Annotated in this window: 54 protein-coding genes and 1 pseudogene (1 of these 55 cut by a window edge); 25 read left to right on the top strand and 30 right to left on the bottom strand. The window is 68.6% G+C overall.

What is annotated here, in order from left to right:
* Both ACWF9G_RS22130 and ACWF9G_RS22125 read right to left on the bottom strand, forming a co-directional pair.
* On the bottom strand, positions 1-710 hold a 710-nt coding region (locus ACWF9G_RS22130; RefSeq protein WP_452517518.1), incomplete at its 3' end, for an enoyl-CoA hydratase/isomerase family protein.
* A gap of 63 nt (positions 711-773) precedes the next feature.
* Positions 774-893 (bottom strand): annotated as a pseudogene (locus tag ACWF9G_RS22125) (WS/DGAT domain-containing protein); the annotation flags it as partial.
* A gap of 104 nt (positions 894-997) precedes the next feature.
* Here ACWF9G_RS22125 and ACWF9G_RS22120 point away from each other — a divergent pair.
* A complete protein-coding gene (locus ACWF9G_RS22120) occupies positions 998-1,543 on the top strand; it encodes a nitroreductase/quinone reductase family protein (RefSeq protein ID WP_452517516.1) in 546 nt (181 codons plus the stop codon).
* 18 nt (positions 1,544-1,561) lie between these two features.
* The gene (locus tag ACWF9G_RS22115; protein WP_452517521.1) at positions 1,562-2,329 is read left to right on the top strand and encodes a class I SAM-dependent methyltransferase; all 768 of its coding nucleotides are present in this window, start codon (positions 1,562-1,564) and stop codon (positions 2,327-2,329) included.
* Positions 2,330-2,357: 28 nt separating this feature from the next.
* Here ACWF9G_RS22115 and ACWF9G_RS22110 read toward each other — a convergent pair whose 3' ends face one another.
* From ACWF9G_RS22110 to ACWF9G_RS22100, 3 genes are all read right to left on the bottom strand, one after another.
* On the bottom strand, positions 2,358-3,005 hold the full coding sequence (locus ACWF9G_RS22110) for a fasciclin domain-containing protein (RefSeq protein ID WP_452517514.1): 648 nt from the start codon (positions 3,003-3,005) through the stop codon (positions 2,358-2,360).
* A gap of 118 nt (positions 3,006-3,123) precedes the next feature.
* Entirely contained in the window at positions 3,124-3,273 is a 150-nt protein-coding gene (locus tag ACWF9G_RS22105; protein ID WP_379302917.1) for an FAD-binding domain-containing protein, read from the bottom strand.
* Positions 3,270-3,857 (bottom strand): lipocalin family protein, encoded by a 588-nt coding sequence (locus ACWF9G_RS22100; RefSeq protein WP_379302915.1) that lies wholly within the window; start codon positions 3,855-3,857, stop codon positions 3,270-3,272. Before ACWF9G_RS22100 ends, ACWF9G_RS22105 begins: the two co-directional genes overlap by 4 nt.
* 180 nt (positions 3,858-4,037) lie before the next feature.
* Between ACWF9G_RS22100 and ACWF9G_RS22095 the strand changes: the two genes are divergently transcribed.
* The 4 genes from ACWF9G_RS22095 to ACWF9G_RS22080 all read left to right on the top strand — a co-directional run bounded on the left by ACWF9G_RS22095 (position 4,038) and on the right by ACWF9G_RS22080 (position 9,475).
* Positions 4,038-4,868, top strand: a complete 831-nt coding sequence (locus tag ACWF9G_RS22095; protein WP_452517512.1) for a MerR family transcriptional regulator — start codon at positions 4,038-4,040, stop codon at positions 4,866-4,868.
* Between the two features lie 326 nt (positions 4,869-5,194).
* Positions 5,195-7,006, top strand: a complete 1,812-nt coding sequence (locus ACWF9G_RS22090) for a multicopper oxidase family protein (RefSeq protein ID WP_452517511.1) — start codon at positions 5,195-5,197, stop codon at positions 7,004-7,006.
* A 148-nt stretch (positions 7,007-7,154) separates the two neighbouring features.
* Entirely contained in the window at positions 7,155-8,393 is a 1,239-nt protein-coding gene (locus ACWF9G_RS22085) for an oxygenase MpaB family protein (protein WP_452517519.1), read from the top strand.
* Positions 8,394-8,410: 17 nt separating this feature from the next.
* Entirely contained in the window at positions 8,411-9,475 is a 1,065-nt protein-coding gene (locus ACWF9G_RS22080; protein WP_452517509.1) for a lipocalin-like domain-containing protein, read from the top strand.
* A 9-nt stretch (positions 9,476-9,484) separates the two neighbouring features.
* On the opposite strand, the gene ACWF9G_RS22075 is transcribed toward ACWF9G_RS22080, so the two are convergent.
* The 3 genes from ACWF9G_RS22075 to ACWF9G_RS22065 all read right to left on the bottom strand — a co-directional run bounded on the left by ACWF9G_RS22075 (position 9,485) and on the right by ACWF9G_RS22065 (position 10,873).
* Positions 9,485-10,132, bottom strand: a complete 648-nt coding sequence (locus tag ACWF9G_RS22075) for a TetR/AcrR family transcriptional regulator (RefSeq protein WP_452517507.1) — start codon at positions 10,130-10,132, stop codon at positions 9,485-9,487.
* A 102-nt stretch (positions 10,133-10,234) separates the two neighbouring features.
* Positions 10,235-10,609 carry a hypothetical protein gene (locus ACWF9G_RS22070; RefSeq protein ID WP_379302906.1) on the bottom strand — a complete coding sequence of 125 codons (375 nt, stop codon included), beginning with the start codon at positions 10,607-10,609 and terminating at the stop codon, positions 10,235-10,237.
* Positions 10,610-10,723: 114 nt separating this feature from the next.
* The gene (locus ACWF9G_RS22065) at positions 10,724-10,873 is read right to left on the bottom strand and encodes a hypothetical protein (protein ID WP_452517505.1); all 150 of its coding nucleotides are present in this window, start codon (positions 10,871-10,873) and stop codon (positions 10,724-10,726) included.
* 186 nt (positions 10,874-11,059) lie between these two features.
* Between ACWF9G_RS22065 and ACWF9G_RS22060 the strand changes: the two genes are divergently transcribed.
* Positions 11,060-11,227 carry a DUF4236 domain-containing protein gene (locus ACWF9G_RS22060; RefSeq protein ID WP_452517504.1) on the top strand — a complete coding sequence of 56 codons (168 nt, stop codon included), beginning with the start codon at positions 11,060-11,062 and terminating at the stop codon, positions 11,225-11,227.
* Positions 11,228-11,243: 16 nt separating this feature from the next.
* Here the strand turns inward: ACWF9G_RS22060 and ACWF9G_RS22055 are convergent, their stop codons facing one another.
* Positions 11,244-11,624, bottom strand: a complete 381-nt coding sequence (locus tag ACWF9G_RS22055; protein WP_452517502.1) for a VOC family protein — start codon at positions 11,622-11,624, stop codon at positions 11,244-11,246.
* A 188-nt stretch (positions 11,625-11,812) separates the two neighbouring features.
* On the opposite strand from ACWF9G_RS22055, the gene ACWF9G_RS22050 reads away from it, so the two are divergent.
* The gene (locus ACWF9G_RS22050) at positions 11,813-12,676 is read left to right on the top strand and encodes a DNA/RNA non-specific endonuclease (RefSeq protein WP_452517500.1); all 864 of its coding nucleotides are present in this window, start codon (positions 11,813-11,815) and stop codon (positions 12,674-12,676) included.
* A gap of 204 nt (positions 12,677-12,880) precedes the next feature.
* Here the strand turns inward: ACWF9G_RS22050 and ACWF9G_RS22045 are convergent, their stop codons facing one another.
* A complete protein-coding gene (locus tag ACWF9G_RS22045; protein WP_452517498.1) occupies positions 12,881-13,711 on the bottom strand; it encodes an acyl-CoA thioesterase domain-containing protein in 831 nt (276 codons plus the stop codon).
* Between the two features lie 233 nt (positions 13,712-13,944).
* On the opposite strand from ACWF9G_RS22045, the gene ACWF9G_RS22040 reads away from it, so the two are divergent.
* On the top strand, positions 13,945-14,964 hold the full coding sequence (locus ACWF9G_RS22040; RefSeq protein WP_452517497.1) for an alpha/beta hydrolase: 1,020 nt from the start codon (positions 13,945-13,947) through the stop codon (positions 14,962-14,964).
* A gap of 23 nt (positions 14,965-14,987) precedes the next feature.
* Here the strand turns inward: ACWF9G_RS22040 and ACWF9G_RS22035 are convergent, their stop codons facing one another.
* On the bottom strand, positions 14,988-16,133 hold the full coding sequence (locus ACWF9G_RS22035; protein WP_452517496.1) for an AI-2E family transporter: 1,146 nt from the start codon (positions 16,131-16,133) through the stop codon (positions 14,988-14,990).
* 131 nt (positions 16,134-16,264) lie between these two features.
* On the opposite strand from ACWF9G_RS22035, the gene ACWF9G_RS22030 reads away from it, so the two are divergent.
* A complete protein-coding gene (locus ACWF9G_RS22030; RefSeq protein ID WP_452517495.1) occupies positions 16,265-17,869 on the top strand; it encodes an FAD-binding protein in 1,605 nt (534 codons plus the stop codon).
* A gap of 56 nt (positions 17,870-17,925) precedes the next feature.
* On the opposite strand, the gene ACWF9G_RS22025 is transcribed toward ACWF9G_RS22030, so the two are convergent.
* The 3 genes from ACWF9G_RS22025 to ACWF9G_RS22015 form a co-directional block, all read right to left on the bottom strand.
* Positions 17,926-19,470: an acyl-CoA carboxylase subunit beta gene (locus ACWF9G_RS22025; RefSeq protein WP_379307725.1), complete on the bottom strand. Its 1,545-nt coding sequence runs from the start codon at positions 19,468-19,470 to the stop codon at positions 17,926-17,928.
* A 326-nt stretch (positions 19,471-19,796) separates the two neighbouring features.
* Positions 19,797-21,578, bottom strand: coding sequence for a hydroxysqualene dehydroxylase (locus ACWF9G_RS22020; protein WP_452517493.1), 1,782 nt, complete (start codon positions 21,576-21,578; stop codon positions 19,797-19,799).
* The gene (locus ACWF9G_RS22015; protein ID WP_452517492.1) at positions 21,571-22,986 is read right to left on the bottom strand and encodes an NAD(P)/FAD-dependent oxidoreductase; all 1,416 of its coding nucleotides are present in this window, start codon (positions 22,984-22,986) and stop codon (positions 21,571-21,573) included. Before ACWF9G_RS22015 ends, ACWF9G_RS22020 begins: the two co-directional genes overlap by 8 nt.
* A gap of 202 nt (positions 22,987-23,188) precedes the next feature.
* Between ACWF9G_RS22015 and ACWF9G_RS22010 the strand changes: the two genes are divergently transcribed.
* Entirely contained in the window at positions 23,189-23,827 is a 639-nt protein-coding gene (locus ACWF9G_RS22010) for a TetR/AcrR family transcriptional regulator (RefSeq protein WP_452517490.1), read from the top strand.
* A 12-nt stretch (positions 23,828-23,839) separates the two neighbouring features.
* On the opposite strand, the gene ACWF9G_RS22005 is transcribed toward ACWF9G_RS22010, so the two are convergent.
* Positions 23,840-24,625: an alpha/beta fold hydrolase gene (locus ACWF9G_RS22005; protein ID WP_452517488.1), complete on the bottom strand. Its 786-nt coding sequence runs from the start codon at positions 24,623-24,625 to the stop codon at positions 23,840-23,842.
* Positions 24,626-24,810: 185 nt separating this feature from the next.
* Here ACWF9G_RS22005 and ACWF9G_RS22000 point away from each other — a divergent pair, with 185 nt between their 5' ends.
* The 4 genes from ACWF9G_RS22000 to ACWF9G_RS21985 are packed head-to-tail and all read left to right on the top strand — an operon-like array spanning position 24,811 to position 26,773.
* The gene (locus ACWF9G_RS22000) at positions 24,811-25,308 is read left to right on the top strand and encodes an STAS domain-containing protein (protein WP_452517486.1); all 498 of its coding nucleotides are present in this window, start codon (positions 24,811-24,813) and stop codon (positions 25,306-25,308) included.
* A gap of 17 nt (positions 25,309-25,325) precedes the next feature.
* Positions 25,326-26,021: a hypothetical protein gene (locus ACWF9G_RS21995; RefSeq protein ID WP_452517484.1), complete on the top strand. Its 696-nt coding sequence runs from the start codon at positions 25,326-25,328 to the stop codon at positions 26,019-26,021.
* Positions 26,022-26,047: 26 nt separating this feature from the next.
* The gene (locus ACWF9G_RS21990) at positions 26,048-26,281 is read left to right on the top strand and encodes a hypothetical protein (RefSeq protein ID WP_379307732.1); all 234 of its coding nucleotides are present in this window, start codon (positions 26,048-26,050) and stop codon (positions 26,279-26,281) included.
* Positions 26,282-26,320: 39 nt separating this feature from the next.
* Positions 26,321-26,773 carry an SRPBCC family protein gene (locus tag ACWF9G_RS21985; protein WP_452517482.1) on the top strand — a complete coding sequence of 151 codons (453 nt, stop codon included), beginning with the start codon at positions 26,321-26,323 and terminating at the stop codon, positions 26,771-26,773.
* Between the two features lie 15 nt (positions 26,774-26,788).
* Here ACWF9G_RS21985 and ACWF9G_RS21980 read toward each other — a convergent pair whose 3' ends face one another.
* The 10 genes from ACWF9G_RS21980 to ACWF9G_RS21935 all read right to left on the bottom strand — a co-directional run bounded on the left by ACWF9G_RS21980 (position 26,789) and on the right by ACWF9G_RS21935 (position 37,826).
* Positions 26,789-27,856, bottom strand: coding sequence for an NAD-dependent epimerase/dehydratase family protein (locus ACWF9G_RS21980; RefSeq protein WP_452517480.1), 1,068 nt, complete (start codon positions 27,854-27,856; stop codon positions 26,789-26,791).
* Positions 27,857-27,957: 101 nt separating this feature from the next.
* Entirely contained in the window at positions 27,958-29,583 is a 1,626-nt protein-coding gene (locus ACWF9G_RS21975) for an FAD-dependent monooxygenase (RefSeq protein ID WP_452517478.1), read from the bottom strand.
* 94 nt (positions 29,584-29,677) lie between these two features.
* Entirely contained in the window at positions 29,678-30,151 is a 474-nt protein-coding gene (locus tag ACWF9G_RS21970; protein WP_452517477.1) for a hypothetical protein, read from the bottom strand.
* A gap of 89 nt (positions 30,152-30,240) precedes the next feature.
* A complete protein-coding gene (locus tag ACWF9G_RS21965; RefSeq protein ID WP_452517475.1) occupies positions 30,241-31,950 on the bottom strand; it encodes a glycoside hydrolase domain-containing protein in 1,710 nt (569 codons plus the stop codon).
* A 216-nt stretch (positions 31,951-32,166) separates the two neighbouring features.
* A complete protein-coding gene (locus ACWF9G_RS21960) occupies positions 32,167-33,774 on the bottom strand; it encodes an acyl-CoA synthetase (protein WP_452517473.1) in 1,608 nt (535 codons plus the stop codon).
* Positions 33,775-33,798: 24 nt separating this feature from the next.
* Positions 33,799-35,037, bottom strand: coding sequence for a hypothetical protein (locus ACWF9G_RS21955; RefSeq protein WP_452517472.1), 1,239 nt, complete (start codon positions 35,035-35,037; stop codon positions 33,799-33,801).
* A gap of 5 nt (positions 35,038-35,042) precedes the next feature.
* Positions 35,043-35,594, bottom strand: a complete 552-nt coding sequence (locus ACWF9G_RS21950; RefSeq protein WP_452517470.1) for a nuclear transport factor 2 family protein — start codon at positions 35,592-35,594, stop codon at positions 35,043-35,045.
* Entirely contained in the window at positions 35,594-35,821 is a 228-nt protein-coding gene (locus ACWF9G_RS21945) for a ferredoxin (RefSeq protein WP_452517468.1), read from the bottom strand. Before ACWF9G_RS21945 ends, ACWF9G_RS21950 begins: the two co-directional genes overlap by 1 nt.
* Positions 35,818-36,621, bottom strand: a complete 804-nt coding sequence (locus ACWF9G_RS21940; protein ID WP_452517466.1) for an SDR family oxidoreductase — start codon at positions 36,619-36,621, stop codon at positions 35,818-35,820. The genes ACWF9G_RS21945 and ACWF9G_RS21940 overlap by 4 nt, the downstream gene beginning before the upstream one ends.
* Positions 36,621-37,826 (bottom strand): cytochrome P450, encoded by a 1,206-nt coding sequence (locus ACWF9G_RS21935; RefSeq protein WP_452517464.1) that lies wholly within the window; start codon positions 37,824-37,826, stop codon positions 36,621-36,623. Before ACWF9G_RS21935 ends, ACWF9G_RS21940 begins: the two co-directional genes overlap by 1 nt.
* A gap of 267 nt (positions 37,827-38,093) precedes the next feature.
* Between ACWF9G_RS21935 and ACWF9G_RS21930 the strand changes: the two genes are divergently transcribed.
* The 9 genes from ACWF9G_RS21930 to ACWF9G_RS21890 are packed head-to-tail and all read left to right on the top strand — an operon-like array spanning position 38,094 to position 46,713.
* Positions 38,094-39,038 (top strand): ABC transporter permease, encoded by a 945-nt coding sequence (locus ACWF9G_RS21930; protein ID WP_452517463.1) that lies wholly within the window; start codon positions 38,094-38,096, stop codon positions 39,036-39,038.
* Positions 39,038-39,904 (top strand): ABC transporter permease, encoded by an 867-nt coding sequence (locus tag ACWF9G_RS21925; RefSeq protein ID WP_452517461.1) that lies wholly within the window; start codon positions 39,038-39,040, stop codon positions 39,902-39,904. Before ACWF9G_RS21930 ends, ACWF9G_RS21925 begins: the two co-directional genes overlap by 1 nt.
* A gap of 4 nt (positions 39,905-39,908) precedes the next feature.
* Positions 39,909-40,967 carry an MlaD family protein gene (locus ACWF9G_RS21920; protein ID WP_452517460.1) on the top strand — a complete coding sequence of 353 codons (1,059 nt, stop codon included), beginning with the start codon at positions 39,909-39,911 and terminating at the stop codon, positions 40,965-40,967.
* Positions 40,967-41,965, top strand: a complete 999-nt coding sequence (locus ACWF9G_RS21915; protein WP_452517458.1) for an MlaD family protein — start codon at positions 40,967-40,969, stop codon at positions 41,963-41,965. The genes ACWF9G_RS21920 and ACWF9G_RS21915 overlap by 1 nt, the downstream gene beginning before the upstream one ends.
* Entirely contained in the window at positions 41,953-42,975 is a 1,023-nt protein-coding gene (locus ACWF9G_RS21910; protein ID WP_452517456.1) for an MlaD family protein, read from the top strand. Before ACWF9G_RS21915 ends, ACWF9G_RS21910 begins: the two co-directional genes overlap by 13 nt.
* 2 nt (positions 42,976-42,977) lie before the next feature.
* Positions 42,978-44,078, top strand: coding sequence for an MlaD family protein (locus ACWF9G_RS21905; protein ID WP_452517454.1), 1,101 nt, complete (start codon positions 42,978-42,980; stop codon positions 44,076-44,078).
* On the top strand, positions 44,075-45,163 hold the full coding sequence (locus ACWF9G_RS21900) for an MlaD family protein (RefSeq protein WP_452517453.1): 1,089 nt from the start codon (positions 44,075-44,077) through the stop codon (positions 45,161-45,163). The genes ACWF9G_RS21905 and ACWF9G_RS21900 overlap by 4 nt, the downstream gene beginning before the upstream one ends.
* Positions 45,160-46,116, top strand: a complete 957-nt coding sequence (locus ACWF9G_RS21895; RefSeq protein ID WP_452517452.1) for an MlaD family protein — start codon at positions 45,160-45,162, stop codon at positions 46,114-46,116. Before ACWF9G_RS21900 ends, ACWF9G_RS21895 begins: the two co-directional genes overlap by 4 nt.
* An 18-nt stretch (positions 46,117-46,134) precedes the next feature.
* Entirely contained in the window at positions 46,135-46,713 is a 579-nt protein-coding gene (locus ACWF9G_RS21890) for a hypothetical protein (protein ID WP_452517451.1), read from the top strand.
* A 5-nt stretch (positions 46,714-46,718) separates the two neighbouring features.
* Here ACWF9G_RS21890 and ACWF9G_RS21885 read toward each other — a convergent pair whose 3' ends face one another.
* Positions 46,719-46,865: a DUF1059 domain-containing protein gene (locus ACWF9G_RS21885; RefSeq protein ID WP_452517449.1), complete on the bottom strand. Its 147-nt coding sequence runs from the start codon at positions 46,863-46,865 to the stop codon at positions 46,719-46,721.
* An 87-nt stretch (positions 46,866-46,952) separates the two neighbouring features.
* Between ACWF9G_RS21885 and ACWF9G_RS21880 the strand changes: the two genes are divergently transcribed.
* On the top strand, positions 46,953-47,609 hold the full coding sequence (locus tag ACWF9G_RS21880; RefSeq protein WP_452517448.1) for a class I SAM-dependent methyltransferase: 657 nt from the start codon (positions 46,953-46,955) through the stop codon (positions 47,607-47,609).
* A 7-nt stretch (positions 47,610-47,616) separates the two neighbouring features.
* Here ACWF9G_RS21880 and ACWF9G_RS21875 read toward each other — a convergent pair whose 3' ends face one another.
* The 4 genes in view from ACWF9G_RS21875 to ACWF9G_RS21860 are tightly spaced (each overlapping or abutting the next) and all read right to left on the bottom strand, a layout consistent with a single transcriptional unit that may run on beyond the window.
* Complete coding sequence (locus tag ACWF9G_RS21875; protein WP_452517446.1) at positions 47,617-48,642, bottom strand: prenyltransferase; 1,026 nt, start codon at positions 48,640-48,642, stop codon at positions 47,617-47,619.
* On the bottom strand, positions 48,639-49,358 hold the full coding sequence (locus tag ACWF9G_RS21870; protein ID WP_379307756.1) for a class I SAM-dependent methyltransferase: 720 nt from the start codon (positions 49,356-49,358) through the stop codon (positions 48,639-48,641). The genes ACWF9G_RS21875 and ACWF9G_RS21870 overlap by 4 nt, the downstream gene beginning before the upstream one ends.
* Entirely contained in the window at positions 49,352-50,608 is a 1,257-nt protein-coding gene (locus ACWF9G_RS21865; RefSeq protein ID WP_452517444.1) for a glycosyltransferase family 4 protein, read from the bottom strand. Before ACWF9G_RS21865 ends, ACWF9G_RS21870 begins: the two co-directional genes overlap by 7 nt.
* Positions 50,608-51,402: the 3' portion of a cytochrome P450 gene (locus ACWF9G_RS21860; RefSeq protein ID WP_452517442.1), read on the bottom strand. Its footprint extends 462 nt past the window's final position; only the last 795 of its 1,257 coding nucleotides appear in the window; the start codon falls outside the window, past its right edge — the gene reads right to left on this strand; its stop codon occupies positions 50,608-50,610. The genes ACWF9G_RS21865 and ACWF9G_RS21860 overlap by 1 nt, the downstream gene beginning before the upstream one ends.

Raw genomic sequence — 51,402 nt, 5'->3', positions numbered from 1 at the left:
GGGGAGCGCTTCGCCAGCCGGGCGGCGGTCGACTGCGCCTCGGCGAGCAGGTCGTCGGGAGCTACCACCCGGTGCACCAGTCCGATCTCCAACGCCCGGCTCGGACTGATCGGAGCGCCTTCGAGGCACAGCTCCATGGCGCGACCCGCACCCAGCACCCGGGTCAGCATCTGGGTACCGCCGCCGCCGGGAATGATGCCGACCAGGATCTCGGGTTGGCCGATTTCGAACGGACCGTCGGCCATCAGACGCAGGTCGCAGGCCAGCGACAACTCGCAACCCCCACCCAGTGCGCGGCCGTTGAGCGCCGCGATGAACACGGTGCTGGACTCGCGCATCAACTGGCAGACCTCATGGTAGCGGCGGAGGTTCGCGACACCGCCTGCTCCGGCCCGAGCCAAACCCGCCTGCCCACCGGGGACATGGTCGGCCAGGGTGCTCATTCGCAGCGCGGCGCCCGCCGTCCGCGGGTTCAGTGTCACCGGGGCGGCTTCGACGCCGTCCAATATCTCCGACACCGAGTAGTGGCTGACGAAGACACCGTCGACGGCGCTGGTGAGCACGACCGCACGGACGTCGTCGTCACGGTCGACGACACGAAGTAGCTCGAGCAATTCGGCCATCACGGCATCGGTGAGGAAGTTGTAGGGCGGGTTGTCCAACCAGATCGTCTGCACGGAACCGTGCCGGTCGGTGCGGAGAAACTGCATACGAGTGCCTTTCGACGGTGGGTTGTCGTGTTGGTGCAGGTAGACCCGTTCCAGTTCGGCCAGTGCTTCACCGCAGCACGGTGCGACGCGTTGGCTATGAGGCAGCGAGATAGCCCACGCGGTGACGCACAAGTTGAGGCGGTTCGCGTACGACAGGATCGTAATGTCGAGTGCCTGACCTATGTCGAGTGTCTGACCTCGCCGAACTCGTGTCCCCGCATCGGGGCGACAGGCACCCGTAGCATCGGCGGTTCCGGCTCGCCGCCGTCGAGCGCATCATGGATGACATGGACGACGCGGAGCAGGAAGCCCGCCGCGCGGCGGCGCAAGCTGTCATCGGTAGGCACGCTCGGCTGATCCGCAGCCCGCGGGACGGCAAACTGCTCAGTGCGGGAATGCTGCCGCTGTTCCGGCTTCGCGTCCCCCGTGGCTACGGCGTCCTCACCACAACCGGCCGGAAAACCGGTGTGCCGCGGCCGAAGTGTATGCGGGTGCTACGCGAGGGTGATCGCGCGTATCTCGTGCAGTTGATGCCACCGCAGATCACGGTCGAGCGGCCGGGCGCCGTCAACGCATGGTTGCGCAACATCCGGGCCGATCCCCGGGTCACCCTGGAACTGCCCGACGGTACCCACAGCGGCACGGCCAGGGAGATCACCGATCCCGCGGAACTCGACACCGCGCGTGCCCTGCTGTGCGACACCGTCGTCCCGCTCGACTTCGGCGAATGCGCCATCCATCTGCGTGGTCTGCCGTCCCGGGCGAAGATCCGCGACCTGCACGCCTACTGGTTCCGCACCGGGCGAGCCGTCGCCATCGACCTGGACGCGTGAGAGCGTAGCCCGGTGGCTGTGCAACGGAGTTTCGACGAGCTGGTGGCGGAGGCTGCCGCGGCGCCGGTCGACGGCTGGGAGTTCTCCTGGCTGGACGGGCGGGCCACCGAGGAACGGCCCTCGTGGGGCTATCAGCGGCTGATCGGGGAGCGTCTCGCCCTGGCCGGAGCGGCGCTGGACATCCAGACCGGTGGCGGTGAAGTGCTGGCCGGCGTCCCGCGGCTCCCCGCGGTCACCGCCGCGACCGAGGCATGGCCGCCGAATGTCGCCAAGGCGACGGCACTGCTGCGGCCGCGCGGTGTCGTGGTCGTGGTCGACGACGGCGAACCACCACTCCCGTTCGCCGATGCGGCCTTCGACCTGGTGATCAGCCGCCATCCGGTCACGGTGCACTGGACCGAGATCGCCCGCGTGCTCGAACCGGGAGGCATCTACCTCGCCCAGCACGTCGGCCCGGCGAGCGTGTTCGAACTCTGCGAGTTCTTCCTCGGCCCGCAACCGCAGGCCGTGCGCAGCCGCCGTCACCCCGAAACCGCCCGTGCGGACGCCGAAGCAGCGGGCCTCGACGTTGTCGACATCCGAGCCGAGCGGCTGCGCATGGAATTCCGCGACATCGGCGCGGTGATCTACTTCCTGCGCAAGGTCATCTGGATCGTTCCCGGCTTCTCCGTCGAGGCCTATCGCGACCGTCTCCGTGAACTCCACGAACGGATCGTCACCGACGGCCCGTTCATCGCCCACTCGTCGCGCTTCCTCATCGAGGCCCGCAAGCCACGGGCCCGCTGAGTCCGCGGCGGCGCGACCATCGTCGACATCACGCCGCGGGCGGCATGAGCACGCTGTCGATCATGTACACGGTGGCGTTCGCGGTGCGGACACCGCCGCAGACAACGTTCGCGTCGCCGACCTTCAGCTCGTCACCGGACCCGGTGACCGTGACATCGGCGCCCTCCACGGTCTGGTGGGTGCCGGCGATCCCCGATGGCGCGATCTGGCCGGGGACCACGTGGTAGGTGAGGATTCGGGTGAGGGCGGCCGAGTCGGTCTTCAACGTCTCGATGGTCGCCGGATCGATCTTCGCGAAGGCCGAGTCGACGGGTGCGAACACGGTGAACTGGCCGTCGTTGAGGGTGCCGACCAGGTTGACGTCGGGATTGAGCTCGCCCGACACCGCCGACACGAGAGTGGTGAGCATCGGATTGTTGGACGCGGCGACCGCCACCGGCTCCTCGGCCATCCCGCTGATGGAGCCGGGACCGCTCGGAACCTGGGCGGCGTATTCCGCGCACCCCGGCCCGACCAGGCCGGACGCGGCATCCGCGCCGGTGGTGTTCGGCGCTGAGGTCATCGGTGCGGGGGATGTCGACGCGGTGGTGCTCGAGCCGTCGTCGGAACAGGCCGCGACGCCGAGCGTCGAGCCGAGGAGCATGGTCGCTACGAGGGTTCTGCGCAGGTATCGCATGATTCTTCCGTCACTTCCGTCGGCGTGCGGCACGATGCCGCACGGTGTGGATGCCACGGAGTCCGGCTGGCCCGGCCGCTCGGATGGCTGCACTCTGTCGCTCGAATGAATGCCGGCCTCACCACCCGACACAATCGATGATCGGCACGGGATAGGTTGCCGGATCGATGTTCTCGCGCCAGGGACGATGAATTCGCGTGCCGGGCAGGTCCGCCAGCTCTGGCAGCCACCGCCGCACGCAGGTGAACAGTGCCATGGCGATGCTCATCGCGCGCAGAGGGGTCGCACATCGTCACGTCCACCGGTCGCCGGCGAGGTGAGGTACACGCACGGGTCCTGGCCCGCTGCCCGGATCGCGTCGTCGACCTGCTGCCAGGTGGGGGCGTCCAGCGCCGGGGTGCGCGAGAGTACGAAACCGGAGAGCCTGCTCGGGGAGGTGACCAGTGCCCACGAGTAGTCCGGGCCGAGCGCGGTCACGACATAGTTGGTGGCACCCTCGCGCTCACCCTGACCGGGAACGCTGGGGAAGCTCACGTGCAGTTGTGCGTTCGTGACGGGGTCGTTCACCGTGGCGGTGCCGCGGATCTCGTCGACGCCGCCGGTCCAGGTGTGGCAGCGGTTGTGGACCCCGATGTCGCCCCGGGGGTCGAGGGTGTAGACGGCGGTGGTGTCGCGCGCGCAGTTGAGATTGAACACCTGCGGAATCGCCGCGAGCTGACGCCATTCGCCGAGATAGCGATCGAGATCGAGCCGCGGAACGGGCGCGGGCGGCGCGGCGACCGCGGCGCCGGCGAGGCTCGCGGACGCGGCGAGTAGCACGGCGGTGATCCATGAACTACGTCGAGTGCGCACGGGAACTCCTCGAGATCGATGGTGTAGCCATTCTACCAGCAAACGATGCATAATCGATTCATGAATCCGCCGGCTCGCCGAAATTCCGCGATGTCGGACCGGCCTCCCGGCAGGGCCACGCCGACGCGCGGGGACCCGGCTGTGGAGTGCGGGCCGGGGCGTTCGGGGCACAATGAGGCTGTGCCCGCCGCTCCCGCCTCCGCCGTGGCGGGCTATCCGGTGCGCGCGGTGGCCGAACAGCTCGGCATCCCGACCGCCACCCTCCGCAGCTGGAACCGCCGCTATGGGATCGGGCCTGCGCAAGACCGTCCGGGCCGCCACCGGCTCTACACCGACGCCGACATCGCCGTGCTCGAGCGCATGCTCGAACTGATCGGCGGCGGTGCGAGTCCGGCGGGCGCCGCGGCGGCGGCGCGGGGCCCCGCGCCGGTACTCGGAGACCGTGCGGCCCTGCTCGACGCGGCATTCGCCTTGGACACCACCGCCGCCTGCGCTCATCTGGATGCACATGTTCGGGCCTACAGTGTCGTGCGGACCTGGGAAGCGCTGTGCCGCCCCGCCTTTGCCGATATCGTCGCGCGCCAGGGTGCCGGCGAGGCCTGTATCGATGCCGAGCACCTCCTGTCGTGGTCGATCGCGGCGGTCATGCAGCGGGTGACACCCGCGCCGGGTGGTGCGCCGGTTCTGCTGGCGTGCACCAGCGGCGAAACACATTCGCTGCCACTGGATGTGGCGCGTGCCGCGTTGGCGCAGGCCGGGGTCGGTGCGCGCATGCTAGGCGCCGACGTTCCCACCGACGCGTTGTCCGGCGCGCTGGCCCGCCAGGCGGGCGCGTCCGCGGTGCTGCTGTGGTCGCAGCGCGAGTCGACCGCGCTGACCTCGGCGGTGCTGGCCTGCGCGGCGGCCGGAGCGCGGGTGCTCGTCGGCGGGCCGGGCTGGGATGTCGTGATGCTGCCCGACGCGGCCGAGCGGATCGGTGGTCTGGCTGACGCGGTGGAAGCTCTCAGCTGATCCTGGCGCGGCGTCATCCTGCTAGGTGTGGCCGATAAACGATGCAATAGTGATGCAATTGCAGAGTGCGCCCGCCACCTCTGTCTGTGGTTTCAGTCGTCATCGGTGGATGGCTTGGTCCGGACGAGGTGCCGCAGGGTCTCCTCCAGTCCAGCTGTACGGAAGGTGTGCCCGGCGTCGGCCAGCCGTGACGGAGGCCCCGGCCAGGTGGCTCCAGTAGTCAGAATCCCTGGTCGCGGACGCTACATCCAAAGAGGTACTGCCGACTATACCTAGTGGTATGGTCGCCCATCGTGCGCAACGGTGCAGCACGGAAGGGCTCGACCATGGAATATCCGATCGAACGCCGCCGGTTTCTGCGGATGACCGGCGCGGGTCTGCTCGGTGCGGTGCTGATCGAGGCGCCTGCCTCCGCTGCCCCTGTCGCACCGCCCGGGATACGCAGTCCACTGCTGTTCCATTCCCCGGCGGTCGAACCGTTCGTCGACGAAATGCTCCGACTGCCCGTGGTGCGCGGTGACCGGCTCGACCTCGTCGCCTCGACCACCACCCACCGCTTCCACCGTGACCTGCCGGAATCACCGGCGCTGGGATACAACGGGATGAGCTATCTGGGACCGACGATCGAACATCCGGTGGGATCGCCGCTGCGGGTGCGCTTCGAGAACCGGATGACCACGCACCCGCTCGCGGCCGACATGGACACGAGCCTGCACGGTGTCGCCGAGAGTTTCCGCGCCGCTCCGCCGTCCTCGCTGCATCTGCACGGTGGTGTGACACCGCCGGACAGCGACGGGCATCCCGAGCAACTCGTCCACCCGGGCGGCGGCATCGACCACGATTTCCCCCTGGCCCAGGACGCCGGACACCTGTGGTATCACGACCACGCGATGGGCATCACCCGCGTGAACGTCTACGCCGGACTGGCCGGAATGCTGCTGCTCCGAGACGAATTCGACACCGGCCAACCCGGCAACCCGCTGGGTCTGCCTGCCGGGGATTTCGAGATTCCCTTGGTGCTGCAGGAGAAACTGTTCACCGCCGACGGGCGTCAATCGGTCCGGTCGACGCCGGTGGTGCCAGAAGGTGGCTGGGAAGGCGGGGCGGTCGGGGACGTCGGACTGGTCAACGGCAAGATCTGGCCGTATCTGCCGGTCGCGCGCGGCCTCTACCGCTTCCGGGTGCTCAACGCCGCGTCGTTCAGTGTGTGGAATCTGTTCTTCGGCAACCGGATGCGGTTCTGGGTGATCGGCAACGATCACGGCCTGCTCGACGCGCCCGTCGCGGTGCACGAGCTGCGGTTGTCACCGGGTGAACGAGTGGATCTGCTGGTCGATTTCACCGAACTGGACCCGGGCGAGACGGTCGAACTGCGCAACGACGAGGCGCCGGTCTTGCAGGCCGCGATCCTCGGCGAGGTCGCGATGCCGAAGTTCTGCCAGTTCCGGGTGCGGGACCGGCCGGGCTTCGCCGGTGGCGTGCCGGAACGGTTGCGCGGTGGCGCATTCGGGCCGCCGGTGCTGCCGCCGATCGAGACGCCGACCGTGGTGCGCACCGTCACGGTGAGTCAGCCCTACGAATTGCGGGTGCCGCCGGCGATCATGTCGCTGAACAACCTCACCTTCGCCAGCCCCGACATCGAAATGCCACGCCAGGGCACCGTCGAGCAGTGGGACATCGTCAACATCACGCCCGATCCGCACCCGATCCACCTGCACCTGGTCACTTTTCGCATTCTCGGCCGGACGCCACTGCGGACGGTCGACTATCAGCTGGCCCATCCGCAGCCGCCGGTCGGACAGAAATGGGTGCCGTCGGCGCACGGCTTCCTGGCCGGTCCGAGGCAGCCGCCGCAGCCATGGGAAGCGGGTCGCAAAGACATCGTGCGCGTCGACGGCGGGACGGTCACCAGCATCATCGTCCGGTTCCCGACCGCGGCGGAACTCGGCTTCGATCCGGACGCGACCTTCCCGCGCCGGGCCGCGACCGAACTCGCGGGGGCGGACGGCCATGGTGGGCACCGCGTCGCCGACCATGCGGGCCATCACCCCGACGACCTGCAGGGCTACGTCTGGCACTGTCACCTGCTCGACCACGAGGACCACGACATGATGCTGAAGTACCGCATCGTGCCGTAGGAGCGACAGCATTCCATACTTTCGGGTACGGACATATGTGCTTAGTAGTATGGTCGGTGCAACGCGACGCCGATCGCAGTCGATGAGCGAAGTGAACGTCAGGAGGCCGACAGTGGCCGAAATCGTCGAAGATCACGTCCAGCCGCCGGTGAAATGCCCCACGGCTTTTCGCTATTGGGAGGCGCGCGGCACGCCGACGGTGCGCCGGATCGAACGCATCTTCGCGGCCGTGACCAGGCAACCGCTGTTCCCCAGCGACGAGCAGGCCGCTGCCCTGTGTGAGGACCTGTTCACCGGCGACCCGGTGGCCGAGCGGTTCGTCGCCGAGGTGATGCACGGCGAGATCGGATCGAAAGCCGGTCGCCGGATGCTGGACACGGCCCTCGCCGAGGGTATCGATGCGGTGCCCGACGCACCGGAATCCATGCGAGCGCTGTTCGCCGAGTTCGAGACGGTACCCGACTGGGTGGTGCCCGAACTGGTGGAACAGGGCGCGGCCATCTGGCGGCGCTGGGGCACCATGCTGTTCAGCTTCGCCGGCGCCGAAACCCTCGAGATGTACACCGAAGCCGCGGTCGCGACTCCGCTGTCGCTGGCGGGCGGGTACGCCGGGGACAGCGCGCTGCGCCGGTTCCTGGAGACCACCCGCTTCTGGATGGACGTCTCCGCCCGCGACGCGCTGCTCACCCCCGGCTCGGCAGGCCGGGCCACCGCGCTGAAGGTGCGGGTCATGCACGTGTCGGTGCGGGCCAAGGTCGCCGACCATCCGGAGTGGGACATCGAACGGTGGGGTCTGCCGATCAGCCAGACCTACCAGATGCTGACCCTGCTCGGCGGCAGCGTGACGCCCGGCCTCGGTTTGTGGGCGCTGGGATATCAGACGACACCGTCGGAAATCCGTGCGCTGCTGCACTTTCAGAAATACATGGGCCATCTGCTCGGCGTGCGGCTGCGCTGGTATCCGGAGACGGTCCTCGACGCGCTGCGGGTGCTGGCCATGACGATCGCGTCGCGGTCCTACGACGCCGGGCAGCACGGAACGGAACTGATCGAGTCCTATCCGGCGGCGTTCGCGCCTCGTGACGGCCACCGTGGCCTGACCCGGTGGCGCGAGATGTACAACTACCGGATCAACTCCGTCTACTCCGCGATGTACATGGCGCCCGGCACCCGCCGCCGCTACACCATGCCGCCCGCGTTTCCGTGGATCGCCATTCCGATCCTGCGCTTTCCGCTGATCACCGCGATGGAGATCGTGCGCCGAGCCTGTCCGCCGTTCGCGCGGGTGCACGAGAAGCTCATGCTCGCGCATCGCGAGAACTGGTACCGGGCCCAGATGCAGGGTCGCGAAGCGGCCTTCGACGCCAGTGGCGCGCTGCGCCGATGAACCCACCGAAAGCAGCCATGAGTACCGCAGACATCGTCGAAGTATGGAACGGGCCAGGACGCCAGGACGGTGTGCTGACACCGGTGCAGCCCCGGCACAACGGATTACATCCGTCGCCGAGCAAACTGGCCTTCGAACACTGGTATTTCGACGCGCACCTCGACACCGGCCACGTGGTGATCGGCTTCCTGACCAAACGCCGCCCCGAGGATCTTCCCCTCGCGCGGCCCTGGGTGGAGATGATGGTCTACGCGCCCGACGGCACCCGTCGTCAGGTGTCGCAGCGCTATCCGCGCTCGGCCACCTCGTTCGCCACCGATGGCTGCGACGTGCGCGTCGGCCACAACACCGCGCGCACCGAATTCCGGGCCGACGGACTCCCGACCCACCACCTGCACATGGCCGAGGACGGCATCGTCTTCGACCTGCGGTTCCACAACGAAGTGCCCAGCTGGATGCCGGGCAAGGGCGAAACCCGCTTCGGCGCCAAGGATTCCTTCGGCTGGATGGTCGGCGCCCCGCGGGCACGGGTGACCGGCGCGATCGAACTCGACGGTGTGCGGCACGAGGTCACCGGGCGTGGATATCACGACCACAACTGGGGCGTCGGCGATATGAAGAAGATCATCGAGCGCTGGCATTGGGGACGGCTGTACGTCGAGGACTACTCCCTGCTGTTCGCCTCGGTCCTGACCCAGCAGCGCCGAGGCGGCCACGAGATCAGCCCGCTGATGCTCGCGCACCACGACGAGATCGTGCTGTCCACCGGCGAGACCAGGCTCACCGAGGGACCGGCGCGCTTCGACACCACCGCGGGACGGACCTACCCCGAGTGGGTCGAGTTGCACGTGCCGGACCGGCTCGAGCTGCGCCTGGACGTGGTGCGGGTCATCCATGCCCACGACCTGCTCGACGATCTTCCCGTGGTGCGGTCGGGCCTGATCAAGCCGCTGGTGCACCGGCTGGTCGGGCATCCGGGCTACTTCCGGTTCGAGTCCACCTTCGATCTGACGGTGCGCACCGAGGCGGGAACCCGGCGACGGACCGGTTCGACCCTGCACGAACTGGTCGCGCTGACGTGAACCGGTGGGTCAGTGGGGCGTTTCCTTGCTGGTGATGAACCGGAAGAACTCGCGACGCTGATCCTCGGTCGGCACGGGGAGGTTCTGGTTCCCGTGGACGAAGCCGATCCCGGCGAAGCACATCAGGCCTGCCCGCATCTCCGCTTGTTCCGCGGAGAACCCCATGTCGACGAGGGTGTCGGACAGCGCGTGGAAAATCCGCTGATCCAGTGCCTTCACGGCCTCGGCGACCTTGGCGTTCGTGCGGGCCCAGTCCCGGACCGCGAGTTCGACCTGCCACACCCGCTCCGCGGTGAGCAACTCGCCCATGCGGGCCAGGCGCTGCTGCGGGGGGAGCTCCTCGAGGCCTTGGAAGCCGCGCGCCGCGTCGTTCTGATCGGCGCACCAGAACTGCGCCGTCGTTTCCAGGAGTTGATCGATGCCGTCGAAATGCCAGTAGAAGCTGCCTTTGGTCACCCCGAGTTCGTCGCACAGCTTGGCGATGGTGATCGCGGCGACGCCGTCGCGCAGGAGCACGGTCAGTGCCGCGGTGGTCCAGTCCTCGACGCCGAGCCTGCGGGCAGCGCGTCCGGCTGCCGCTGCCTTGCGCTTGGACACCGGCGCTGGCGGTCGCGGGTTGCTGGCACCTTCGGTCATGGTCGCCTTCCGTGTCGGCACCGCGCCAGCCTATCGCCCGGCAATGCTGTGACCGGGGAGCGGGCAGTTGGCCGTACACCATAGTACGGCCAGACCTACCTGAAGGTATGGATTGATCGTTTGTTACGCGCCGAGGAGGCCGATATCGGTGTCGAGCACCGCCGCCTGTTCGACGAGGACCCGTGTCTCCGGTGCGTCGCCGACACGGTCGACGAGGTCGGCGCGCGAGATGACGAGCAGACCGCCGTCGTCGTCCCCGGCACCGGATCGGATACCGACGTGACCTTCCGAGAGCACCAGGCGTGCGTCGGGTGCGTCGTCGTCGAGCAATCGGCGCAGGGTGGCTTCGGTGACGTGGCCGCCCGCCCCGGGGGCGCCGGTGTCTTCCATGGCCTCCGCGAGTTCGCGGCGCAATCGTTGAACCGTTTCTTGGTCGCCGACGTCGCCGGCGGTGGTGATGTCCTGTCGCAGTTGAGCGACGATGTCCCGAGATACCACGGCGTTCTCCTTTGCTACCGGCATGACCATCGATGGTGGCCGTCGGAGATCGGCCACATGGTGGCGGTACCGCAGAATCCAGGTCCTAAACAGACCAGGTGCCGGTTCGGCGCCTCAGGTCGTCACCCGGGTCGCGATGACCATGGCGGCCGCGAGGCCGAGACTACCGGCGGCGGCGAGCAGGAGGGATTCGGTGAGGACGGACAGGCCGAAAAGGAAGAACACGCAGGTGGCCAGCACAATGGCGATGCTGGGCAGATCCATGCTCGTCGTACTCGGATTCCGACTACGTGAGTTGGTCATAGCTATGGCATGCCCGGATGACCAGTGGGCAAACGTCATTCGCACGGACAGTTGTTTTGCCATCTGATTGCGAACAGTTTTGCGCGGTGAAAGCCATGGGGGCTCAACCGGATCGGCTATCCTGGGGGCGATTCAGGAAGGCTTCTCATGCCCATCAGATTTCGTCAGCGCAAGTCCTTCGGCCCGCTGAAGCTCAACTTCACCCAGGCCGGACTGTCCTCGTGGAGTATCAAGATCGGTCCGTGGACCTGGAACTCCCGCACGAGGAAGAACAGTGTCGACCTTCCCGGCCCGCTGAGCTGGCGTCAACGCTGAGCATCAGTTAGTCGCACTACACTTCCTCGACCCGGCGCCGCAGCAGGCAGAACTCGTTGCCCTCCGGGTCGGCCAGCACGTGCCACGATTCGGCGCCCGTCTGCCCGATGTCGATCTTGCGCGCACCCGCGTCGAGCAGCCGCTGCAACTCCGCGTCCTGATCGCGGTCGGTGGGACTCACATCCAGGTGCAGCCGCAGCTTCTCCCGCTTCGGGTCGGCACTGGGACCGAACACCAGAGTGGGCTGCGGTCCGCCCGATCCTGTCCCGGGCGGGCCGATCTCCACATAGCCGTCCTCCTCGTCGATTTCGACGTAGCCGAGGACTACACACCAGAAGTCCGCCAGCAGTCGCGGGTCGGCACAGTCGATGACGAATTCGGTGATCCGGCAGGCCATGCCTGCGACAGTACGCGCGCACGCCGTTCGACACGGCGAATCTCCCCGTCATCGCCGGGACGAACGCGCGTCCGTGACGGAATGCGGGTAGTCGACTACTCGTGAGGTTGTCGATCGGGGCGGTGACGATGGTGTGCACGCTCGGTGAGCGCGCAGACAGCATCCCGTCACTGCGGAAAGGGCTGACGATGACTGCCGACATGAATACCAGCCGGATCGGTGACTTCGTCGCGGTCGACGAAGTGGTGTCGACCGGGTACGACAGTGGCTTCCTCGGGCCCGGTATCGGGGTTCCGGAGCTCGATGCCGCGGTGCGCGGGGACGCGGTGCGCCTCGACGGTTCCGAAGTCATCAGGTACACGCACTTCTCGTTGGCACTGAGTGCCGCGCGGCGCTTTGCGTTCTGGGTGGGCTGGAATATCGATGGCGGCGCGATGAAACGGATCGGCAGGCGCGGTATCGACTTCGTCAAAGACTCGCGGATCCCGGCCGACGTGCAGGTGGGTAATGAGCTCTACCAGGGTAATCGGCTCGATCGTGGGCACCTGGCGCGGCGGGCTGACCTGCTGTGGGGCAGTGAGAGCGAAGCGGAGAAGGCCAATATCGACTCGTTCTTCTACACCAACATCACCCCGCAGATGGACGACTTCAATCAGAGCAGCCGCCGCGGAGTGTGGGGGCAGCTCGAAGACGCGGTGTTCGCCGATGTCGACGTCGACGACCTGAAGGTGACGGTGTTCGGGGGACCTGTCTTCCGCGCCGATGACCGCGTCCACCGCGGGGTGGCGTTGCCGAAGGAGTACTGGAAGGTGATCTGCTTCGTCGAGGCGGGCAGGCTCACCTGCCGCGTGTTTCTGCTGACTCAGCAACTCGACCTGCGCGAAGCGCTCGAACTCGACGAGTTCCGGGTGTTTCAGGTCGCGCTGACCGAGATCGAGGAGCGGACGCGGCTCCGCTTCCCGGCCGCCCTGCACGATGCCGACACCCTCGCGACCACCGAGCTGACAGGGGTGCGCGAACCGCTGGAGTCCACCGCCGATATCCGGTGGTAGCCGGTGGCGGAGTGGAGGTGGCGGTTGCCGGCCCGGTAGGGGCAGCGCCCGGTGGGCGCGCTGGTGCGCGGCAACCGCCTGCCTACCGGTCCAGGAGAACGGCCATCCCGTCCCCGGCGGCGGTCTGTGGGTGATCCAGATCGGCGATACCCTGCCGTGCTGACTCCAAACAGGGGCGGCTCGTGACTGCCGGGCAAAGCCCGGTTACGGCTCGGCCCCGATGACAGTCAGGTCGGCAGGGCCTCGCGCATTGGCGAGTGAACTGACCGTCGCTGTGCCGAACACACCCTTGCGGTCGTACACCGCCGCCGTGCCGATCACGATGCCGTCCTGCGCGATCCGGTCGAGGCCGATCAGCCCGGCCTCGCCGCCCTCCGGTAGCCGGGTCAGGGTGAGCGTCGCGTCGGCATTGATGTATTCGAGGCCGTTGCTGCCGAGATTGGCGATCACGTTGGTCACGTCGGCCAGGCCCGCGACGAACTGGAACGGGGTCGGTTGCTCACCGGCCACGACCGTGACCGGGTGGTGCCAGATTCCGGTGCGCCCGGTGTTGTGGTGGGTGCGCGGATCCGGGGCCCAGCCCGCGTCCTCGCTGAAGTACACCCGATCCTGGCCGGGTGCGGGAAGCCGATCGGTCGGCGGGGGATCGGCGGTCGTGTCGGGTGACCAGCAGAGGCCGTCCGGCGCGGGCCCGGGGCGCAGGTACAGCGCACCGGCGCGGGCGACCGGTCTGTCGTCCTGGATCAGGACGACGTCGAAGAGCGCCAGCCGTCGCCCGTCGCGAACCACCGTGAGACGAGTCCGGCAGGGGCGCATGAACACCGGACGGAACAGGTCGAGCGTCCACCGGACCGGGCGCAGATCGGTGCGGCCCCTGGCGGTGACCTCGCGTTCGACCGCACGTGCCAGGGCGGCGCCGACAGCCATACCCCGCAACTGGCCGCCGTCCCAGCCGCTGCCCGCGTGCGGCTCCGGGACCAGCACCTCGGCATGTGTGCGCGAATCGGATATCGCGCGAAAGAATGCGTGGCTCACCGGCGGACTCCTTTGTGGTATCAGCAGTCTCGCCTGACACGCGGCGTCGATGGCGCGCGACTCACTGGAGGCCCCCGTAGTGGTGAGTCGGCGAATACTTCATCTTGCGCCCGATCTGCGCGGTTCGCTACCCGGGCGACCGGAATCATCGGTGCCGGTCGGTTCGGTGGGACACAATCAGGTCCGAGCTCGCTGGAACGATCAGCGAGCCGGACGAAAGCCATGGTGGAGTTGTGTCGTTGCTGGAAACCCTTGTTCGTGGCGCCGCCGGGAAGGTGTTGTCCGCGCCCGGCGCGGTCTTCGACCTGCTGCCGATTCACCGTCCCGTCGTCGACGGGCAACGGCTCAGCGGCAGGATGCAGATGTTCTCCGCCATCGGCAAGCGCGACCTGCTGGCGCTCACGCCGCCTACCGCTGCGCGGCGGCGACGGCTGGACTGGTTCATGAGCCTGGCGACCGCCGTGCCGACCGGTCCGGTCGAGACCTCCGAGATCGCCGTCCCCGGTGCCCTCCGCGCGCGGATCTACACGCCACACAGCGCGGACGGCGCGCTGCTGGTGTTCATCCACGGTGGTGGATGGCATGTGGGCAGCATCGACGGCTACGACGGGCTGGCCCGATTCCTGGCCGACCGGTCCGGTGTCACGGTGCTCACGGCCGATTACCGGCTCGCCCCGGAACACCCGTTCCCGGCCGCATACGACGATGTCGCCGCGGTGTTCCGCTACGTGGTCGACAATGCCGAAACACTCGGTGTCGACCCCGCCCGGATCGGCATCGGCGGCGACAGCGCGGGTGGGAATCTGGCCGCCGCGGTGGCGTTGCATCTGCCTGCCCGGTATCGCCCCGCGCATCTTTCGCTGCTCTATCCGGTCCTGGACGGTGACCTCGACCGTCACGTATCCAGCGACCTGTTCACCACCCCGCTCGACAAGGGCTGCGTCGAACGGGCCATCACCTGGTACGCCGGCACCGAGCAGCATCGGGTGGATCCGCGCTTCTCCGTGCTGTCCGCCGACGATGTCAGCGCGCTCCCGCCGACCTATGTGGCCACCGCCGGGATGGATGTCCTGCGTGACCAGGGGACCGCACTGGCGGAGCGGCTCCGCGCCGCAGGCGTCGCGGTCCGGCTGCGCCAGTTCGACAACCTCCCGCACGGCTTCGCCAGCACGCTCGTCGATCCGCAAGCACGCTCGGCGGCAACGGAATTCGCCGAGGTCGTCCGCGCCGGGCTCGGGCCGAGCGAGGCATAGACCGCGCTGCGCGCCGGAACGGTTCAGTCGTCGGCGGGTGCTTTCGCCGGCCGTTTCCGGCGCGCTGTCGTCTGGTCGATGCGCGGATCCTCGGTCACCGCATAGTGTTTCACGTATTCGGACAGGAACGCCTGAACCGTCGCCGTGGCCGGGATGGCCAGCAGCGCGCCGACCGCGCCGAGCAGCGCGCCGCCCGCCAGCACCGCCAGCAGTGCGATCGCGGCATTGACGTCGACGGTGCGCGCGGTGATTCGCGGCTGGAGCAGGTAGTCCTGGACCCACTGGTACACCACCGCGAACGCGATGACCCAGACCGCGTCGAGCGGATCGACCGACAGTGCGACGAACACCGGCAGGATCGCGGCGATGTAGGTGCCGATGGTCGGGATGAACGCGGAGATCACGCCGAACCACACGCCCAGCGCGATGGGGTTGGGCAGGCCGAGGATCGCCAGGAACGCACCGTGCGCGATCGCGGAGACGATGGCGAGCAGCAGCCGCGAGTACAGGTAGCCGCCGGTCTTGTCGATGGCGAGATCCCATGCGTGCAGGAAGGTCTGCTGATGGGCGGGTGGCAGCATCGAGCAGACGGTGCGCCGCACCTTGGGGCCGCCCGCGGTGAGATAGACGCTGAACAACGCGATCGTCAGGACCTGCGCCAGCCCGCCCAGCACGGTCGTCGACACGCCCCAGACATTGTCGGCGGCGGTGCGGGCGTAACCCTCGATCAGGTCGGACTCGCGCAGCAGCCGCTGACTCAGATCGTGCATCGTGAAGTGCTGGCCGAAGGCGCGATTGACCCAGTCGATGCCCTCGTCGACCAATCGCGGCGTCTCGTGGGCCAGGTTCGTCGTCGTCTCCACCAGCAACGTCACCAGTGCGGCGAGGAAAGCCAGCACACAGGCGAAGGTGCCGAGGAACACCAGACCGGTGGCGAGTCCGCGTGGCACGCCGCGCCGCACCAGCACCGCGACGGCGGGCTCCATCGCCAGGGAGATGAAGAAGGCGACCAGCAGGATGATCAGGAGGCCGAGCAGCCGGTGGAACGCCCAGTCGGCGAGCAGGAACAGCCCGAAGAAGACCAGGGCCAGCGCCATCGCCCGAGGAAGCCACGGCGGCATCCCGGTGCGCGTGCGCGGCGGCGGTTTCTCCGGGGAATCGTTGTCCACGGCTCCCAGTGTCGCCCCGGACCGGCCGCGTCCCCGGCACCGACGCGGCCCTGGACGCATTTCTAGAACACGTTATAGTTTTCCCAGGCGGCGACCATGTCGACGGCGCGTCCGCCCGGAAGGTGGTACAGGTGCGGACCTGGGATTTGTCAGCCGACGTCGTTGTCGTCGGATACGGCGGCGCGGGTGTGGTGGCGGCGCTGGCCGCGCGGGAAGCGGGCGCCGACGTCCTCGCGATCGACCGCTATCTGGGCGGCGGTGCGACGGCGCTGTCCGGTGGCATCGTGTACGCGGGTGGCGGCACCTGGGTGCAGCGCGCCGCGGGCATCGACGACGACGTCGAGAACATGCTCGCCTATCTGCAGGCCGAGGTCGGTGACGCGGTGAGCGCGCCGACGCTGCGCCGATTCTGCGAAGAATCCCCGGCGTCGATCGACTGGTTGTCCGCGCACGGCGTGCCGTTCGAGGCGTCGGTGTGCCCGTACAAGACGTCGTACCCGACCGACGACTACTACCTCTACTACTCGGGCAGCGAGAACTCCGGCGGCTACCGGGAACTCGCGAAGCCGCGGCAGCGCGGCCATCGCGCGCACGGCCCCGGTGTGTCCGGCAAGGCGCTGTTCGGACCGCTGGCCGCGTCGGCGGCCGCGCGTGGTGTCCGCGTCCGAACCGGTTCGAGGGCAACCCGTCTCGTAGTCGAGGACGGACGGGTGACGGGCCTCGAGGCCGTCACGATCGACGGTGCGCCCGCGGCGGTGCGGCGCCGGTTCGCCGTGCTGGCCCGCATCTCGGCGAAACCCGGTGTGTACCACCCTGGTCTGCGCCGGGTAGTGGAGTCGCTACTGGCCCGGATCGAGCGCAAGCACGGACGGCGGGTGCGGATCCAGGCGAGATCCGGTGTCGTGCTCACGACGGGTGGGTTCATCGCCAACCAGGCGATGGTGGCCCGGCATGCCCCCGCGTACCCGTGGTCGCAGGGACTGCCGCTCGGCACCGCCGGTGACGACGGCAGCGGCATCACCATGGCGCGGGACATCGGCGCGGCGAGCGGCAAGATGGACGCGCTGTCGACGTGGCGCTTCATCGCGCCGCCCAGTGCGCTGTTCGGCTCGATCGCCGTGAATCGCCTGGGGCAGCGCATGATCGACGAATCCCGCTACGGTGCCGCGCTGGGCGCGGCTGTGGCGACCAGTCCCGGCCACCGGGCGTGGCTGCTGATCGACGCCGAGCTGGAAGCCGAGGCACGCGCACAGATGGGTCCGCAGTCGGTGTGGTTTCAGCGTATGCAGACCGAGCGGCTGTGGCGGATCGGGCGAGTCTCCGGCCGTACCGTCGAGGAGGTCGCCACCCGCGCCGGTATCGACTCGGTCGCCCTGCGCGACACCGTGGACGCGCACAACCAGGCGATCGAGCACAACCGGCCCGATCCGCTGGGCAAGCCCGACGATATCCGGCGCCCGATTCGCACCGGACCCTTCGCCCTGCTGGACATCTCGTTCACCGCACGGCTCACCTACCCGATGCCCATGCTCACCCTCGGTGGTCTGCTGGTCGACGAGGACACCGGCGCCGTCCGCGCCGAATCCGGCGACGTCATCCCCGGCCTCTTCGCGGCGGGGCGCGCCGCGGTCGGTATCTGCTCGAACTCCTACGTCAGCGGCCTGTCGCTGGCCGACTGCGTCTTCTCCGGCCGCCGCGCGGGCGCACACAGCGTCCAGCCTGCCCCGCGCAGCTGAGGGGAAACCGCGAAACAGCCGGGGCAGGTGCGTGATTCGCACCTGCCCCGACCGGATCACAGCGGCAGCAGGTGGTGCTTGCGTGGGTAGCGGACGACCTTCTTGTCGCGCAGCAGGTGCAGGGCGCGGCGGATTTCCAGACGGGTGGTCGACGGCTCGATGACGCGGTCGATGTAGCCGCGCTCGGCGGCGATCCACGGAGTGGCGATGGTCGCGTTGTAGAAGTCGATCATCTGCTGGCGGATCGCGCCGCGCTGGTCCTCGGGGGTCGCGTCGAGGATCTTGCGCTGGGTCAGGCCGACGGCGCTCTCGGCGCCCATGACCGCGATGCGCGCGGTCGGCCAGGCCAGGTAGGCGTCGCAGCCCAGCGCCTTGGCGCCCATGACGGCCCAGCCGCCGCCGTAGGCCTTGCGGATCACGACGGTCACCTTGGGGACGGTGGCCTCCACGTAGGCGAACAGGAACCGGCCGCCGCGCTTGATGACGCCCGCCTTCTCCTGTTCCACGCCGGGCAGGAAGCCGGGGGTGTCGACCACGAGCACCAGCGGGATCTCGAAGGCGTTGCAGATATGGATGAAGTGCGAGGCCTTGTCGCTGGCCTTCGCGTCGAGCGCGCCCGCCAGTACGGTCGGCTGGTTGGCGACCACGCCGACGGGCCTGCCGTCGACCCGGGCGAAGCCGGTGATGATGTTCTCGGTGGCGGCCGCGCCGATCTCGTGGAACTCCCCGTCGTCGAAGATCCGCAGCAGCACGTCGTGCATGTCGTAGACCATGTTGTCGGAGTCGGGGACCAGCTTGTTCAGCGTGAGGTCGGACTCGGTGACCTCCGGCTCCAGGCCGGGATTCACGACCGGCGGGAGCTCGGTGGAGCTCGACGGCAGGTAGCTCAGGTAGTTGCGCACCCAGGCGAAGGCGGCGGGCTCGTCCTTGGCGACATGGTGGATGTTGCCGTAGGCGGCCTGGTTGTAGACGCCGCCCAGTTCCTCCATGTCGACCTTCTCACCGATGGCGTCCTCGATGATCTTGGGACCGGTGACGAACATGTGCGCGCTCTCGGTGGCGACCACGACATCGGTGCAGATCGGCTGGTACACCGCACCCGCCGCGCAGTTGCCCAGGATGAGCGAGACCATCGGCACCGCACCCGAGAGCGGCTCCATCATGGTCGCCAGCTCGCCGTACCAGCGCAGCGACGACACGGCCTCCTGCACGCGCGCGCCGCCGGAGTCGTTGATGCCGATCAGTGGACAGCCCATCTTGCCCGCGAGGTCCATGATCGCGGCGACCTTGCGGCCGAACATCTCACCGATGGTGCCGCCGTAGACGGTCTGGTCATGGGAGAACACAGCGACCGGACGCCCGTCGACCAGGCCGTGCCCGGTGACCACACCGTCGCCGTAGAGGGCGTTCTTGTCGGTGGGATTGCGCACGAGGGCGCCGATCTCGATGAAGGTGCCCGGGTCCATCAACATGTTGATGCGATCGCGGGCGGACGGGATGCCTTTGCGGGCTCGCTTGGCGGCCCCCGCCTCTCCGGCCGGTTCCTGCGCAAGCGCCAGCTTTTCCCGCAGGTCGGCAAGCTTTTCGGCAGTAGCACTCATCTATTACATCCAGATTGTCGCGGTGGGCGCCGTCACCGCGTCCGGTGGGCGTTGTGCCACAGTACCGGGGACGCCGTGGAAGACCCAGTCGCCCAGGGTTGTGAGCCTTCACCAGTCGCCGTTGGGTCTCCCTACCGGGGAAGGATTGCTCCGCGCAGGCTGGCACGTCCTGCAAGTACCCCACCGCTGCCGTGCGGTTGTAGGCCTGCGCGGAGGTGTCGCGGCTGGCGTGGAGCAGTCCTGGCAGGAGCCACGCAATTGCCGCAGTCGATGCATTCCGGCATCAGGTGCTCACTTGTCCCGGCCGCGACCAGGGGACGTGCGGTTCAGCCGTCGAGCAGGTGGGGTAGGCCGGCTCGAAAGCGGTCTGCGTCGATGGCTTTGGCGGCGGCGAAGGCGGGCGGGGAGACCAGCGGGAAGATCTGGGCGCGGGGGCCCGGGTCGTCGGCGGAGTCGAGAATGGCGTTGGCGGCGGCGCGACCGGACTCGTTGGCGCCTTCCATGGTGGCCAGGTCGATATGGCTGCGGACGTGGTCGCCACCGAAGTAGAGGTTGGGGATCGCGCAGTGCGCGTCGGGGCGGTTGTCGTAGGAACCGACGGTGTTGACCAGCAGTGGGGTCTCGTTGTGGATGCCGCCGCCGGACCAGGTGATGCCGGGGTCGAGGTGCCAGGAATGGATGTCCTCGCCGCGTAGCCAACCGGTGCCGGTGTTGAGCCAGGCCTCGAGCTGTGCCCAGGTTTCGGCGGCGATCTCGTCTGCGCTGCAGTCCTTGGCGGTGCGGCCGTAGAGGATTCCCGGTGTGTCCCAGTCGGAGATGTCGACCGACAGGCATTCCAGCACCGAGCCGTCGCCGTAGGTGGCGGGGAAATCGCCCACCCACATGGGGGCTTGGCGCAGCGCGGTCAGTGCCCAGGGCGAGCCGAGCGCGGCGATGTGTCCTTCGGGGATGTCGGTCGAGCGGCGCAGGTAGTACTGGATGCCGACCATCCAGTCGGTGACCAGGTTTCGCATCCCCTCCAGGCGCGGATCGGCGTCGAGGATCGACCCGTCGAGCAGGTCGACGGCGCGGTCGACCGGCATGGCGCACAGGTAGTGGTCGGCGGTGACCGTGGAGGTGCCGCGCGCACCGGTCACCGTCGCCGAGGAGACGCGGCCGCCGGCCAGCTGGAGCGCGGAAACTCCCTGTCCCATCACGAAACGCACGCCGAGCGAGCGCAGGTACTCCACCCACGGATCGATCCACGCGGCATTGGTCGGGCGGTTGAGGATCCGGTCGACACCACCGGAGAACTGCGGGATCGTGCCGGAGGCGGCCAGGACCAGTGCCTCACCGATCGTGCCGATGGTGCGCGCCGAGCTGGTCTGCGGTTTCGCGGCGACGGTGATCCGGGTGAGCGCGTTCACCAGGTACTTCCGGTACGCGGGCGACTTGCCCTCGGCGCGCATGATCTGTTCCCAGGTCACGTATTCCCACTGGCCGAAGCGCCGCTCGGTGCTGGAGGTGAACCACACGAGCATCTGTTTGGCGAAGAACGCCAGCTCGTGCGCGGGCAGGTCGGGGACGAAGCCGAGCGCGCCGATGATGCTGTTCTGCACCAGTTCCGGCGTCAGCTGACCAAGTCCACCCAGCTCGACGGGTGTGAAGATCGGCGGCAGGCCCTGGAACCCGGCGACCGTGCCCTCGACCCGAACCAGATTGTCCAGCACGCCGTTCGGGTTGCCGGGAAACGGAATTCGGCTCATGGTGTCGGGAACGTGCTGATAGCAGCCGGGGAAGAACCGGAAGCCGTGCTCGCCCGGCAACTCCGCGCGACCGGGTGACGCTGTTCCCGGCACACCCATGCTGCGGGCCTTACCGCCGAGGAACGCCGGTTCGTAGACGGTGACCTCGTATCCTCGCTCGGCCAGTTCGTGAGCCGCGCTCAGACCGGCCATCCCGCCGCCGAAGATCGCGACTGCCTTACCGCCGGACCGGAGCAGTGGCGAGCGGCGGGCGGCCGCGGCGCCCGGGGGAGCGACCGCGAGTACGGCTGCGGTGAGGAGCCCGGTTCGCAACGCGGTGCGCCGGGTGATCGGTGCTGACAACGGTGTCGGCTGATCAGGCATGGTGTTCTCCTGGACCTGCGGTGGTGAGGGTGGCGCGCGGCGGGAACGGTGCCGCGGAGCGAGGTACGGTGCCACGCAGGGTCGTTCGCGTGGTGCGCCATTCGCCGGTCGCGTCGCGGAGTTCGCGCGCCAGATCGGCGAGGACGGCGGGGGTGGGCTGATGGCGTAGCGCGCGCACGGCGAGGCGTAGCGCCCGTGCCGGGGTGTACAGCTCGGCGGGCCTGCGGGTGCGGGAGAAGATGCCGGTGGTGATCGCCGCCAGTTCCGGATCGTCGACGGCGGTGTGATAGAGCTCGATCTCCAAGGGGCGCATGGCCTCACCGCGGGCGAGGCGATTGGTCCAGTGGAAGATCTCGCGACATTCGGTGATGCGACGGCGCTCCCACTCGGTCAGCGCCGCGTCGAGTGCGCGCGGGTCGTCGAGAACCTCCACGACCGACTCGGCGAGCGTCCGTCCGTAATGCAGTGCGTCCCGGATGCCCTGCGCCGTGACGGGGTCCTTGAAATGTCCCGAGTCGCCGGGCAGTGCCCAACCGGGACCCGCGGAGCGCCGGAAGTAGGAGGAGATGCCGGTGGCGGAGCGAACCCGACCCACCCGTTCGCAGCTGCGCAGCCGCTCGGTCAGGTCCGGAATCCGCGCCAGGGCTTCGACATAGCGGCGTTCCGCTTCACCGGGGCCGCGTGCGCCGCCGGCGACAGCGGGTGGCTGCACCAGACTGAGCACCAGTCCGTCGTCGCACGGGAAGGCCGTGCCGAGGTCGGATCCCTCGCGCCACTGAGCAGCGATGTGGCGCGCAGCGTCGGCGGTGTCACGCCAGTAGGCGAAGTAGCAGTCGCGCCCACTGGGCACGGTCAGGAACGGCTGCTCGGCGCCCACCGCCCGCGCGATGGTGCTGCGCCGACCGTCCGCCCCGACGACGAGCGCCGCGCGGATCTCCACGACCCGGCCCGCGCTGTCGAGATAACGCACACCGGCACAACGGTTTCCGTCCCACACCACCGAGGTGACCCGGCAGCGCGGCCGAATCTCGGCGCCGGCGGCCACCGCAATACGCACCAGTGCCGCGTCGAGTCCGGTACGGCGCACGCACATCGCGTAGTCGATCCCGTCGACCGCGGGAAACGCGGAACCGACACCGAAGCCCGCACCCTGCGCGAAGGCCCTCGTCAGCCGTGGCGCACCGAGGGCTTCGACGGCGGCCAGCGCGTCGAGGCGTTGCAGTTCGGCCAGACCGGCGGGCCAGAGCAGATGGGTCGACAGCGTGTCCGACGGCAAGGCGGCGGCGTCGAGGACGACAACATCGCGACCCGCCCCTGCCAGCGTCGCCGCCGTCGCCGACCCCGCGCAGCGCGCGCCGACCACGACGACATCAGCCCGTTCGACCGCTGTGGCAGGGGAATCGACCATGAGAACCGCCTCGGTCAACAAGTCTCGGACAGTGTGTCCGATTGATGATGAGGTGATCTGAGCGAAGGTGTCAATAGCGAACCCGCGCAACAGGATTACCGGTGCCCGCCCCCGGCCGCCGAACTGCCCCGGCGCGCGACGGGCACAATGGGCGCATGGTCAATGCCAGCGCACCAGCCTCGACACCGGCAACGGTCCGCCGATGCCCTCGCTGACCCGGGTCCCGCGATCAGCGCGCAAACCCGCCGACGACCGGCGCGCCGAATTCGAGCGCCGTGTCCTGATCGCGGTCGAAGACCTGCTCGCCGACGGCACGCCGTTCACCGAGATCGCCGTGCAGAAGATCGCCGCCGCCTCCGGTGCGGCCAGATCCACCTTCTACCGCTACTTTCCGGACAAGAGCCGGCTGCTGATCCGGATGGCGGAGCTGGCGACCACCGATCTGTTCGCGGCGGCGGAACTGTGGTGGAGCGCCGAGCACACCGATCAGCAGGCCGGTGTCGTGCTAGCGATGCGGGCGATGATCGGCGGTTTCCGCGACCACCGCTATCTGCTGCTCGCCCTGAGCGAAGTCGCCTCCTACGACCGGGAAGTCGGCGCCTACTGGCGCTCGCGCGTGACGACTTTCGCCGAACTGGTGCGCGCGCGGCTCGAGGCCGAGCGGACGGCGGGCCGCGTCGGGCAGCAGCTCGATCCGCGGGCCACCGCACTGGTGCTCACCTCGATGGTCGAGCGCACGATTTCCGTCGCGTTCGCCGCCGAAACCGGTATCGGCGACGAGGAATTGGCCGAGGCGCTCGGCCGCGCGATCTGGCTCGTCATCTACGGCGACGCGCCCTGACGGGACTGCCGGTCAGGCGTGCACCGCCGCTTCTCGCAGAACCGGCAGCAACGCCTTGGCACCGACCATATGGTTTTGTCCGGCCAGCATGCGATGGGTCGCGTGGGGGATGGCTTCGGCCAGCTGACCGGCCACCTGGTGCAGGCCGGGCGGGCTCTTTTCGCCGACCGCGACAAGCACAGGCAGGTCGATGCTCGTGAACCGTTCCACCGGTGGCAGAACCTCGGTCAGGCCGATGTCGTACATCAAGGTCGGAGCGAGGGCCTTCATGGTCTTCCAGCCGGGGAACAGCGGCAACAGCGCGACGAACGCGCGCGGCATGCCGATTCCCCGGAGGAAGACCTTCAGCGCCCGGGCGTTCTCGTGAGCTGTGAGAAGGGCACCCACCTCCTCGGCCAACCGGGCGTAGGAAACCCGTTCGGCCTCGTCGTGCACGTAGGACGCGTCGTAGATCGCCACCGAGGCGATCTTGTGCGGCATACGTGCCGCGGCTTCGAGAGCCAAAACGGCGCCCGAGGAATGACCGTAGAGAATCGCGGTGCCACCGGCGGCATCGACAAGCGCCTCGATGTCGTCGACCTCCCGTTCCATCGCATACGGCATCGTGTTCCCGCTGTCGCCGCGGCCGCGGCGGTCGAAGCTGTAGACGGTGAACTCCGTGGCGAACACCGCGGCATCGGCGGCGATGGGCCGGAACTTACGGAAGCAGGTCGCGCCGGTGATGTAGATCAGCGCTGGACCGTCGCCGGAAACGTCGTAGGCGAGTTCCGTGCCGTCCTTCGATGTGGTCGTCCTCATGGTGGTGATGACGGTTCCGAACGCCGAAACTCATCGGATCTCGCGATTCCGGTGCTCCGCATCAGGTGGATTACAACCGATGACAGCGCCGATCCGGCGTGCTGGAATGGGAAAAACCAGCCGATCTCGAGCAGCCAGGACCGGTGGGGCCGTGCGAGCTTGCCGGTGCCGAGGAATGGGTACTCGTGGACACCAATTCCAGCCGGGGCGACGACCAGCCCGTCGACCTCGCGTCACGCCTGCGTGCCGAGATCGTCCTCGGCGGCGGGGCCACCGTCGTGCAGGTGTACGGGGAGATCGATGCCTGTACCGCGGCCCGGTGGCGGGACATCCTCGACGATGCCGTGCGGATCGCGGGGGAGCACGGGCACCTGGTGGTCGACATCAGCGACGTGACGTTCATGTCGTGCCGTGCCATTTTCGACTTGGCAGCCTGTGCCAAGGCCTACCGCCACGGCGGCGCGCTGATGAGCGTGGTCAACCCGGTGCCCTCGACGATCGACCGCATCGTCGCCGTCGCCGGCCTCACCGAATGGGTGCCGCTGTACACGGACCTGGCCGATGCCACGGCCGTTGTTCCGTCCGCGCGCGCGGACCCGGCTGCTCTGCCACCGTCGGAGTACCCGGCCCCACCAGAACTCGGTGTGCCGAAATCGGCGACACCTCGATTCGGGTTCCCATGATCGGGTACGCGCGCGATGTGACTGACATGAACCTGCTGGAGATAGCGGAGCGGCGCGGGCCGTTCGCCGTCGTATACATGGACGCGTCACCTGACACCGAGGACTCCGCACAGCCATTGGCCCTGCGCTGCCGATCCGTCCGGGAACGGCTGGTGACCGCGGGCGCGGGCCAGGGCATGCTCGACCTGTTCGACCGCGCGATCACCGACAGCCCGCCGGGGCGCGGCCGGGCGGGCAGGCTGCTGATCCTGGACGAGAACACCGTCCACGTCGACGAGTACCTGCCCGAGCCACCCGCGCGGGAAGTCGTCCGGGTCTCGGCGCTGCCGTACCTGATACCGCTGCTGCGTCAGCACGCGGTGCAGCAGGAGGTGCTCGACACCTTCGCCGCCGAATTCGGCCGTGCCGGCGGCCTGGCTGTCGCCGGACTCGGCGCGACCGCCGAGGCGCTGCGGATGGCCAATGTCGATCGCCTGCTGATCGACCCGGACCGGCTCGGCGACCGCACCGTCCTGGTCGGCGCCGACCGCGCGCAGGTGGTCGCGGGCCCGGACGGACCGGCGAGCTGGACCGCGGGCACGGCACCACACCAGACCTGCCGAGCCGATGAAGCTCTTCCCGTCGCCGCGCTCCTGATGGGCGCCGAAGTGACCACGGTATCCGGTGGCCTGCCGTCGGAAGACGGCGTAGCCGCGCTCGTCCGTCAACGCTGACAACGATTCGAGAGAGGTAATCACCCATGGCCATCTGCGAAACCTGCGGCAACGACTACGCCCGGTCCTTCACCGTCAGCCGTAATGGCGACAGCTGGACCTTCGACAGCATCGAATGCGCCGCATCGAAACTCGCACCGAGCTGCGCGCACTGCAGCTGCCGGATCCTCGGCCACGGCGTCGAAGCGACCGGCACCGTGTACTGCTGCGCCAGCTGTGCCCGCATGGCCGGCCACAACGAACTGGTCGACAGCGCGTGAGAAGACCCAGGACATGACGTCCCGAGAATCGGAGGCAGCATGGTCGAGGTGACGCACAGGGCGCAAGCCTCGGTGAACGACGTGTTCGCGGTGCTCGCCGACGGATGGTTGTATTCGAGCTGGGTGGTCGGCGCTTCCCACATCCGCGAGGTCGACGACGCGTGGCCCGCGTTGGGCGCGCGGATCCATCACAGTGTCGGACCGTGGCCGTTGACCATCGAGGACACGACCTCGGTCCGATCCGTCGACCCGCCGCACACGCTGGAACTGGAAGCCCGGCTCTGGCCGGTCGGCGCCGCCGTCGTCCGGCTGGAACTGCGCGCGACCGGCCCGGAGTCGTGCGAGATCACGATGAGCGAACGCGCGGTACGCGGGCCCGGCCGGTTGATCCCGCACGCGGCCCAGGCGGTTCTGCTCGTGCCGCGCAACCGCGAATCCCTCACCCGCCTCACCGACCTGGCGGTCGGCCGGAACCCGAGCACGACGCCATAGCCGCCGCGGGACACCTCAGACCCGCAGAGCGGTGTCTTCCCGGCTCCCCATTCCCGTGGCGAATTCGTGGATGCGCAGCGGTCCACTCGCGTGCGGATCGAGCGGCGGTGTAGCGCTGCCCGCACCGCTGCGCAGACCGCCCAGCATGTGGTGGATCGCCTCCGCGGAACTGAAATGGGGTTGCCACCCGAGTTCGGCCCGTGCCCGGCCCGTGTCCATCAGGGGCAGATGCAGCATCGCGTCGAACAGGTCCGGTGAGGCCGGAACCAGGCGTGCGTGCCATCCCGTCGCCAGCGCGGTGCGCACCAGCATCGGCGGGACCTCCACGGTGCGGGCTTCGAGAGCGGCGCCCAGCGCGGCCCGGTCCACCACCGGCTCGGCCGCCAGATTGAATGGGCCCCGCGCCTGGGTGGTGACGGCGAGCGCGTAGGCCTTCCCGACATCGCGACTGTGCACGGCCTGGAACCTCAGCCCGCGGGGGACCAGCAGGATCGGCACGATGCCGGGCCGGACGAGCCTGTTCGGCAGCAACGGGCCGAGGAACAGTCGCCGCTGTTCACTCGCGGCCTCCCGCCGGAAACTGAACGCCGGTCGCATCCGCACGACCCGGCGGTCGGGATATTCGGCTTCGAATCGGTCGAGAAGCCGTTCGGCATAAGCCTTTTCGCGCATGTATCCGGCGGCAGGCCAGCCGTCGGTCGGCCAGCTCTCCGGCACCCGGCGCTGGTCGTCGCAGGGTGAGTACGCGCCCACCGACGAGGCATAGACGAGTGCGGGAACCTGCGCCGCGGCGACGGCACGCAATACCCGTTCGGTTCCGCCGACATTGGCGCGCCAGGTAGTGAGCGGTTGATGGGACGGCTGGAACAGCCAGGCCAGGTGCACCACCACGTCCGCGCCGTGGAACAACGACTCCAGGTCGTCGGTGCGCACGTCGGCGCGCTCCCACCGCACGCCCGGCCGCTCCTCGGCGGGCATCCGGCGGGCGATGCCGACGATCTCGTCGACCTGTGCTTCCCCTGCCAGCGCTTCGATGACGCTGGTTCCGATATTTCCGGTGGCTCCGACAATCACGACACGCATGCCTACTCCTCAGGTCGTCAGCGAACCCCCCTCCTTCCTGCGCGCCTACCCGCAGCGGCCGAGGCGAAACCGGCGCCCCGTAGGGCTTCGAGCGGGGCCGGTCAGGTCGTTTTCAGCGGGGCGAAGATCGTGGCGAGGTGGTGGGTGACATCGTCCGAGGAGACAGGGCAGGCGGCGTATCCCAGGTAGCCGTCGGGGCGAACGATATAGACGGCGCCCGGTCCCGCGTGATACCGACGGGCGAAGTCGCCGTCACGGTCACGGATGATCGGCAGTGTGGTCTGCGCGATGACGGCGTCGGGCGCGGCGATCAGGTAGGTATCCAGCCTGCCCCCGGTCACTGCCCGGATGTGCTCGACCCAGGCTTCGATGGTGTCGATCGCGGCGGCGTCGCAGGTTCCGTCGACATAGGCGAGGACGGTGTGGTCCGGGCCGGTGAGCAGGGTGAACAGCCGGAAGGAGTCGGTCACCGCCGCCCGGGTCAGTCCGGCCGCGTCCGGTGCGCGGCTGCCCGCCGACGGCTCCGGCGCGGCGGCCGCGGATTCGGCCACGACGGGACTGTCGCGATAGTCGATCAACAGTTGGGCCTCCCGGCGCAGAACCACGTCGGGGTCCGACTCCCCGGCACCGATGCCCTCCCTGGCATGGCGCACGGTGCGGCCGACGACTTCCTCCCCGACGGGCCTGCGTTCCGCGTCATAGCTCGCCAGCAGGTCCGGCGCGGCCACACCCGCGACCGCGAGGGCGAGTTTCCAGGCGAGGTTGTGCGCGTCCTGGATGCCGGTGTTCATGCCCTGGGCGCCCGTGGGCGGATGAATATGGGCCGCGTCGCCCGCGACGAAAACCCGCCCCCGCGAATAGGAGTCGACGATGCGGTGGCTGATCCGGAACACCGACGACCAGCGCATCCGCGACGCCGTCGTCGGTTCGGGTGCCAGCCGGTCCAGGACCGCCTGGATGTGGGAGAGCTCGGGCGCGGGCCCGCTGCTGATGCCGTGCGCCGTCTTGTCGCCGTCGGTGATCTCGAACTCCGGCGGCACGCGCATCGACACGCGGTAGCGGTGGTGGCCCGGCAGCGGGATGCAGACCAGCACGTCATCGGTGACGCCGTCGGTCCGGTGCATCGCCCGCACGCCGTAGCCACGCGGTTGCGACCAGTCCAGTTCCACATCGCCGAGCATGTACTGCTCGGTGAATGCCGCGCCTTCGAAGCTCAGGCCGAGTGTCTTGCGGACGGTGCTGTGCGCGCCGTCGCAGCCCACCAGATAGCGCGCTCTGACGGTGTGCTCGCCGTCGGGTCCGCGGAGTGTGGCCTCGACGCCGTCGTCATCCTGGGTGAACCCGGTGAGCGCGACGCCACGCTCGATACGCGTCCCCATCGACGCCAGGCGCTGCCACAGAATGCGTTCGGTCTCGTACTGGGGGAGGCCGATGAACCCGAACGGCACGTCGGGCGGCAAGCTCAGCTCCAGCCGGTCCGCTTCGACCCCGTTGACGTAGACGAGCTGACCGCGCAGCTGAATCGAGGCGTCGAGGATCTCCCGCAGGACACCCATCGCCTCGAAGAGTTCCAGCGTGCGTGGCTGGATTCCGACCGCTTTCGCATACCGCAGTGGACTGGACAGCGCGTCGACGATCCGGCAGCGCACCCCGCGCCGAACCAGTTCGACGGCCGCTGCCGATCCCACCGGACCGGCGCCGACGATGAGGACTTCGGTGTCCACCATGCGACATCACCTCGTGCTGGAAGTATCCGCGTCAGTGTTGTGTGCCGATCGTACGCCGGGGGGTCGTGGGGACACTACGACCGGATTCGGTCGCTCAGGGCATTTCGACCGTTTCGGCCCTGGCGATCTCGTCGATGGCCCGCCGAATGCTGTCCTGTGCTGGTACTCGCGCGAGCCCGGCCAGATAGGCGATGAGCAGCACCGCGGCGGGCTGCGGGTTCACCGCGGGGTGGTCGGGTTCGTTCGCGTCGTGGACCCCGAGTGCGCCGGTGAGCGCGCCGACGATCGCGGTGGCGTCGATGCGGGCGAACCACGTCGCCGACTGGCGCACCACCGCCTCCAGCACGGCCCGCACGTCGTCGCCGGTGAGCCCGTCGGGATGCGCGATCTCCAGCAGTTCCCGCACGATCGCCGCCAGCACCGAGCTCACCTGGTCGGCGGGGAGCTCGGCGAGGTCCGCCACTGTCTCGGTGAACGCGGGTTCGTCGGCCGCGTGCGCCGCGGCGACGGCGGCCTCGACGGCGGTAGCGATCGTGCGAGCTGACGACGGCCAGTCGGTCGGCCACATGGCGCGGTTCTCCTCACGGGTCGGCGTGCCACGTCCGCGCGCGGCACGCCGCCAGCGTAGTCAGTGCGGCGACACGGTCGCTCGTCCGCTCACGCGGGACGCTCGAGCGGTGTGTCGGGGTCGCCCGAATTGCGCAGCGCGACAATCTGTCCCGGCACCCAGTAGATCCGGCCGAACTCGAACTCCTGGTAGACGCCGTCGTCGTGGGTGATCTCGTCCGAGGCGGGCCAGCCGAGCTCGCCGTTCTCGGATCCGGCCGCCGACCATCGTGCGCCGATCGCACCGTGGACGCGATACGCGGGGTGCCCGGCGCGGCGGTAGACGGTGCCGCCCTGGAAGGTCTGCGCGAGACCGGGACCGGTGCCGCGCGGGTCGGGCAGTTCGGCGTGCTCGGCGATCGGGTAGCCCAGTGGTCCTGCCTCCCAGCCCAGTTCGGCGTACTTTGTCATGATCGCCGTCGGGATCGCGTGGGCGTCGGTGGCCGGGTGCCAGTAGACGTACCCGTGCTCGAACTCGGCGAAGCGGCCGAGGCCGTCGGGAGTGGCGAGTTCGCCGTCGGTGCGCCGGGTGCCGAGCCAGGGCGATGCCGCCGCCCTGTCATCGATGGCGTTCGGTGCCGTGCCGGCGAAGGCGGCGACATAGCCTGCGAAAACGTCCCAGGGAAAGTTCGGGCCCACGTCGGTGTGCGTGCCGATGCCGAGGGCTCGGGTCACGTACTGGTGATCGGCGATGCCGTCGCCCACGTGGTAGTCCGGGGCGATGACCGCCGTCGAATAGCCGTGCCGGTGTGCACTGCGGACGGCGAGGTAGGCCGCGATCCGCAGGTCGTCGTCGATGGACAGCCAGTTCGCCCGCGACCACGCGACCCGGCTGCCCGCGAAACACAGGTTCACCGTGAACGGATTGGCCGACAGCACCGACCAGGAAGCCAGCTCCTCCGGCACGACCCGCACCACGATCGCGTCCCGCAGGGTGTAGTGGTAGGAGACGCCGTTGGCGGGGTTGTTGAGGTAGGCCGCCAGCGATTCGGCGGTGCCGTTTCCCTCCTGGGTGTGCAGGAGGAAGTTGGTGATCCGCGCCCCGTCGCGCGGAGAGTGCGACGGCCCGAGCCGGTCGATCTCGGTGAACTGCGGCACCGGCACCGAGCGATCCAGGTTCCACTGCCCGAAGTCGGGCGCCAGGATGTCGTCGACGTCGACGTGGGTGCCGTCGATGATCGGGCCGGGATTGCTCGGGGTGTCGATGATCCGCTGGTACAGCACGGCTCTGGGCTCGCGCTCGGCCCCCGACCAGGCGCGGGTCTGCCACACCCAGCTGAATTCGCCGCGACGGCCGACCACATTGTCCTCGATCGCCCACGCGCACACCCGCGAATGCCCGTAGATGCCGGTCCATTCCGTGCCGAGCACCGCGTTGACGCCGCGGAAGAACTCGACGGCCGTCTGGTTCCACTGCGCGAGCGAGATGTCCTCGTCGACGGCGAAGAAGATCGGCGCCTGCCGCGGCCCGCCGACGCTCAGATGGGTGGCCAGCGCCTGCTCGGCCATCCGCCTGCCGCCGTCGAATCCCGTCGTCCAGTCCGAGGGGGTGGCATTGCCGGGTTTGCCGTACTGCCAGATGGATACGACGTCCAGGCCCGCCGCGGCGAGTGCGCGTGCGTACTCGGCGGTGATCGGTTTGGCGCCGAAATTCGCACCCGGCCTGCTCGGTGCGACATAGGCGAGGACCGCCGAGTGCCCCGCTGCCGCGATCGCGGCGGGATCGATGAGACGGGCGGCGAAATCGACAGCTGTCGACATGGTTGACCCCCTGCATGACTTCAGAACTGTTGGCATGACTCACGCTGGTGCCCGAGAATCGGCACCGGGTGACCGAGGATCTCACCCAGCACCCATTCTAATCGAAACACTCGGCACCGCATCAAGATTCATAGACGAACCGTCTGACAGTCTGGACTTACGTAGTTTCACTCCGATCGGGGTGTTCGTCCTGCTGTGGTAATCGGGCGCAGTGGGTCAATCGGCCGCGTGATCGGCGGCGCGCCCGGCGACGTAGTCCTTGGCCCATCGGTAGTCCGGCTTGCCGCTGGGCGAGCGCGAGATGCTGTCGACCACCCAGATCCGTTTGGGCACCTTGTACCCCGCGAGATGATCGCGGACATGCGCACGGAGTACGTCGAAGTCGACCGACCGGCCCGGACCCGCGCAGATCACGGCGGCGACCTGCTGACCCCACCGCTCGTGCGGAACCCCGACGACCACCGCGTCGTAGACGGCGTCGTGAGATTTCACGACCGCCTCGACCTCCTCGGGGAACACCTTCTCGCCGCCGGTGTTGATCACCATGTTGCCCCGGCCGATCAGCGTGATCGAGCCGTCCGACTCCGCGCGGGCCCGGTCGTCGGTCACCACGATGCGCGCCCCGTCCACCGTCTTGAACAGCCGCGCCGTGCGTTCCGGGTCCTTGTAGTAGCCGAGGGGAACCGCGCCGGTCTTGGCCAGCCAGCCTTCCTCGCCGGGCGCGACGACCCGCCCGTCCGCATCGACGACGACCGCGCCGCGACCGGTCTGGACCCGGGGTCCCCGGGCGGGATTGTCGTCTTTCTGCGCGAAACCGATACCGCCGAAACCGGTTTCGGAGGACCCGATCGAGTCCGAGACCATCGTCGACGGAAACTTCTCCAGCAGCGCGTTCTTCACCGGTTGTGACAGCAGCGCCGCGCCGGAGGCGATGACCAGCAGCGAGGAGGCATCCACCGGTTCGGCGTCGAAGGCGTCGATGAGCGGTCGGGCCATGGCGTCGCCGGTGATCACCATGACGTGCGGCTGCTGGGTGGCGACGGCACGCCACACCAGGGCCGGGTCGAAACGCGGCTCGAACATCACCGCGTTGCCCGACCACAGGGCGGTGAAGGTGGGCATCATCGCCGCCGCGTGGATCAGCGGCGGCAACACGAACCAGATACTCGGCACCGCCTGCGCACCGGTCTCGGACTGCTGGAATTCGTCGCGCACCGGTTCCCCGGAGTAGAAGTCGACACCGCCGCCCAGGACCCGCCACATATCCTCTTGGCGCCACATGACGCCCTTGGGCATGCCGGTGGTGCCGCCGGTGTACATCATGAACAGGTCGTCGCCGGTGCGCTGGACCGCGGGCCGGAACGGCTTGCCCGCACGCAGCAGCGACTCGTACGGGATCGCGTCGGAGGCGGGCATGCCGCCGAGATCGTCGTCGACGCAGATCGACCGCCGCACCGTCGGGGTGAGTGCGAGCGCCGCGCCGACGGCATCGGCGTAGGTGGCGTGAAACACCAGCACGTCGAGGTCGGCATTGTCGTAGACGTAGGCCAGTTCGGCCGGCCCGTACCGGTAGTTGATATTGATCGGGACGGCGGCCAATTTGAAGCAGGCGATCAACGTCTCCATGGTCTCGATGCTGTTGTGCATCTGGAAACCGACGTGGGTGCCGCGCCGGACACCGGTCTCGGCGAGCTGGTCGGCCAGCCGGTTGGCCCGGATGTCGAGCTCGCGGTAGGTCGTTCGGCGATCGCCCTGGATCAGCGCCACCCGGTCGGGCATGGCGTCGACGGAGTGCTCGAACAGGTCGGCGAAGTTGTTGGCCATGTCAGTCCATCTCTCGGCGACCGCTCACACGACGGTGAGCGGCAGGGGCTTCCCGCGATCGGTGAAGGCGAAGCCGGCGCCGGTACTGAACCGGGTCACGGCCACCTCGGACGCTTCGCGGAAGGGTTCGTCGGCCAGGTCGATCGCGACGGTCCAGCCGTGCTCGTCCGCCGCGCTCGCCCGGGCGACGAAGCGGGGGTTCACCCCGCGGACCAGTGCGTTCAGCGGGCGCAGGTCGTCGGGTGTCAGCAGGGCGGGCCATGCGCCGTCGTCCAGGGCGCCGCTCACCCGCGGAAAGCGCAGGCGCACAGCCGAGGAGGCGACCGAGATGTCGATTCCCGTGTAGCGCACCGGGTTCAGCGCGGGGTGGACGCGCAGGACCGTGGCGAGCGCAGCCGGATCGTCTCCGAGCGCCAGGCAGCGCCTGATCCGTTCCGAGGTGAGTCCGGCGATCCCGGCGAACTGCTTGCGCCCGATGGCGAGGGCGGTCGCGGCATCGGTGCGTTCCCGGATCGCGACCAGGAAACCGAGGGTCAGCAGATGCTGCTGCAGGCAGATCTCATCGGCCATCCGCCGCAGCGCGGACTGCGAGAAATCGGTGAAGCGCAGATCGCTCAGCAGCGGGCCGGTGTAGTCGGCCAGCCCTTCGTCGGCCGGGTCGATCTCGGCCAGTTCCAGGTTCGCCGCAACGGAATTCGCCAGGATCGCGGCATTGCGGGGGACGGCGGGCGGGACGTGACCGGGGTCGATGACGACCGTCCACGCACACACGGGCGTGCGGTCGGCGGGCTTGCGAGGGGGCCGGTGCACGGGCCGCACCTGGGCGTGTGGGTTGGTGGCCAGTGCCGTCGCGTCGAAGGTGGGGTCTTCGATGTCGTGACACATCGCCACCACGAAGTCCTCGCCCATCGGCTCGACATCGGCCAGCGCACCACAGTGGTCGAGCCAGAACTCGCCGTGGTCGTGGTCGTCGACCCGGAAGCGGAAGTCCATGAACTGCGGGGGCGCACCGATATCGAGTTGCAGCCCTTTGAAGATCGTCTCGACGCCGTCCCCGGTGATGCCGAGTGCGCGCCGCATCCGGCGCGTGTAGACGGGGCTGGCCAGCTGCCATTCCTCGATGGCGACCGCGGTCATCCCTTCCCGGCCGAAGGCGGCGATGGTGTGCGCCATGCCGGATCGGTCGATGAGGTGACCGCTCAGCAGCAGCTCCGGGACCAGCGCCGCCAGCTGGTCCCGGGACAGATCGGCGTACCCGCTCACCGATGTCACCACAGAGACGCGGGCGATTCGCCGACGCGGTACCAACCGGGGAGCGGATCACCCGACACCGAGCGCTCGATGCGCTTCTGCATGCCGGGAGAGAGCGCCTGGTCGGTGATCATGTCGAGGAAAAGTGCGGAGACATTGCCGAAGTCGAAGAAGTCGCGCTGCCACGACCATTGGAAATCGCCGCCGTAGCGGAACCAGCTACCGCCGATGCCCTCGGGGGAGTAGTGGCGGCCGTCAGGACGTTGGCCCTCGTTGACCTGCTTCCAGAACCCGATGACGGTCCCGCTGCGATCGTCGACGACGAACTCCTGGTACGGATAGGTCCAGCCGTCGAGGCCCGCCATCTCCTGGCCGAGCGCGAGATCACGGATCTCCTCGCGCCCGACCGCCATGAACTCCTGCTTGGGGCCGTAGTTCCACCCGTAGGTCGCGTCCGCCGTGTACATCTCGGCGAGGGGCTTCCAGTCGCCCTTCTCCTCACATCGCTGGTTCTCCACCACCCAGCGCCGAACCATCTCGTCGAGTTCGGCCCGCTCGAAACCTGCCATCAGTCTGTGCCTTTCGATGTGGAGTCGGCATCGCCACCGTCGGCGATCGACAGAGCTTGCGTGGGACACCAGCGGATCGCGGCCGTGACGGCATCGCGTTCGGCAGGGCCCGGGCTGGGATCGGTGATCTGGACCGTGCCGCGCTTGGGCACCGTGAAGACCGTGGGCGCCTCGTCCTGGCACACCCCGTGCCCCTGGCACAGGTCCGCGTCGACCACGATTCTCATGACGAGCTCCCTTCCTCGGTCGGCAGCGGACGCAACGGCGCCTCTGGCTGCACTTCGACGAGCACCATGTGCGCGCCACGCGGCACCGAGACCACGGTCGCGACCGCGTCGGCCAGATGCTCAGGGCGCAGCATGTACGGGTGGCGGGCGAAACCCCAGTCCTTCCAGTCCTGCAGCAGCGGCCCGACGACCTCGGGTGTCGAGTCCATCCCCATGCCGGTCAGGGTGGGGCCGGGGCGCACCAGCGAGGCCCGGATCCCCGAGCCCTCGAGCTCCATCCGCAACTGTCCGACCATGGCTTCCAGACCGTTCTTCGCCGCGCTGTAGGCGCCGCTGCGCGGGCGCGGGTTGTCGGCGCAGTCGGAGCTGATCACCACGAGATCACCGCGCCTGCGCGCCGTCATCCCGGGCAGGACCCGGTGGATCAGCCGCTGCGCGCCGACCAGATGGACCTGCACCTGGTGCAGGAATCGTTCCGGATCCATCTCGCCGACGAGCGCGAATTCGATGTCGCCCGCGCCGGATACGAGGATCTCGGTGGCACCGAGCGCCTCTTCGGCGGCGGTCACGAACGCGTCGACGGACGCCGCATCGGTGACGTCGAGAGGGTGGGCGAAGGCCTCGCCGCCGCCCGCGCGGATCTTGGCGGCGAGGTCTTCGCACCGCTGCACCCGGCGCGCGCCCAGCGCCACCGGATGGCCGAGTTCGGCCAGGGCCACCGCCGTGGCGGCGCCGATGCCGGAGGACGCGCCCGCTACCAGCGCGGGCCTGCGTTCGGGGTTCGGTTCGAATCGGGGCACTAGCGGACCTCTACTGTGATGGGGAGTTTGGCGAAGCCACGGACATTGGTCGAATGCACGCGCACGATCCCGCCGGGGTCGACGGCGAAACTCGCTACCCGGTCGGCGAATTCGCCGAGCACGACGCTCGCCTCGAGGCGGGCCAGGTGCGCGCCGAGGCAGAAGTGCACGCCCGCACCGAAACTAGCGAGCGTGCTACCGCCGTTGCGGTCGATCCGGTAGCTGTCGCCGTCGGTGAACGCCGCTGGATCCCGGTTGGCCGAGCCGATCAGCAACAGCACCTTCGCCCCGGCTGGGATCGTCCCACCGTGGTAGTCGAGAGCGACCGCCGCGGTGCGGGCGACGATCTGGCTCGAGGTGTCATAGCGCAGCGTCTCTTCGACCCAGTCGGCGACCAGCTCGGGGTCGGCGGCGACCTTGGCGTATTCCGCGGGGTTGGCCGCCGCCCAGTACAGGGCATTGCCGAGAAGCTTTGTGGTGGTCTCGTTTCCGGCGACGACCATCAGGAACATGAAACCGATGATCTCGTCGTCGGTGAGGGTGTCGTCGTCGATCTCGGCCTCGAGCAACGCCGAGGTGAGGTCGTCCCGGGGCTGCGCCCGGCGCCGGGCGACCATGTCGGCGTAGTAACCGAACAGGCGGATCGAGGCGTCGATCGCGTCGGCGGGCACGTCGAGAACGCCCTCTTCGCGGTGCACCACCAGGTCCGCCAGCCTGCGGATCTCGCTGCGATCCGACTTGGGGACGCCCATGAGCTCGGAGATGACGTCCATCGGCAGCTTGCCCGCGACCTCGTCGATCCAGTCGAAGCTGTCACGCGCGAGGGCGGGCTCGAGATGCTCCAGCGTGATCTGCCGGATCCGGTCCTCCATCTCGGCCACGCGTTTCGGCGTGAATCCCTTGTAGACGAGCCTGCGCATGCGCATATGCCGGGGATCGTCCATTGCCAGAAACGACATCACCCGATGCGCGTGCGGTCCCCACGCCGCCGGGTCAAGGGAAACACCATTGGCGCTGGAGAGCCGATTGCTGTCCCGAAAAGCCGCGATCACATCGGAATGGCGGGAGAGTGCCCAGAAATCGAGATCCGGATTGTGGTAAAGCGGCGCCTCGGTGCGCAGCCGGTGGTAAGTCGGATACGGATCCTCGTGGAATCGATAGTCGTACGGGTCGAAATGCACGGGCTCCACAGCGGCGCTGGTCATCGCGAACACCCCGGTTCCGATCGGACGTCCCCGACAACATCGGGGCTGATCGGACCCGAGGGAGACACGTAGCTGGACATGTGTCTGGACGGTACCACCGACATGCGCACGACACAACGGTTTCGGGAAGGGCCGACTCGGGAGGGCGGGTCGGTGGCGGATCGTCGAGCGCCGTCAAAAGTGCTGGTACTGAACATATTCACGCTCACTGGACGAGGCCGGGGTTGGCCGACGACGTCCGGTCCGGGAGTTGGCCAGCAATCTGGAATGGTGTCTAGAATGTGGTCTAGATCATATGGTACGGTCACCGGCATGGCACGCGTAGACGGCGAAGTCGCACCGGTCGGCGGTGGTGCGGCGGGATTCGGTGGCCTGGATGTGCCGGAGCCGGAACAGGGCAGTGCCGCGCAGATTGTCCGGCGGAATTTCTCCGTCACCGTCCTTTCCAGCGTGGCCACTCTCGGCCGTGCGCTGCGAATCGGCGTCGGCGCCGTCTACATCGGTACCGCGGATGCGATGCGGTGGCGTTTTCAGGTCCACGAAACACTCGCGCAGGCATGGTTTCTGATCAGGGTCACGGCGGTGCCGAGTATTTTGATGGCCATTCCGTTCGGTGTCATCGTTTCCGCGCAGGTCGGCAATATCGTGTCCGAACTCGGCGCCGATTCGATGATCGGCGCGGCGGGCGGGCTCGGTGTCATCAAGCAGGGTGCGCCGATGGCCACCGCGATGCTGCTCGGTGGCGCGGGCGCCGCCGCCATCGCGGCCGATCTGGGCGCGCGGACCATCCGGGAGGAGGTCGACGCGCTCCGGGTGATGGGGGTCGACCCGGTGCAACGCCTGGTCGTGCCGCGCATCGCGGCGATGATGCTGGTCGCGCCGCTGCTCAATATCCTGATCATCTTCATCGGCGTCGCTTCCGGTTTCGTGGTCGCGGTGTCGGCGCTGAACGTCACGCCGGGCAGTTACTGGCAGTCGTTCGGGTCCTTCACCACGCCGGTCGACCTGTGGGTCTCGCTGGTCAAAGCGCTGATCTTCGGTTTCCTGGTCGTGGTCATCGCCTGTCAGCGGGGGCTGGAGGCCACCGGTGGGCCGCGCGGTGTCGCCGACGGTGTCAATGCCGCCGTCGTGATGTCCATCGCCGCGGCCGTCGTCCTCAACACCGTGATCACGCAGGTGGTCACCCTGTTCTTCCCGGTGCGGATGGCGTGATGACCGCGGCTTCCTACTTTCCCGTCGGCCTGCGCTGGGTCGGTCGGCTGCGGCGTGCCCGGATCCGGCCGCTCGGCCCGATCGAGTCCATCGGGTTCGTGCTCGGATTCGGTTGGCAGGTCTTGTCATCGGTGCCGTACACGCTGATGCGTTACCGCCGTCAGACGCTCATGATGGTGACGGACATGACCTGGGGCCGCGGCTCGGTGATCATCGGCGGCGGTGTGGTGCCGTTGATGCTGTTGCTCGGCGCCGCCATGGGCGCCTCCATCGGCATCGAGGCCTTCAGCGCGCTGAACCTGCTGTCGCTCGGTCAGCTCAGCGGACTGATCTCCGCGTTCGGCGTGACGCGGGAGCTCGCGCCGATCGCGGCCGGGATCGGATTCGCGGCACAGGCCGGGTGCCGGATGACCGCCGAGATCGGGTCCATGCGCATCTCCGAGGAGATCGACGCACTCGAATCCCTCGGCATCCGGTCGGTGCCGTTCGTCGTGACGACCCGGGTGATCGCCGGAATCATCGCCGTCGCACCGGCATTCGTCGTCGCCCTGATTCTGAGCTACGCCTCGTGCGCGCTGATCGTCACCACGATCCACGGCACGCCGACGGGAACCTACGACCACTACTTCGATCAGTTCGTGGTGGGCTGGGACGTGTTCGCCGCCACCGTGAAGGTGATGGTGTTCGCGGTGGCCGTCGTGCTGATCCACTGCTACCAGGGCTATTTCGCCTCCGGCGGACCCGAGGGCGTCGGGATCGGCTCGGGGCGGGCCATCCGCGCCAGCCTGGTGTCGATCATCGCCCTCGACATGGTCGCCACCATCGTCCTGTGGGGATTCCAGTCTCCCGTCACGTTCACCGGGTGATGCCATGCCTGCCTATGCCCTGCCCGGAACAGAAGTCGGGCCACGTCGTGCCCGCCTGCTCGGCGCGAGCGCTGTCGTCCTCGCGCTGCTGGCTCTGCTCGCCTGGCGCGTCGCGCCCGACGGCCGCCCCGCCGACGAGATCCGGGTCGCGCTCCTGGTCGGCCAGATCGGTGCCGGCGTCGGAGCGGGGACCGATGTCCGGCTCGACGGTGTGCGGGTCGGATCGGTCGACGCGATCGACTTCGCCGGCCACGGCACCCAGCGAATCGGCCTGACACTGGACGGGTCTCAGCTGTTCGGGCTGACCGACACGGTGACCGTCGACTATGCGCCGGGCAATCTCTTCGGCATCAGCGCCGTCGAACTGCATTCCAGCGAGGGCGGCACCGCCTTGGCCGACGGATCGACCGTCGACCTGACCGACCGCGCCGCGGACCGGGTACGCGATGCCACGCTCTCGGCGCTGCTGACCGCGACCGGGCAACTCACCGACGAGGTGCTCACGCCGAAGCTCGCCGAACTGCTCGCCACGTTCTCCCGCGACCTGGCCGCGTTCACCCCACTGCTGCAGGCCATCGGCGCGACCGCGCGCTCGTTCGCCGAAATCCAGCAGCTGCCACCGTCGTTGCTGTTCGAACAATTCGGCTCGGCACTCACCGGCCTCCCGCCGATGCTGACGGGCGGTCTGACGCTGCTGTACGCCGACTACACCAACGAGTATCTGAGTACACCCGAGCACCTCGAGAAATTCGGCCGGATGTTCTCCGGCATCCAATACCAGCTGCTGCCCACCGTGACCCAGCTGCTCAGCACCTCCCGGGAGCATTTCGGCGGATTGCTGCCCATGACGACACTCGTCCTCGACCAGCTCTCCGGGTCGGTCAGCACGCCCGAGCGCTCCGGCAGGCAGCTGGCCGAACTCCTCGCCCGGCTCGGCACCGCCTTCCAGGACACCCCGCAGGGACCGGTGCTGCGCGCCGCGGTCGAACTCGACGTGGTACCAGGACTGGCCGCACCACTGGCCGCCACGCTCGGGCTGCCTCCCGTGGCGGGTGGTCGCTGATGACGACACGATCGCTGCTGCTCCGGGTCGCCGTGGCGACAGCGCTGATGGGTCTCGTGCTGGTCGGCGTACTCCGGGTGATCGAGCGGCCCGTCGACGGCGAAACCGACACCTACACAGCGATGTTCACCGACGCGAACGGGCTGCGCCGCGGCGACGACGTACGCCTCTACGGCGTGCAGATCGGCAAGGTAGGTGACGTCGAACTCGACGGTGCGCTGGCCCGCGTCCGTTTCACCGTGCTGCGGGACCGGGTGCTGTACACCGACGCCACCATCGCGATCCGCTACCAGAATCTCACCGGCTTCCGGTATCTGGAGATCCGGCAACCGGCGCGACCGGGCGGCCGCCGGGACCCGGGAGCGGTCTTCGGTACCGCCGAAACGGTGCCGGATTTCGACATCACCCGATTGTTCAAGGGGCTCCAGCCGGTCCTGGCGCAGCTGTCGCCGGGCGACCTCAACCGCTTCGCGACGAGCATTCTCGCCGTGATCCAGGGCGACGGTACGGGTTTGGGGCAGGCGCTGGGCGCCATCGACACGTTGAGCCGCTACGCGTCGGACCGGCAGGCTGTCCTGTCGACATTGGCCGCGAACCTCGCCCAGATCGCCGATCATCTCGGCGGGAAGTCGGGCAACGCTATGAAGCTGCTGACGAATCTGACCAACCTGTTCATCACCATCACCGAGAAACTGCCCGGCCTGGTCGACTTCGCCGTCGGGATTCCGGTGGTGCTGCAACCCCTGCGGAGCATGCTCACCGTGCTCGGAGTCACCGGTGAACAAGACAGAGATCTCGATGCCGCGCTGCAGCGGGCCTTCCCGGACCCACGCGACGCGGTCGCCGCGTTCGAGAGCCTGCCCGGCCTGATCCAGGCGATGGCACAGGCTGTTCCGCAGACCGGACCCGACCTCGTCTGCGCTGACGGCACTACCTCGGCGCCGGAACCACTGCAAGTGCTGATTGCCGGGCAGGGGGTCGTGCTGTGTCGCCGATAGCGTTGCGCAGGCACGGTTCCCGACGTACCGCCCGTGACCCACAGGCCGTCGATCTGCGCTGGGGGATCGCGGGACTGTGCGCGGCCGTGCTCCTGCTGATCGCGATCGGCGCGGTGTACGTCACCGGAACCTCGCCCGAGCGCACCTATTCCGCCGAGATGACCCAGGCGGGCTCGGTCCGTCCCGGCGACGACGTCCGCATCGCGGGAATACCCGTCGGCGAGGTGACCGCGCTGACCCTGCTGCCCGATCGGGTCCGGATGGATTTCACCGTCGCCGCCGAGGCGTTCCTCGGCGATCAGACCACCCTCGACATCAGGATGCTGACCTTCGTCGGCGGCTACTACGTCGCCGTTCTCCCGGCAGGCACGAAGCCGCTCGGTGCGGCCGTGATCCCGCAGGAGCGAGTCATCCTGCCCTACAACCTGACTCAGGCATTCCAGGACGCGGTGGAGCCGGTGCGCCGGATCGACGGGAACATCCTGCGTCAAGACCTGGCCGCACTGTCCACCTCGATCGACAAGAGCCCCGATGCCGTGCGCGCCGCGGTGCGGGCGGCAGGGGATGTCGTCACCATCCTGGACGAGCAGAACGCCGACATCTCGCGCACCGTGGCTATCGCCGACGAGTACCTGACCGCACTCGACACGAACGCCGATGTGCTGGCCGAGCTGCTCATCACCCTGGGCACCCTGGAGCAGATCATCCAGAACAACAAGGTGCAGGTGGCGCAATCGCTGCGTGACCTGGCCGTGGTGCTGCAGGACGTGACGCCCCTCGGCCGGGCCTGGGATGCCTCGTTGAAGCAGCGCGCACAGCCGCTGGCCGACGCGATCCCCGCGCTCGAGCAGTTGGGCGGCCGCCTGGGGGAGTTGCTGGATTCCGTTCGCGCGCTGCAAGAGCGGTTGCTTGCGCTGCTGCCCGCCGACGGCGGGGTGACCGTCGACCAGTCCGGTGCGACCATCCAGGTCCCCGCCGTGTGCATTCCCCTACCGGGAGGTGGGTGTTGACGATGAAGTCGATCCTGGGATCGCGGGGATTCATGTCGGTCGCCGTGGTGCTCACGCTCGTGCTGGCGGGTGCGCTCGGTCTGCGGCTGAGCACGCCGAACCCGCCGATGCTCGGCTACTGCGCCGACATGCCCGACAGCATCGGGCTCTACGAGGGCAGCGCGGTCACCGTCATGGGCGTCCCGGTCGGCCGCGTCACCGGGATCCGCATCGCCGGAGCGGCGGCGCGTGTCGAATTCACGGTCAGGGCCGACCGCAAGCTGCCACCCGATGTCGGCGCGGTGACGGTCAGCGACACCGTGATCGCCGATCGGCGGCTCGCGCTCATCGGCGCCGAACCGGCGGGACCCGGCCGTCCGCCGGGGGAGTGCATCACCAAGACGCTGACACCCAAGAGCCTGTCGCAGACCTTCGACGCCATCGCCGGACTCGCCGATCAGCTCAACGGCTCGGGAGATCCGGCGCAGCGCACTGCTTTCGGCGCCGGGCTCGATGCCTTGGACCTCGCCACCGCGGGGTCGGGCGAGCAGATCAACGACATGATCGTCTCCCTGAGCCGGGCGCTGGCGGCGCCCGACGCGGCGATCGGGCACCTCGGCCGGTTGCTCGACGCGCTCGCCGAACTCGCCCACCGGGCGCGCGGCGGCTGGTCGCAGGTCGAGACCACGGTCACCGGGCTGCCGCAGACGTTCGACGACATCGTCACCATCGCGTTCCCGCCCATCATCCAGATCGTCGCCACCCTCGCCGACCTGCTGCCCCAGCTCAACGACGTGATCATGATGTTCGGCGCACCTGCCCTGCGCGCCCTGGACACGGTCCCCGACCTGTCCCGCATGATCGCGGCAGGCGTCGCCTCACCGGCCGACGTGATCGCCATGACCCCGGTCCTCGCCACCGGATTCGCCGGTGCGATCGACCCGGGAAGCGGACAGCTGACCATCGGTTACGCGCCACCGAAACTCGCACTCGCCCAGCAGGACACGAGCCAGATCTGCGCGGCGGTCCAGGCCGTCACCGGTCAGCGATGCGAATCCGGTGCCGACGGAACGACGACGATCCCGGCGCTGTCGGTACTGCTGGCGGCGGTGAGCACCCGATGACCCGACGTCTCCGGCGCACCGCCGTCCACGGCCTGCTGGTGCTCGCGATGATGTTCGCGGGCACCGGATGCGGCTTCCAGCCTGCCGACCTGCCGATGCCCGGTTCCGGTGTCGGCCCGACCTATCACCTGCGGATCGAATTCGCCGATGTGCTCAACTTGCCGCAGGGCGCCAAGGTGATCGCGGCGGGCGTCCGGGTGGGCAGGCTGACCGAGGTCACCCTGGTCGACCCGGTCGCCGCCACCCCGGATCGGGCCGCACGGCCGGGGTACGTCGTGGCCGACGTCGAAATCCGGGAGTCGGTCCGTCTGCCGGTGGGCACCACCGCCGTGCTGCGCCAGGAGACCCCACTCGGTGACGTGCACATCGCGCTGAGCGAACCGGCCGACGCGACCAGGGGCACCCTGCCCGCTGGCGCGACCATCCCGCTGTCGGACACCACCCAGGCGCCCCCGATCGAGGACATCCTGGCTGGGCTGTCGACCTTCCTCGGCAGCGGCGCGGTGAGCGATTTCCAGAGCATCGTCCGCACGGCGAACGGGCTCATGCCCGAGGATCCACGCGACACCGCGCGCATCGCAGGCATTCTCGGCGCCGACCTGACCGACCTGGGTACGCACCTGGGCTCGATCGACGCCCTGCTCGACGGGATGGAAGCCACGGTCGAGGAAGGAATGCAGCAGAACCTGCCGATGCTCGACGAACTCCTCACGCCCTACGGCGTCGACCACACCACCGATGCCGTGAACGCGCAGATCGGCGTCATCTTCGTCCTGACGGCGCTCGGTCCGGTCGCACCCAGCGCGCAATGGCTCGGGCCGCTGCTGTCCGGACTCGACGACACCACCCGTGCCGTGGTACCGATGCTGTTCGGCAGCAGTGTGTCCGACACAGGGTCGCCGTCGAACATGAAGACGCTCGTCGACTTGATCAACACCAAGCTCGTTCCGTTCGCGGCGCGTGGTCCGAAGGTGGACCTGGTGAACATCGGTATCGCGCCTGCACCGGGCCAGACCGCGAGCACACCGGAGGACCGCACCGCCCGCATCGTCGACACGCTGCGGATGATCGGAGCGGTGCGATGAATCTTCGTGCGGCGATATCACTCTCCGCGATCGCGGCGGTTCTGGTTCTCGGCGTCGGGTACATGTCGATCGGGGTGCTCGGCTTCGATCCACGACAGAGCTTCATCACCGCCGACATGCACCTGGACAACTCGGGTGGGCTCGGCCCGAACTCCCCGGTGCTGCTCGCCGGTGTCCGGGTGGGCAGGGTCGAGTCGGTGCGCACCCGATCGGCCGGCGTGCTGGTCCGCCTGCGGATCGACAGCAGACATCGCATCCCGATATCCAGCGGTGTCCGGATCGAACAGTTGTCGGCGCTCGGCGAGCCCTACATCGCCTTCGCACCGGAATCCGGTGCCGGGCCGTATCTGGCCGACGGACAGGTCGTGCCGACGAACCGGATTCGGCTGCCGATGACGATCACGGCCCTGTCCGCCGAGCTGGTCGCACTGCTCGACCAGATCCGGCCCGAGGCGATCGCGCACCTGGTGGACACCTTCGATCGCGCGTTCGCCGGCACCGAGACGTCGATGCAGACGCTGCAGCGGTCGTCGAACCTGCTGGCCGCCACCCTACTCAGCCGCACCGAAACCATCCGCCGCCTGTTCGCCGACATGCAAGCACTCGGCGCCGACATGGACTGGCTCGGACCGTCCTTGGGTGCGGCAGGCCCGAAGTTCGGCGAGTTCGGCGTCACGCTGAGCGCCATCGTCGAATCGGGGTCGGTGCTCGTCGAAAGCCGCCCGCTGGACGACTACTTCACCGGCGACGGACTCGTCCCGTTCCTCGCCCGCTTGACGGATCTGATCGACGAGATCGGGCCGAGCATCGCCCCGCTGGGACAGTTCCTCGGACCGGTGGTGACCGACGCCGCGGCGCGGGCACCCGCCCTCGACATCAGCACCCTGATCGACCAAGCCCTGCAGAGCGTGGGCGCCGACGGCACGGTGCACTTCCGCATCGCCGTCAAGTAGCCCGACGAAGGACAGAACATGAGCACAGCGACCGCCGAAGCGACCACCACGACCGGCAACGGCGACCAGCAGCCGCGCACGGTGTCGTTCCGGCTCTCGACCGTCCTGGTGGTCGTCACCATCGCGGTACTCGCGGCCGCGGCCGTCACGTTCGCGTCGCTGTACCTCGCGGCACGGTCGACGATCGCCGAGCGCGACGCCGGCGCGGCCGACAACCGGCACGCGGAGCGGATCGCGACGGACTACGGCGTCGGCGCGTCGACCATCGACTACCGCGACGTCGCCGCCTGGTTCGCCCGGTTGCGGTCCGGCACCAGCCCGCAGCTGGCCGCGAAGTTCGAGGCCACCGCACCGCAACTCGAGCAGATTCTGCTGCCCTTGCAATGGACCTCGACCGCGACTCCGCTGTCGGCGTCCGTCATCTCGGAATCCGGTGGAATCTACAAGGTCAACGCGTACTTCACGGTGGTCTCCACGAGCGCCCAGACCCCCGGTGGATCGGCGACCACCGTCACCTATTCGCTGACCATCGACCGCGCTGCGGGCTGGCAGATCACCGAGGTCGGCGGGCTGCAGCACACCCTGCCTGCGAAGTAGCCGGATCAGTAGGCGATGAAGAGGATCTCGTCGCGGGTGTAGTCGTGGTCGGGATGGTTCTCGGCGAGGTGCGCCTGGGTCTGCGTGACCAGGTCGTCTTCGTCGACGCCGGTGATCAGGGCTCCGCAGGGGCAGTTGAGGCGTGTCTTCATCGGTGTTCTCCTGTGCGATTCGGCGCGTCCGGCAATCTGCTGGACAGTAGTCCGGATTGTATTCCAGTTCCTGTGTTAGCGTGAGGCATGGGACCTGTAGACGAGATTTCCGCCGAGGCCGGTGCGCTGTTCGCCCTCGCCGAGCAGGTCACCGGATTCATGCCGACCGACGAGGGGCGCGCGCTGTATGCGGCCGCCCGCGACTACGCGGGCACCGGAACCATCATGGAAATCGGCACCTACTGTGGCAAGTCGGCGATCTATCTGGGCGCCGCCGCGCGCGAAACCGGCGCCACGGTGTTCACCGTCGATCACCATCGCGGTTCCGAGGAGCATCAGCCCGGCTGGGAGTATCACGACACCACGCTGGTCGACCCGGAGACCGGCGTCTTCGACACCGTGACAGCCTTCCGGCGCACCATGATTCGCGCGGGCCTGTCCGAGACTGTCATCGCGATCATCGGTTCCTCCTCGGCCGCCGCCCGCATCTGGCGGACACCGCTGCGCATGCTCTTCGTCGACGGCGGCCACACCGAGGAGGCGGCCCAGCGCGACTACGATAACTGGGTGCACTGGGTGGCCGGCGGCGGACTGCTGGCCATCCACGACGTCTTCCCCGATCCGGCCGACGGTGGCCGCGCCCCGTTCAACATCTATCGCCGCGCCCTCGACAGCGGAAAGTTCCGCGAACTCTCCGTGACCGGTTCCCTGCGAATCCTGCAGCGCACCGCCGCCTGCACCTGACCCGGGTTCAGTCGACGACGCCGTCGCGGAAGATGCCGTTGGCGGCGGAGGTTCGGCTGAGCGCGTCGGCCGCCAGCACGACGGCCGCCGCGGTCCAGGTGGTGCGCTCCTCCGGCCAGCGTTTGCCGTCGGTGAAGACCAGCCCGGTCCAATAGGAACCGTCGGGGTCGCGCAGATGCTGTACATCGGTGAAGAGTCTAGTGGCCGTTGCGGTTTCGCCGATCGCGTCGAGCGCGAGCACCAGTTCGCAGGTCTCCGCGCCGGTGACCCACGGTGCGTCGGACACGCACCGAATGCCGAGGTCGGCGACCACGAACTCGTCCCAGTGCGCAGCGATCCGCTCGTGGGCCGCCGTGCCGCGCACCGCGCCGCCCAGGATGGGGTAGTACCAGTCCATCGAGTAGCGGCTCTTGTCCAGGAACGCCTCCGGATGATGGCGCAGAGCGCGGCCGAGCCTGCGGCGCGCCGCGACCCAGTCCGGACGCGGGTCGCCCATCCGTTCGGCCAGTGCCACCGCGCAGCCCAGACTGTGAAAGATGCTCGAGCATCCGGTCAGGAGCGCCTCCCCGGAGGTCCCCGATTCGTCGGCAGACCAATGGATCTCGCCGTGGGTTCCTAGTTGCAGGCTGAGCACGAAGTCGATACCGGCGCGGACGGTCGGCCAGAGCTCGGCGGCGAATTCGGTGTCACCGGTGATCGTGAGCGCGTGCAGCACACCGGTCGCCAGGTAGGCGCAGAAGTTGGCGTCGGCATCGTGGTTCTCGATCACGCCGTTCCGCGTCTGCATCGGCCACGAGCCGTCGGAGCGCTGCGATTTCGCCGACCAGATATAGGCCTCGCGTGCTTCGTCCCACAATCCGGCCACGGTCAGCGCCATCGCGGACTCGATGTGATCCCACGGATCGGTGTGGCCACCGGTGAACCAGGGGAGCGCACCGTCGGGTTCCTGTGCGGCGGCGATGGTTTCGGCGGTGCGGCGGATGTCTCGTGCCGAGATGACGCCGGGAACGGCCGGTAGGTCAGCGGCCGTCACCGGACCGTCGGCTTCGTGAAGTAGAGGGCCACCGACTTGCCCACCAGCGGATTCAGCAGCCGCTCGGTCGTGCGGGTCAGCGCGGGCGCCGACATCATGTCCCACACCAGCAAGCGGTGATAGGCGCGGACCAGGGGGTTGTCGTCGTCGCGCACGCCCACCGCGCACTTGAGCCACCAGTACGGCGAGTGCAGCGCGTGCGCGAAATCCCGGTGGTCGTAGCGCAGACCGCGCGCGGTGATCTTGTCGCGGAGCTCGTCGGCGCGATAGATCCGGACATGGCCGCCCTCGTTGGCGTGATACTCGTCCGACAGCGCCCAGCAGATGCGTTCGGGCAGCCAGCGCGGCACCGTGACAGCCAGCGTGCCACCGGGTTTGAGCACTCGTGCCAGCTCGGCGACGGCCCTGTCGTCCTCGGGGACGTGCTCGAGGATCTCCGAGGCGATGACCACATCGAATTCGCCGTCACCGTAGGGCAGATCGAGGGCGTCGCCGCGCACCGTCTCGGCCTTCGCGTACTCCGGTGCCTCACCCGCCGCGGCCATAGCCTCGAACATGACGTCAACGTCCGCCAGGTCGGCGGCGTTCTGGTCGAACGCCACGACGTCGGCGCCACGACGGTAGGCCTGGAACGCATGCCGTCCCGCGCCGCAGCCGACATCGATCACCCGCGTTCCCTGGCCGACGCGCAGGCGGTCGAAGTCGACGGTCAGCATGAGGTCTCCTGTCGGTGCGGGGAGTCGGGGGAGTGGTAGCGCTCGATCGCCCGCTCGTAGACGGCGACGGTCTGCGCGGCGACGGCCGCCCAGCTGAACAGGTCGAGGACACGGCCGCGGCCCGCCGCGCCCATCCGTTCCCGCCGGTCCGGGCTGTCGAGCAGTGCACCCAGGACCCGGGTCAGCGCGTCGACGTCGCCGGGTTCGATCAGTTCCGCGCAGTCGCCGACAACCTCGGGCAGCGCACCGGCCCGGCTGGCGACCAGCGGTGTCCCGCTCGCCATGGCCTCGACCGCAGGCAGCGAAAACCCTTCGTACATCGACGGAATACAGGCGATCTCGGCGGAGGCGAGCAGTTGCGCCAGCTGTTCGTCGCTGACGCCGCTGACAGGAGTGACGACATCGGCGAGGCCGAGTTCGGCGATCAGTTTCTCGGTCGGCCCGTTCGGTTCAAGCTTCGCGACCAGGCTGAGCTCGACCTCGTGCTGATGACGCAGCCGGGCAAGGGCGTTGAGTAGATGCGCGATGCCTTTGAGCGGCTTGTCGGCACTGGCGACCGCGACGATCCGCCCGCGTACCCGGGGCGTGTCGCGGGGCCGGAACAACGTGGTGTCCACGCCCAGGGGGACCGTGCGCAACTGACCGGGATCCACCCCGAAGTCCTCGGCGATATCCGCCGCGGACGAGGAGGACACGGTGATCAGGTCGGGAATCTGACGTGCCACCTGCTGCTGCATGCCGAGGAACCCGTACCAGCGCCGGACGAAAGGTCGCCGCCGCCACGGCGTCGCGGCCAGGTCCACCGCGCGGTCGCGGGTGATCGGGTGGTGGACCGTCGCGACGAGCGGTAGCAGGCGGGCGATGTCGAGCAGGCCGTAGCCGAGGCACTGGTTGTCGTGCACCACGTCGAAATCCTGTGCGCGCGTGGCCAAGAGCCGGGCACTGCGCAGGCTGAACGTGCGGGGCTCGGGGAAGCCTGCGGTCCACATGGTGGCCAGTTCGAGCAGGTCGATCCGGTCGCGGATCTCGCGGGGATGCGGCGTGCGGAAGGGATCGTCGTCCCGGTAGAGGTCCAGGCTCGGCACCTCGGTGAGCCGCACCCGGGGATCGAGGTCCTCGGGATAGGGCTGACCGGAGAACACCTCGACCTGATGACCGAGCTCGACGAGCCCCTGACTCAGGTACCGGATGTAGACCCCTTGCCCGCCGCAGTGGGCTTTGCTCCGGTAGGACAGCAAGGCGATCCGCATCAGCGCCCCCCGGTCCCGTAGTCGACCTGCCAATGTTTGATGCCGTTGATCCAGCCCGACCGCAACCGCTGCGGCTCCGCCACCTGGGTCAGGTTCGGCATGGCCTCGGCGATGGCGTCGAAGATCAGACCGATCTCGAGCCGGGCCAGATTCGCGCCGACACAGAAGTGCGCGCCGGTACCGCCGAAGCCCAGATGCGGATTGGGGTCGCGCAGGATGTCGAAGCGGAACGGCTGCTCGAAGGCGTCCTCGTCGAAATTGGCTGAGCTGTAGAACAATCCGACGCGGTCGCCCGCACGGATCCGCTGTCCACCGAGCTCGGCATCGGCGGTGGCGGTGCGCTGGAACACCGTCACCGGCGTCGCCCATCGCACGATCTCGTCGGCCGCGGTCACGGGACGCCGCTGTCTGAAGAGCTCCCACTGCTCCGGATGGTCGACGAAGGCCTTCATGCCGTGGGTGATGGCATTGCGGGTGGTCTCGTTGCCCGCCACCGCGAGCAGGATGACGAAGAACCCGAATTCGTCCGAGCCCAGCGCCTCGCCGTCGAGATCGGCGTGCACGAGCCGGCTGACGATGTCGTCGCGAGGGTCGGTGCGGCGTTGCTCGGCCATGTTCCAGGCATAGCCGAGGATCTCCATCGCCGCGGTCGACGAGGACTCGGTGGTCGTGGCATCGCCGTACTCGGGGTCGTCGTAGTTGAGCATCTGGTTCGACCAGTCGAACAGCTTGCGCCGATCCTGCTGCGGGACACCGACGAGCTCGGCGATGGCCTGCAGCGGCAGCTCGCACGC

The sequence above is a fragment of the Nocardia sp. NPDC055029 genome, from assembly GCF_053608525.1.
Note: the sequence above shows the minus strand (reverse complement) of the source record. Positions and strands in the feature narration are given on the sequence as shown.

Coding starts and splice junctions, on each gene's coding strand:
- ACWF9G_RS22120 (WP_452517516.1), top strand. CDS start 998: ATGGACGACGCGGAGCAGGAAGCCCGCCGCGCGGCGGCGCAAGCTGTC.
- ACWF9G_RS22110 (WP_452517514.1), bottom strand. CDS start 3,005: ATGCGATACCTGCGCAGAACCCTCGTAGCGACCATGCTCCTCGGCTCG.
- ACWF9G_RS22105 (WP_379302917.1), bottom strand. CDS start 3,273: ATGAGCATCGCCATGGCACTGTTCACCTGCGTGCGGCGGTGGCTGCCA.
- ACWF9G_RS22090 (WP_452517511.1), top strand. CDS start 5,195: ATGGAATATCCGATCGAACGCCGCCGGTTTCTGCGGATGACCGGCGCG.
- ACWF9G_RS22080 (WP_452517509.1), top strand. CDS start 8,411: ATGAGTACCGCAGACATCGTCGAAGTATGGAACGGGCCAGGACGCCAG.
- ACWF9G_RS22065 (WP_452517505.1), bottom strand. CDS start 10,873: ATGGATCTGCCCAGCATCGCCATTGTGCTGGCCACCTGCGTGTTCTTC.
- ACWF9G_RS22060 (WP_452517504.1), top strand. CDS start 11,060: ATGCCCATCAGATTTCGTCAGCGCAAGTCCTTCGGCCCGCTGAAGCTC.
- ACWF9G_RS22055 (WP_452517502.1), bottom strand. CDS start 11,624: ATGGCCTGCCGGATCACCGAATTCGTCATCGACTGTGCCGACCCGCGA.
- ACWF9G_RS22050 (WP_452517500.1), top strand. CDS start 11,813: ATGACTGCCGACATGAATACCAGCCGGATCGGTGACTTCGTCGCGGTC.
- ACWF9G_RS22025 (WP_379307725.1), bottom strand. CDS start 19,470: ATGAGTGCTACTGCCGAAAAGCTTGCCGACCTGCGGGAAAAGCTGGCG.
- ACWF9G_RS22020 (WP_452517493.1), bottom strand. CDS start 21,578: ATGCCTGATCAGCCGACACCGTTGTCAGCACCGATCACCCGGCGCACC.
- ACWF9G_RS22015 (WP_452517492.1), bottom strand. CDS start 22,986: ATGGTCGATTCCCCTGCCACAGCGGTCGAACGGGCTGATGTCGTCGTG.
- ACWF9G_RS22010 (WP_452517490.1), top strand. CDS start 23,189: ATGCCCTCGCTGACCCGGGTCCCGCGATCAGCGCGCAAACCCGCCGAC.
- ACWF9G_RS22005 (WP_452517488.1), bottom strand. CDS start 24,625: ATGAGGACGACCACATCGAAGGACGGCACGGAACTCGCCTACGACGTT.
- ACWF9G_RS21990 (WP_379307732.1), top strand. CDS start 26,048: ATGGCCATCTGCGAAACCTGCGGCAACGACTACGCCCGGTCCTTCACC.
- ACWF9G_RS21985 (WP_452517482.1), top strand. CDS start 26,321: ATGGTCGAGGTGACGCACAGGGCGCAAGCCTCGGTGAACGACGTGTTC.
- ACWF9G_RS21980 (WP_452517480.1), bottom strand. CDS start 27,856: ATGCGTGTCGTGATTGTCGGAGCCACCGGAAATATCGGAACCAGCGTC.
- ACWF9G_RS21975 (WP_452517478.1), bottom strand. CDS start 29,583: ATGGTGGACACCGAAGTCCTCATCGTCGGCGCCGGTCCGGTGGGATCG.
- ACWF9G_RS21970 (WP_452517477.1), bottom strand. CDS start 30,151: ATGTGGCCGACCGACTGGCCGTCGTCAGCTCGCACGATCGCTACCGCC.
- ACWF9G_RS21965 (WP_452517475.1), bottom strand. CDS start 31,950: ATGTCGACAGCTGTCGATTTCGCCGCCCGTCTCATCGATCCCGCCGCG.
- ACWF9G_RS21960 (WP_452517473.1), bottom strand. CDS start 33,774: ATGGCCAACAACTTCGCCGACCTGTTCGAGCACTCCGTCGACGCCATG.
- ACWF9G_RS21950 (WP_452517470.1), bottom strand. CDS start 35,594: ATGGCAGGTTTCGAGCGGGCCGAACTCGACGAGATGGTTCGGCGCTGG.
- ACWF9G_RS21945 (WP_452517468.1), bottom strand. CDS start 35,821: ATGAGAATCGTGGTCGACGCGGACCTGTGCCAGGGGCACGGGGTGTGC.
- ACWF9G_RS21935 (WP_452517464.1), bottom strand. CDS start 37,826: ATGACCAGCGCCGCTGTGGAGCCCGTGCATTTCGACCCGTACGACTAT.
- ACWF9G_RS21930 (WP_452517463.1), top strand. CDS start 38,094: ATGGTGTCTAGAATGTGGTCTAGATCATATGGTACGGTCACCGGCATG.
- ACWF9G_RS21925 (WP_452517461.1), top strand. CDS start 39,038: ATGACCGCGGCTTCCTACTTTCCCGTCGGCCTGCGCTGGGTCGGTCGG.
- ACWF9G_RS21920 (WP_452517460.1), top strand. CDS start 39,909: ATGCCTGCCTATGCCCTGCCCGGAACAGAAGTCGGGCCACGTCGTGCC.
- ACWF9G_RS21915 (WP_452517458.1), top strand. CDS start 40,967: ATGACGACACGATCGCTGCTGCTCCGGGTCGCCGTGGCGACAGCGCTG.
- ACWF9G_RS21905 (WP_452517454.1), top strand. CDS start 42,978: ATGAAGTCGATCCTGGGATCGCGGGGATTCATGTCGGTCGCCGTGGTG.
- ACWF9G_RS21900 (WP_452517453.1), top strand. CDS start 44,075: ATGACCCGACGTCTCCGGCGCACCGCCGTCCACGGCCTGCTGGTGCTC.
- ACWF9G_RS21895 (WP_452517452.1), top strand. CDS start 45,160: ATGAATCTTCGTGCGGCGATATCACTCTCCGCGATCGCGGCGGTTCTG.
- ACWF9G_RS21890 (WP_452517451.1), top strand. CDS start 46,135: ATGAGCACAGCGACCGCCGAAGCGACCACCACGACCGGCAACGGCGAC.
- ACWF9G_RS21885 (WP_452517449.1), bottom strand. CDS start 46,865: ATGAAGACACGCCTCAACTGCCCCTGCGGAGCCCTGATCACCGGCGTC.
- ACWF9G_RS21880 (WP_452517448.1), top strand. CDS start 46,953: ATGGGACCTGTAGACGAGATTTCCGCCGAGGCCGGTGCGCTGTTCGCC.
- ACWF9G_RS21870 (WP_379307756.1), bottom strand. CDS start 49,358: ATGCTGACCGTCGACTTCGACCGCCTGCGCGTCGGCCAGGGAACGCGG.
- ACWF9G_RS21865 (WP_452517444.1), bottom strand. CDS start 50,608: ATGCGGATCGCCTTGCTGTCCTACCGGAGCAAAGCCCACTGCGGCGGG.